The organism is Streptomyces sp. NPDC005962 (assembly GCF_040629205.1).
In the GTDB taxonomy this organism is placed as follows: domain Bacteria; phylum Actinomycetota; class Actinomycetes; order Streptomycetales; family Streptomycetaceae; genus Streptomyces.
This window is the reverse complement of sequence record NZ_JBEXVE010000034.1, coordinates 1-57029: the sequence shown is the minus strand read 5'-3', so window position 1 is coordinate 57029 and position 57029 is coordinate 1. Positions and strand designations below refer to the sequence as shown.

Here is a 57029-nt window from a genome sequence, read left to right as displayed (position 1 = left end):
CGAGTGCTCGATCCTCTTCACTTTGGTGACCTTTTCGGCCGGTATCAGCGTGTGTCGCCCCAGGCGTCGCTCCAGGCGCTGCTGCACGAGGGTGATGACGCCGGTGATGATCATGTACCAGATCGCGGCCACAATCAACAGGGGAACGGTCTGGAAGTTCTTAGAATAAATCAGCTGCACCGAGTAGAGCAGATCGGCCAGGGAGATCACACTGACCAAAGATGTGGCCTTGAGGAGAGATATCAGCTCATTTCCCATCGGCGGCACGATGACGCGCAGCGCCTGAGGGAGGGTGATACGGAAGAAAATCTGACTCGGAGTCAAACCGAGTGCGGCTGCCGCCTGTCGCTGACCGTCCGGTACGGACAGTAGACCGGAACGGATCAGCTCCGCCACATATGCCGTCTCATGCAGCGTCAACCCGATGACCGCGGCGGTAAGCGGACCCAGCAGGGAATTCGCCTCGAAGGTGACGAAATCCGGGCCCCACGGAATTCCGAGGGACAGGGTGGGAAACAGCGCCGCCAGGTTGTACCAGAAAAGCAGCTGCACCAGCATGGGAATCGAGCGGAACACCCAGATGAACGCGCCCGCGGCCGCCGACATCAGCCGCGCGGAACCCATCCGCATGAGCGCCACGACAGTGCCGAGGATCAAGGCGAACACCATGGTCGCGGCGGTCATCCCGAGGCTGACCCCGATCCCCTTGAGGATGCGGATCTCGAAGAAGTATTTCCCGACGGTGTCCCACTCGAAGCGCGGATTGGTGAATATCGTGGTCACCGCCATCGCGGCGAACAGCAGCACCACGGCATTGGCCACCAGGAGCCCTGGCCGCCGTCTCTTCACGCGTTTGAGCCGGGATGGCTCGGGCAGGGCGTCAAGATTCAGGACTTTGCTCATGGAAGGGCCCTCGGGCGGTTCGTCGTCACGACAGGGAATACCGCATCCTAAAACCGGGTTCCACAACGTCCTCGAACAGTTGACACAGAACGGTCAACCGTCGGCGCCGAGGTGTCCGTAGGTGTCGCGCAGTTCCCGTTTGAGGATCTTGCCGCTGGGGTTCTTCGGCAGGGCCGTGGGGCGAGGTGGTCACCAGAAGTCTCCCGAAGCGCTCGCGGGCCGGGCCGGATGGTCGTCACGCTGACACGGCGCGCGGCGGGCATCAAGGCCGCCCCGCCCGGAATCCACCGGGCGGGGCGGCTACCGCTTCCCCCGGACTAGCCGGTGCACTCCATCGACGCCGGGTCCTCCGCCGCGCGGATCAGGGACCGGTGCGCCTCGCGCAGCCGCTCCACATCGGGCTTGACCTTCTTGCGGTCATAGGTGATGAGTCCGTTCAGCTCGCCCTCCACATCCGTGATCTGGGTGTAGACCGCGCCGCTGTTCCCATGGCACGCGACCTGCTGCCGCACCTTGTCCAGCAGCTTCAGGTACTCGGCCGTGTACTGCTCCTGGTCCACGCCCACATAGGTGTGCTGCACCGGCCAGGCGTGCCCCGGTACGGCCAGGCCCAGACCGCCGTACTCGCCGATGACGCCCGCCCGCTGGGCGTTGGGGCGGGGTTCGCCGGGCCCGGGGTAGGCGTGGATGTCGGCGAGGTCGCCGTTGCCGGTGTCGTTCCAGCCGCTGGCACCGTCGATGAGCCGGGTCGGGTCCCAGCCCTTGGCGAGCGCGGGCACCTTGGCTCCGCCGTACTGGCCCCACCCCTCGTTGAAGGTGACCCAGATGCCGATCGACGGGCTGCTGACATGCTGGTCGATCATGGCCTTCATCTCACGCTCGTACTGCCCTTGCGCCTTCTCCGAGGGGGCGACCGTGTTCATGGCGGGCATGTCCTGCCACACCATCAGGCCGAGCCGGTCGGCCCAGTAGTACCAGCGGTCGGGCTCGACCTTGATGTGTTTGCGCACGGAGTTGAACCCCATCCGCTTGTGCATCTTCAGGTCGTACGCCAGGGCCTGGTCCGTCGGCGCGGTGTGCAGACCGTCCGGCCAGAAGCCCTGGTCGAGGGTGGCCATGGAGAAGAACGGCTTCCCGTTGAGCACCATGCGCTTCTTGCCGTCGACCTCCTTGACCTCGATGCTGCGCATGCCGAAGTAGCTCTCCACCCGGTCGGCCTTCGCGCCCCGCCCGACCGTCACCTTCAGCTGGTACAGATACGGATCGTCGGGGGACCACAGCCGGGGCGAGGGCACCGGCACGGTCAGGGCCGAGCCGGTGCGCCCGGTCGCGGTGCCGACCGCGCGCTTCCCGGCGTACGCGGTCGCGGTGACCGGCACGCCGTCCCGCACCCCGCGGACCTCGGCGGTGAGCGCCTTGCCCGGCACGTCGGGGGTCAGCTTGAGGCTGTCGGCGTGGTCGGCGGCCACCGGCTCCATCCAGACGGACTGCCAGATGCCGGAGGAGGGGGTGTAGAAGATGCCGCTGGGGTCCAGCCGCTGCTTGCCCATCGGCGGGTTCTCGCCGTCCTTGGCGTCCGTCGGGTCGTACACGCCGACCAGCAGCTCCTGGGTGCGGCCGGGGCGCAGGGCGTCGGTGACGTCGGCGCTGAACCGGTCGTAGCCGCCGCGGTGTTCGGCGACCCGGGTGCCGTTGACATAGACCTGGGCCTGCCAGTCCACGGCGTCGAAGTTCAGCTTCAGCCGCTGCCCGTCGCCGACCTTCCAGCCCTCGGGGACGGTGAAGGTGCGCCGGTACCACATGCGGTCCTCGTGGCGCTCCAGCCCGGACAGCTTGGACTCCACCGGGTACGGCACCAGGACGCGCTCCCGCAGCCGCTGCCCGAACGGGGGTGCCTGGCCCTCCTTCGCCGCGGCGAACTGCCAGCTGCCGTTGAGGTTCTGCCACCGGTCGCGGGTCATTTGCGGGCGCGGGTACTCGGGGTGGGCGTTGTCCGGGCCGACGTCCTTGGCCCACGGGGTGCTGAGCTGGTACGTCGAGGTGTTGCCGCCGAAGGCGAGGAACTGGCCGACGGCGCCCTTGTCGTTCTCCAGGCCGCCCTCGCCGTCGTAGCGCACGATCGCCTCGCCGCCGCGTCCCACCACCGGTTCCTTGAGCGCGAGCAGCAGCCGCGAGGAGTCGGCCGGGTCCAGCCGGGCACGGCCCAGCGGCCAGGCCGCGCCGCCGATGACGGCGGTGAGGTGGCCGGTCAGCCCGGCCGGGGGAGCGGCGAGGGCGCGGGTGAAGTCCATCCGGAGCGTCCGGCCGTCCGGCTGGACGGCGCTGCTCACCGGGCCCTCGTAGCCGAAGTCCGGGGGCAGCCGGAACGCCGACGCCGGGACCGGGGCCTTGGTGCCGCCGGGCGGGGTCCAGGCGAGGTGGAAGTTGGAGCCGCCGTAGTGCTCGAAGTAGTCGACCTTGATGTCGTAGGCGCGGCCCGCGGTCAGCTCGACCGGCTCGGAGGTCTGTTCCTTGTCCCAGTCGTCGACCCAGTGGTCGATGACTGGCTTGCCGTCGATCCACAGCCGGAAGCCGTTGTCGCCGGTGATCGAGAAGGTGTGCGTCCCGGAGCGCTCGGGGACGAGCCGCCCGGTCCACCGGACACTGACGTCGTCGGACCGCCCGGTGGCGGTCTGCAGCCGTGGCTCCAGGTTGTCGAAGTCGAGGGACGTATCGAGGGTGGTCGCCTTGAGTTCGTGGAAGTCGAAGGCTCCCGGGGCGGACTGCAGGTAGTAGTCGCCGCGCAGGCCGTTGACGACGGGATCGGATTCGCGGTCGTCGGACGCGGCGGCCGCGGCGGGGCCGGGGCCGGTCAGCAGGCCGAGTATGCCGAGCGCCATGACGAGCGCGGCGATGACGAGTCTGCCGGGTCTGGTGAGGGCCGAACGTAAACGCACATGTCCTCCTTGCCGGAACAACTGCCGGAACAGCTGCTGGAACAAGCTGTAGCGCCGATCATTCGGCCATTGGTGACAGAACCTGTCAATACTGAACGCAAGCCAACACCCTTGACGAGAAAGCCCTTACTCTCTAGCGTCGGTTCACACATATGATCCAGATTCAACAATTTGCACGATGGAGGCCGTAATGGGGCGACGGATCGTGGTGTCGGGCGGCGGTACGGGCATCGGTCTCGCGACCGCGGAGTCCTTCGCCGCCGACGGCGACCGGGTCGTCATCGTGGGACGCCGCACCGAGGTGCTGCGCGCGGCGGCCGAGAAGCTGAACGCCGAGCACGGCGAAGGTCTGGTCACCTGGACCGCAGCCGACCTGAGCGATGTCGGGCAGACCCGCCGCGCCGCCGAGGGAATCGCCGCCGACGGCCCCGTCGACGTGATCGTCACCAACGCCGGAGGCAATGTCGCACCCGGCAACGACGGCACCCTCGAAGGCATCGCCGACCAGTACCAGCGCAACTTCGCGGCCAATGTGCTCACCGCCGTGCTGTTGACCGAAGCCCTCATTCCGCATATCGCCCGCCCCGGTGGCCGGATCGTGCACCTTTCCTCGGTGGCGGCGCTGCGCGGCCCCGGTTCGTACGGCGGAACCAAGGCCGCCCTGCACACCTACACCTTCGAACTGGCCAGGCGGCTGGGCGCGGAGGGTGTCACCGCCAACGCGGTGGCCCCCGGCTATGTCGAGGACACCGAGTTCTTCGGCGAGCGCGGCACTCCCGAGTTCATCGCCCAGCAGATCGGGCAGACGCTCACCGGACAGCCGGGCGTGCCCGCCGAGATAGCCGCCGCCATCCGCTATCTGGCCTCCCCGGAGGCCGCGTACGTCACCGGGCAGGTTCTGCACATCAACGGCGGGGCGCAGTACGGCCGCTGACGCGCCCCCGCACCAACTCGCCCCCGGCACAAGGGCCGGACGGCCCCTGATCAGGGGCCGCGCAGCCCTGCCGCCACGGAGCCCCACGGTCCACTCTGGTTGCCCACACAGGTGGGGGAAGACGGACGGACGGCCGCACCGAGGGAGTCACCTCGTGACTTCCCAACCATCTCGGGCGCGGCCGTCCGTCCGTCTGTGTGCGCACCACCGCGACACCAGGGGAGAGACGTCATGTTCCGTACGACCGCCAGGGCCGGCGCGGCAATCGCCGCGGGCTGTGCCATCGCGCTGCTGTATCCCGCCGCGCCCGCCGGAGCCGCCGGCTCCGTGCATCTGCACAAGATCTACTACGACTCTCCCGGGTCGGACACCCGCAGCAACACCAGCCTCAACGCCGAGTATGTCCAGATCAAGAACTCCACCTCGCGCGGAGTGAGCCTCAAGGGGTGGGTGCTCGTCGACGCGAGCCGCCACGCGTACACCTTCCCCTCGTACACCCTCGGCGCGGGCAAGACGGTGACGGTGCGGACCGGTACCGGCTCGGACACCTCGGCCACCAAGTACCAGGACCGCCGCGCCTACGTCTGGAACAACACCAGCGACAAGGCCACGCTCCGCAAGAGCGGCGGCACCACGGTCGACACCTGCTCGTACAACAGCAGCCGGGCCGACTACAAGATGTGCTGAGCCCCGGTGGTCCCGGGGTTCGCTAGAGCAGCCCCGGGACCACCATCGTCAGCCAGACGGCGGCGGGGACGACGACCACCATGATGCCGCCGTAGATCATCAGTTGCCGGAAGAACCGGTCCCGGTCCACATCGGGCGCCGCCGCCAGCACCAGCGCGCCGTTCGTCGAGAAGGGGCTGATGTCGACGACGGTCGCCGAGACCGTGAGCGCCGCGATCATGCCCACCGCGCCGATGTGCCCCTGGGAGAGAAAGGGGACGGCGAGCGGGATGAGCGCGCCCATGATGCCCACGGAGGAGGCGAAGGCGGAGATGATCGCCCCGATGTAGCACAGCAGCAGCGCCGCGAGCAGCGGGATGCCGATGTCGGTGACCGCGTCGCCCGCGTAGGTGATGGTGCCCATCTCGTCCAGCACCCCGACGTAGGTGAGCACACCGCAGATCAGCAGCACGGTCGGCCAGGTGACCTCGTTGACGGCCCGCTTGCCGTGGTCCGGCCAGAAGACGCTGAGCGCGACCGCGAGGGTGATCGCGGTGAGCCCGGCGTCCTGGTCGAAGACGAGGACCGCGATCACCAGTGCCGCCAGCGCCACCAGGGTCGCGACCCGGGCCGGAGTGAGGCGGATGTCCGCGTCCGCGGCCTCTTCCTTCGTCTTCTCCTCCTCCGACTCCTCCGACGCGGTCGCGGTCGCGGCGTCGGTACGGGGCAGCTTCAGCCCGCCGCAGACGACGAACACGACGCCCGCGATGAGCAGGTTGACGACGAGGCTGGCCAGGAACAGCGTCACCTCGTCGCCCGGCAGCTTCTCCCGCTCGACGATGCCGTTGACGATCGAGCCGTAGATGCTGATGGGGGAGAAGCCGCCGCCCTGGGCGCCGTGCACCACCATGGCCCCCATCAGCAGCGGGCTGATGCTGTAGCGCGCCGCGAAGCTCAGCGCGAGGGGCGCCACGATCGCGACCGCCGCCGGGCTCACCGCGCCGATCGCCGTCAGCACGCCACTGATCGCGAACATCACCCACGGAATCAGCGCGACCCGCCCGCGCACCAGCCGGATCGCGGCGTGCACCAGCCAGTCGGTGGTCCCGTTGGCCCGCGCCAGGGCGAACAGATAGGTCACGCCGACCAGCACCACGAACAGATCGCCCGGGAAACCGGCGAAGATGCGGTCCGCGTCGAAACCGGCGACCAGTTCCCCCACGCCGAAGGCGGCGGCGAAGGAGAGCGCGCCCATGTTGATCGATCTGGTGGTGGCGATCACGAAGACCACCACCAGAACGAGTATCGAGATCAGTTCGTCGGACATCGCGCTCCCGTCACAAGTGGCCCAGCCGCGCATCACGTTGCGCGCGCGATGGTTCAACAGTCAATACATAGGTGGCACATTGGCTCAGCCAATTGTCCGCTCGGCGCCGATCGCCGGTGCTACGCTGCGAATCGGGGCCGTCACCAACCGCAGCGGCCGGCTGCAGCAGGGGGAAGCTCGTATGGCCGACGACGCACTGCGCCCGATGAACCGTCAGCGCCTCTACGAGCAGGTGCTCGACCGGTTGCGCGCCTACGTCGAGGAGGGCGGGCTGCGCGCGGGCGACCGGCTGCCCACCGAGCGGGAACTCGCCGAGCGGCTCGGCATCAGCCGCGCCTCCGTCAAACAGGCCATCGTCGTCCTGGAGGTGCAGGGCCTGGTCGAGGTGCGCCAGGGCGGCGGTATGCGGCTGCTCCGCGACAGCCTCGACACCGAGCCCGTGGAGCGCCTGATGGAGCGCCGGCGCCGGTTGCCCGATGTGCTCGACGCCCGTGAGGCGCTGGAGACCAAGCTCGCCGAACTCGCCGCCGAGCGCCGCACCGACGACGACCTCGCCGCCCTGGAGCAGGCGCTCAACTGGATGGAGGACGAGATCGCGACGGGCCGCCCCGGCACCGAGGGTGACCGCCGCTTCCACGCCGCGGTCACCGCGGCCGCCCACAGCCCGCTGCTGGCCGAGTTCATGCGCTCCATCGCCGAGCAGATCGGCGAGAGCCGCGCGGAGTCGCTGCGTCAGCCGGGCCGCCCCAAGCGGTCGTTCGCCCAGCACCGGAAGATTCTGGACGCCATCGCCGAGGGCCGCTCCAAGGCCGCGGCCGCGGCCATGCGCCGCCACGTCCGCACCGTCGCCCAGGTGCGCCTGCTCAACTGGGACCCGGACGAATCGCCCTGACGCCCCGGCGTGTGGGCTATGACCCGTGCCCGGCGGCCAGGCGGTGCGGGTCGTAGCCCGGGATCGTGCCGTCTAGCTCGGCGACCAGGAAGAGTCCCGCCATCCCCATGTCGGAGTGGCTCTGGACGTGGCAGTGGTACATCCACGCGCCCGCGCCGGTGTTCTCCCCGGCGATCACCTGGAAGCCGAACGAGTCGGCCGGGCCGGTGATCTTGTTGTCGATGACCCGGCTCGGGTCGTCCGGCCCCTCCAGGAGGCCCGTGCGGTTGTCCGCCCAGCGATGACCGTGCACATGGAAGGTGTGGTAGTACTCGCCGTGGGTGATCATGATGATCTCGACGCGTTCGCCCACGGTCGCCCGGAACTCGGGTGCGTCATGGCCCGACTTGTTGTTGATCGTCATGTCGTTGAAGACGATGGTGAACTGCTTCTGCGGCAGGACGTCCCCCGCGCGGCGCACCACCACCGGCCCGTACAGCCCCTTGCGGAGGCCTCCGGTGCCGTGCGGGGTGCCGACCGCGTGGTCGTGGTAGTGCCAGTAGCCCGCGCTGCCCGGCCGCCAGGTGCCGTCCGCGCGGGTGCCCGGGGTGTGGGTGCGCCAGGTGTACGTACGCGTCCCGCCCGGTTCCACGGCGCTGCGGTTGAGCTGGGTGCCGTCGCTGGCGGTGTCGTAGTCCAGGCCGTGCACATGGAGGCTGGCGGTGACGTCCATGGTGTTCTCGAACTCGATGTGCAGGGTGTCGCCCTCGGTCAGCTCGATCAGCGGGCCGGGGATGGACGCCTTGCCCTTCTCCAGGCCGTAACCCATCTGCCCGTCCGGCAGCTTCTCCGCGTACAGCTTCATGCGGCGGACCGCGCCACCGGCCGCCGCCGTGGCCACACGGCGCTTTGGGGCGTTCGCGGGAGAGGCAGGAGAGGCGGAGGCGGCGGCAGAGGCGGGGGAGGTCAGGGAGAGCGGGCCGCCGATCGCGGCGGCGGCCGCGCCACCGGCGAGAAGCCGTCGGCCGAAGCCGCGTCTGGGCATGGTGCCGGGTGCGTCGCTCATCGCTCTCCCAACTCGGTGCGGCCGTTCTCGTCCTTGCCATGCACACGTCCCCCGGGGATATGGCATCACGGTAGCCGGACCTACCCCGTTCATCCACACTCAGGACAAAGTTCGTCGAGTTGCGGTCATAGCTATTGGCGGAGTGCGAAAAGGCGTCTAGCTTCCTTCGCGGTGTATCCGGTACCGGAGAGGGATGGGTTACTCATGCGGGATGAACCGTACCAAAAGCCCTCGGAAAGGCGTCGGCTGACAAAGCGTCGGCCGCGGAGGAGACGCGCGGCGTTGGCTGCCCTGCTGTTCGGGGCCGTCACCGCGACCATGCTCGGCGGCACCCCTGCCGCCGCCCGCCCCGACGAGCGGCCGCGGCTCGCGCTGCCGTCCCCGCCGGGCGGCGACGACGTCAAGGTGCTGGTCTTCCACGGCTCGGCCGGGGACGAGGCACCGACCGTGGACGCCGGTATCGAGGCTATCGAACGCATCGGCGACCAGGGCCCGGCGGCGACCCGCTTCACGGTCGACGCCACCGCCGACGCCTCCGTCTTCACGGCGCCCAAGCTCGGCACGTACAACGCGGTTGTCTTCCTGACCGGCGCGGGCGATGTGCTCGACCCGGAGCAGGAAGCCGGGCTCAAGACGTACATGGAGGCGGGCGGCGGCTTCCTCGGCATTCACGACGCGGCCCGCAACGAGCCGTACTCGGACTGGTTCACCGGCCTGATCGGGGCCCGCCCCGCCGCCACGAGCCCCGCCGCCGTGCAGCGGGCCGTCGTCGAGGTCGGCGACCGCACCCACCCGGCCACCAAGGACCTGCCGCTGGAGTGGAAGCGCCCCGACACCTGGCTCAACTGGCAGACGAACCCCTCCGGCCAGGTGCACACCGTCGCCCGGGTCCGGGAGAGCAGCTACCAGCCCGGCGCCGGTGCCAACGGCTGGGACCACCCCGTCTCCTGGTGCCGCGACTACGACGGCGGCCGGTCCTTCTACACCGGCATGGGCGGCACCGCGGCCGGATTCCGGGAGACGGACTTCCGCACCCATCTGCGTGGCGCGCTGCTGTGGACCACCCGCCTGGTCCGCGCCGACTGCCAGGCCACCATCACCGCCAACTACAAGGCCGAACGGGTCACCAAGCCCAACCAGCCCGGTCAGTCCGACCAGATCGGCGAGCCGCACGGCCTGGTCACCGCCCCGGACGGCCGGGTGCTGTACATCGGCCGCGGCGGGGGCGACAACAGCGCGCCCGTCGTCACCGACTGGAACGACCCCGACATCGGCAAGGGCCAGGGCCAGATCCACATCTACGACCCCAAGACCGGCAAGGTGACGCTCGCGGGCGCGCTCACCGTCTTCGGCAACAAGGGCGGCGGCGATGAGCTGATCAAGAACGAGGAAGGGCTGCTCGGTATCGAGCTGGACCCGGACTTCCTCACCAACGGCTGGGTGTATCTGCACTACACCCCGCACTCCCGGATCAACCGCGACACCCGCATGGCCGAGCGCCGCGTCTCCCGCTTCACCCTGAACCTCAAGACCGACCGGCTCGACCTCGGCTCGGAGAAGGTGCTGCTGTCCTGGCCGGTGCAGATCCACAGCTGCTGCCACGCGGGCGGCGGCATGGCCTGGGACTCCCGGCGCAACCTCTACATCGCCACCGGCGACAACAACTCCAGCCAGTTCAGCGACGGTTACTCCGGAAACAACCCGCAGCCGAACTACAAGGGCGTGTCCTTCGCCGACGCCCGCCGCACCGCCGGGAACACCAACAACCTCAACGGCAAGATCCTGCGGATTCACCCCGAGGCCGACGGCACCTACACCCTCCCCGAGGGCAATCTGTTCACCGGCAAAGAGCCCGACGAGGGCGGTGGCAAGACCCGCGGCGAGATCTATGTGATGGGGGTGCGCAACCCGGCCCGGATCTTCGTCGACAAGAAGACCGACACCCTCTACGCGGGCTGGGTCGGCCCCGACGCGGGCGAGCCCAGCACCACCTGGGGCCCCGCCAAGTACGACACGTTCGCCGCCATCACCAAGGCGGGCAACCAAGGCTGGCCGTACTGCATGGGCAACAAGCAGCCGTACCGCGACCGCAACCTGCCCGACCCCACCAAGCCGCTGGGCTGGTACGACTGCGACGCCCCCAAGAACGAGTCGCCCAACAACAACGGCCTGGTGAACCTGCCGCCGGTCACCGGGAACACCATCTGGTACTCGCCCCAGGGCGGCGCCCCCGACTATCCGCGCAACGCCGACGGCATCCCCAGCTACAAGGCGTCGGAGGCCAAGTTCCTGCTGCCCTGGCTCAAGGGCGGTAGCCAGGCGACCATGAACGGCCCGGTCTACCGGTACGACGACACCAGCAACAGCGCCACCAAGTGGCCCGCGTACTGGGACGGCAAGTGGTTCGTCGGCGACTTCTACGACGCCGACCAGCCGCGCCACGCGGTGGTGACCGACCCGAAGACCGTCGGCAAGGGCGGGCTGCCCGTGCACGCCGAATCCCTCAAGAAGATCATCCCGGTGGGCGCCGACGGCATCCGCAACCTCATGGACTGGAAGTTCGCCCCGGACGGCTCGCTCTACGTCCTCGACTACGGGCGCGGCTTCTTCACCTCCGACGCCAAGTCGGCGCTGTGGCACATCACCTACAAGGGCGGCGAGCCCACCCCGCTCGCCAAGGACGTGGCCAGGAAGGCGGAGCAGCGGTGAGACGACGGCGATCCAAACCCTCCGGCACTCCGAGACCTCTGACGGCGCTGCTCGCCGCGCTGCTCATGGTCCTCGGACTGACCACGGGACTGTCCACGGCCACGGCCGCGTCCGGGCAGAACACCCCCGGGAAGGCCTCCGCACAGCAGACGCTGACCTGGACCGCGGGTGACGGCATCACCAGCTACGTGTCGGCGCCCACCACGGCGGTCGCCGGGAAGACCACCATCGTCTTCGAGAACAGCACCGCCACCGGCAACACCATGGGGATGCCGCACACCCTCACGTTCGACGTGTCCGATCCCGAGTACAACAACGACGTCCCGGTGAACATCCTCGCCAACCCCGCCGACGACAGCGGCGGCAAGCACTCCGCCGAGGTCACCCTCACCCCCGGCCGCTACCGCTACTTCTGCACCATCCCCGGCCACGGCCAGATGCAGGGCATCCTCATGGTCACCGACGGCGGCGGGGGCGAGGACACCACGGCGCCCGAGACCTCGGCGAAGGTCGAGGGCGAGCGGAACGCGGACGGCGCGTACCTCGGCATGGCCACGGTCGCGGTGTCCGCCACCGACCAGGGCTCCGGTGTGGACCGGATCGAGTACGCGGTGGGCGACGGGACGTTCCAGCCGTACACCGCCCCGGTGATGGTGCACGAGGTGGGCACCCACACCATCCGCTACCGGGCCACCGACAAGGCGGGAAACACCTCCCCGGTGAAGTCGGCGGAGTTCCGCGTCGTGGCCCCGCCGACGGACGACACCACCCCGCCCGCCACGTCCGCGACCGTGACCGGAAAGCAGGGCCCGGGCGGTGACTACTACGACACGGCCACCGTCACCATCACGGCCTCCGACACCGGGTCCGGCGTCAACACCATCGAATACGCCCTGGACGAGGGCGACTTCACGAAATACACCGCACCGGTGACGGTGAACACCCACGGTCCCCACACGCTGCGCTACCGCGCGACCGACCGGGCGGGGAACACCGCCGAGGTGAAGTCGGTGGCGTTCTCCGTGGTCGCACCGCCGAGTACGGACACCACCCCGCCCGAGACCGCCGCCAAGGCGGAAGGCACCAAGAACTCGGACGGCAACTACCTCGGCAGCGTCAAGGTGACCCTCACCGCCACCGACGCCGAATCCGGTGTGGCGAAGACCGAGTACTCCCTCGACGGCGGCCCGTACCTCGCCTACACCACCCCCGTCGTCGTCGACCGGGTCGGGCGGCACACCCTCGCCCACCGCGCCACCGACAAGGCGGGCAACACCTCGTCGGCCAGGACGCTCGCGTTCACCGTGGACGAGGGCGGCGGCGTGCCCGCCCCCGCGTGCCCCGAGTGGGACGAGCGGCTCACCGTGATCGTCGGTACGGTCGACACCGGCGTCCCCAACCGCATCACCCGCAGCCGCTGCACCATCAACGAGCTGATCGAGGACGAGAAGGACTGGTCCTCGCACGCCCTCTTCCTGAAGCACGTCACCTCGGTGACCGGCAAGCTGCTCTCCGACGGCGTCATCGACCAGCGCGAGAGCGAGGCCATCAAAGCGGCCGCCGACGAGTCCGGGATCGGCAGGCCCGGCCAGAGCGAGGGCTACCGCGACCTCTTCGACGGGACGAAGAAGTCGTTCGCCAAGTGGCAGCACGTGGGCGGCGGCGCCTTCGGCCTGAACGACGACGGCACCATCACCAGCAGCTCCACGGTCGACGGCATGGGCATGCTGTGGTTCCCGCGGCGCACCTACGAGGACTTCTCGCTGAAGCTGCAGTTCCGCGACGACGCCCCGGGGACGGGCAACGCCAACAGCGGCGTCTTCGTCCGCTTCCCCGATGTCAACGACCACCCCGAGGAGTCCCGCCCGGAGTGGGTCGCCATCAAGTACGGGCACGAGGTGCAGATCAACGACCGCCCCGACGGCGACATGTACAAGACCGGCTCGATCTACGGCTTCGACCGGGTCGGACTGGGTGGTGCGGGGGTGACGCCCAAGGGCAGCTGGAACGACTACGAGGTCCGGGTGGTCGGCCAGCACTACTCGATATACCGCAACGGTGTGCTGATCAATGAGTTCGAGAACGCCGGGGGCCAGGACTTCACCCCGCCGCGCTCGGACGACCCGGGCACCGACGGCCGCCGGTTCGCCTCCGGATACATCGGTCTGCAGAACCACAGCACCGGCGATGTGGTCTCGTTCCGCAACATCCGCATCCAGGAGCTGTAGCAAGCCGCGGCGAGAGGGAGTTGAGTGGCCGCCGGAGTACCCCAGTCCCCGGCGGCCACCTTCCTCCCGAGGTTACCCGAGGTAATACTCGGCGGTAACCCCCATGCTCACCACACGACAAAGCCCTGCCCCGACCAGCGGGGCAGGGCTCCGGTGAGACCACCGTCAGGACGCCAGCGTGTCCAGGATCTGCTGTCCGTACTTGAGCAGCTTGTTCTCGCCGACCCCGCTCACCGCGCCCAGCTCGTCCAGCGTCGAGGGGAAGACGGTCGCGATCTCGCGCAGCGTCGCGTCGTGGAAGATCACGTACGCGGGCACCCCCTGCTCCTTCGCGCTCGCCCCCCGCCAGGCGCGCAGCCGCTCGAACACCGGCACCGCCTCCTCCGGCAGATCGGCTGCGGCCTTGCGCGACTTCGACGGCCCGGACGCACCCGACTTCGCGGACTTCCCGGCGCGCGTCTTCTCGGGCTCGCGCCGCAGCCAGACCTCGCGCTCGCGCCCCAGCACCTCGGCGCTCGCGTCGGTGAGCACCAGCGTGCCGTAGTCGCCCTCGACGCCGATCAGCCCCTGGGACAGCAACTGCCGTACCACACCGCGCCATTCGGCCTCGCGCAGCTCGGTGCCGATGCCGAACACCGACAGCGCGTCATGGTCGAACTGGATGACCTTGGCCGTCTTCTTGCCGAGCAGGATGTCGATCACCTGCCCGGCGCCGAACTTCTGGTTCCGCTCCCGCTTGAGCCGGACCACCGTCGACAGCAGCTTCTGCGCGGGGACGGTGCCGTCCCAGGACTCCGGGGGCGTCAGACACGTATCGCAGTTGCCGCACGCGGTGCTCTGCTGGCTGAAATAGGCCAGCAGCTGGACCCGGCGGCATGCGACGGTCTCGCACAGCGCCAGCATCGCTTCCAGGTGCTGGCCCAGCCTGCGTCGGTGGGCGTCGTCGCCCTCGGAGGTGTCGATCATCTTCCGCTGCTGGATGACGTCCTGCAGCCCGTACGCCAGCCAGGCGGTGGACGGCAGCCCGTCGCGCCCGGCGCGGCCCGTCTCCTGGTAGTAGCCCTCGACGGACTTGGGCAGATCCAGATGGGCGACGAACCGCACATCCGGTTTGTCGATGCCCATGCCGAACGCGATCGTCGCCACCACGACCACGCCGTCCTCCCGCAGGAAGCGCGACTGGTGCTCGGCGCGGGTCCGCGCGTCCAGGCCCGCGTGGTAGGGCACCGCGTCGATCCCGTTGCCCACCAGGAACTCGGCCGTCTTCTCCACCGAGGCGCGGGACAGGCAGTAGACGATTCCGGCGTCGCCCGGGTGCTCGGCGCGCAACAGCTCCAGCAGTTGCTTCTTCGGCTCGTTCTTCGGGGCGATCCGGTACTGGATGTTGGGGCGGTCGAAGCTCGCCACGAAGTGGTGGGCGTCCTGGAGCTTCAGCCGGGACGCGATCTCGCCGTGGGTGGCCTCGGTGGCGGTCGCGGTCAGCGCGATCCGGGGCACGGTGGGCCAGCGCTCGTGCAGCTCGGACAGGGCCAGATAGTCGGGCCGGAAGTCGTGCCCCCACTGGGCCACACAGTGCGCCTCGTCGATGGCGAAGAGCGAGACGGTGCCCCGGTCCAGCAGCCGCAGGGTGGACTCCACGCGCAGCCGCTCGGGCGCGAGGTAGAGCAGATCCAGCTCGCCCGCCAGAAATTCGGCCTCCACCAGCCGCCGCTCGTCCAGGTCCTGGGTGGAGTTGAGGAACCCGGCCCGCACGCCGAGGTTGCGCAGGGCGTCGACCTGGTCCTGCATGAGCGCGATCAGCGGAGAGATGACGACGCCGACGCCCTTCCGCACGAGCGCGGGGATCTGGTAGCACAGCGACTTTCCGCCACCGGTCGGCATCAGGACCAGTGCGTCACCACCGGTGACGACATGCTCGATGATCTCCTGCTGGCCTCCCCGGAACGCGTCGTAGCCGAAGACGCGGTGCAGCACGCGCAGGGCTTCGCTGTCATCGGGGCCGCCTGCGACACCGGGTCCGTTTTCGGGAAGAGCCATCCGGCGATTCTAGAGGTCCCGAGGGGTGCCCGGGCGACCGGATGCGGTTCGGTCGAGACCTGCTCGATGCCCGGTCGGTACCCGGTGGAGGCCCGGTGGATGCCTGGTCGACGGGGGGTGAAGAGGCCGGGGGCGGCCACCGCGGCGACCCCGGTGTCATAGGGAGGCGGGGGAGCGGGTTGGATGGAGGCAGGCGTGGGCACAGTGGCGGTTGGGACATGACGGACCGTCATGCCCACGTCCAGATGCATCCTTTCCCCGCGAGGAGGCCCATGTGACATCCAGCAGACTCGTCCGCGCACTTCCCGTCGCCGTAGCGGCGGTGTTCGCCCTGGCGGGCGGCCAGGCGGTGGCCGCCCCGGCGGCGGCCGCCGCGGCCCCGACCACCACCGCCGCGCGCGTGGTCACCTATGACGCGGGCGGCGCCGCCGAGTTCAAGGACGCCGTGACCAAGGGTGCGGCGGTCTGGAACCAGAGCGTGAAGAACGTACAGCTCAAGCCGGTCGCCTCCGGCCAGCGGGCCAACCTCCGCATCGTCGCCGACAACGGCTGGCCGCGTGCCTCGGTCACCGCGCTGGGCAGCGGCACGATCTACTTCGGACGGCAGGCCGTGGACGAGGGCCACAACACCATCCGGATCGCTTCGCACGAGATGGGCCACATCCTGGGCCTGCCCGATGTGAAGCCGGGGCCCTGCTCCAGCCTGATGTCCGGCGCCAGCGCCGGTACGTCCTGCACCAACGCCAACCCCAACGCGGCCGAGAAGTCCGAGGTCGAGGACGCCTTCGCGCTGCTGGAGGCCTCTGCCACGACGGCGAGTACGTACAAGGACTGACCGGGTCCGACAGGGCGGAACGGGCGGGCCGGGCGGAGACTCCCGGCCCGCCCGCGTCCGTTCTCACACGGTGATCACTTCCGTGTCGGGGAGGGCGCGGAACGGAGCGAGCTGGGCATCGGTGGCGCCGCTGTCGGTGACCAGCGTCCAGGGCCGGTCCAGCGGGGCCCACGCGGTGAACGGGGACTGGCCGAGCTTGCTGCTGTCGGCGAGCACGTACACCTCCCGGCCGCGGTCGGCCATCATCTCCTTCAGCGAGGTCTGCTGCAGACTGGCCTCGCAGATCCCGCGCCGCGCGTCGAGCCCGTCGGCGCCCAGGAAGACCTTGTCCGCGGTGAGCCGGGAGAGGGTGAGCTCGGCGAGCGGGCCGACGAAGCCCTGGCTGACATGGCGCAGCGTCCCGGCGAGCGTGATCAGCTCGATGCCGTCCACTTCGGCCAGTGCGCGCAGCGCGGTCAGTCCGCTGGTGATGACGGTGAGTTCGGTACGGGCGCGCAGATGGTGGGCGAGCCGGCCGGTGGTGGTGCCCGCGTCCAGGATGACGGTGTCGCCCTGCCCGACGTGTGCGGCCGCCCACCGTCCGATGCGGTCCTTCTCGGCGACCGCGAGCCCGCTGCGCTGCCCGAGCGTCGGCTCGGCGGTGTGCCCCGCGCTCATCGCGCCGCCGTAGGTGCGGGCGATGGTGCCCTGCTCGGTGAGCAGGGCGAGGTCCCGCCGGATGGTGGAGGGGGTCACCTCCAGTGAACGCGCCAGTTCCTCGACGACGACCGTGCCATCGGTCCGGACCGTGCGGGCGATCAGTTCCCGGCGGTCCACGGCGCGCAGTCGCCGCTGACCTTCCCCGTTGGGCGTCATTTCCGCCTGCCATCCTCTCCGCGACTCTCCGCTACCTCTGCGTGACTGATGGAGAACACTATCAGTCTGCGCATTCCGCGCTGTTTCATCGTGGACATTGAGCAGACTCTTGCGCGTTACGTGCAAGCGTGCGAGCGTTCCGCTCACAACACGCAAGTAACGGGAGGGTTCATGAAGGCGGAGAGTGTGCCGGTCGACGTCGGAGCGGGCAGCGAACCCGTGTCCGACGATCCGTACGCACTGCGGGCCGGTGACGTCCTGGAGCCGCCGAGCGACCTCAGGGGCACCGTCAAGCGCCTCGGGCCCGGGATGATCCTCTCCGCCGCGGTGGTCGGCTCCGGCGAACTGATCACCACCACCTCGCTCGGCGCCAAGGCCGGATTCGTCCTGCTGTGGCTGGTGATCGCGAGCGCGCTGGTCAAGGTGTGGGTGCAGATGGAACTGGCCCGCTGGACCATCCTCACCGGCAAGACCGCGCTGGCCGGGTACAGCCAGGTCGCGCCCAAGGTCGGCCGGGTCGGCTGGATCAACGTGCTGTGGATACTGATGGACTTCGCCAAGATGCTCCAGCGCGGCGGCATGATCGGCGGCACCGCGGCGGCGTTCAGCATCCTCGCCCCGATCGGCGGCGGCGATCCGCTCGGCCACACCTCGCTCACCGCGTGGACCGTGATCGTGGTCGTCTCCGTGGTCGCGCTGATGTACACGAACCGCTACGGGCTGGTGGAGAAGGCCGGGTTCATCACCGTCGTGATCTTCACGCTCTCCACGGTCGCCCTCGCCGTCGGACTGCCCTGGACCGAATTCCCCTACAGCGGCGCGGACCTGGGCTCCGGGCTGACCCTCTCCATCCCGGCGGGCACCCTCGGCTTCGCCGTCGCCATGTTCGGCATCACCGGGGTCGGCGCCGACGAGATGACCACGTACACGTACTGGTGTCTGGAGAAGGGCTACGCACGCTGGACCGGCCCGGACGACGGCACCGAGGCGCGGGCGAAGCGCGCCGAGGGCTGGATACGGGTCATGCGGACCGACGCCCTCGTCTCCTGGCTCATCTGCACCCTGTGCACGCTGTCCTTCTACGTCATCGGCGCGGCCATCCTGCACCGGCAGGGCCTGGTGCCCGAGGGCAACGAGATGATCAGCACGCTGTCCCGGATGTACACCGACACCCTCGGCCCCTGGGGCAAGTACCTCTTCCTGGCCGGTGCGATCGCCGTCCTCTACTCGACGATCATCGCCTCCACCGCGAGCGTGCCCCGGCTGTGGACCAACACCCTCGGCCTGCTCGGGCTGCTCGACTGGAAGAACGTCACGACCCGGCAGCGCACCATCCGTGTGCTCACCGTCGTGCTGCCGCCGCTGTGGGCCGCCTTCTACCTCTTCCTCCAGGAGCCGGTGCTGATGGTGCAGGCCGGTGGCATCGCGGGCGGCATCTTCCTGGTCGCGGTCGTCATCGCCGTATGGCGTCTGCGCAGCACCGAAGTGGCGCCGCGCTTCCGCCGCAATCCCGCGCTGAACGCCGCGCTCGTGCTGAGCAGCGCGGCCATCGGCGCACTCGGAATCTATTCAGTCCTCGATGTCTTCGGCCTCGGGGTGGGGAGTTGAGCCAGACCATGGGACACGACGTCCTGGTGACCACGCCGAGCTTCGGCCAGCACGCGCGAGAGCCCTGGGAGGTGTTCGAGCGGGCCGGTGTCCCGGTGCGCACCGCGCGCGCCGCGCATCCGCTGGCGGAGGCGCAGCTGATCGACGAGGCGGCGGGCGCGGACGCCCTGATCGTCGGGCTGGACCCGGTGACGGCGGCCGTCCTGGACGCGGCGCCCGGGCTGAAGGTGATCGCCAAGCACGGGGTCGGCACCGACAACATCGACCTCGCCGCGGCCGCCGCGCACGGGGTCCGCGTGGTCAACGCGCCCGGCACCAACACCACCGCCGTCGCCGACATGGCCATGGCCCTGCTGCTGGCCGCCGTACGCCGGATCGTGCCCGCCCACGCCTCCGTCACCGGCGGCGGCTGGGACCGCTTCTTCGGCCCGGAACTGGCCGGTCGCACGCTCGGCATCGTCGGCTTCGGCCGGATCGGGCAGGCCGTCGCCCGGCGCGCCCGGGGCTTCGACATGGAGATCGTCGCGTACGACCCGCATCTGCCGGAGGCCGTCTTCGCCGAGCAGAGCGTGCCGTCCGTGACCTTTGACGCGCTTCTCGCCCGTGCCGACGCCGTCACCCTGCACCTGCCGATGCCCTCCGGCGGGCCGCTGCTGGGCCGTGCGCAGCTGGAAGCCATGAAACCCGGCGGCTGCGTGATCAATACGGCGCGGGGCGGGCTCGTCGACGAGGCCGCCCTCGCCGAACTGCTGCACAGCGGACACATCGCGGCGGCCGGTATCGACGTGTTCGCCACCGAGCCCCCCGCCGGGAACCCGCTGCTCACCGCGGTGAACACGGTGCTCACCCCGCACTGCTCCGCCTTCACCCACCAGGCCAACGCCGCGATGGGCGGCGCCGTGGCCGCGGATGTGGTGCGGGTGCTGCGCGGCGAGACCCCGGTGAACGCCGTGGTGTGAGCCCTTTCGACGCCCTCCGGAACGCCCTTCCCGTACGCCCCATCGACCCCACGAGAGAAAACGAGAGAAGCTTAAGAACATGAACACTTCCCCCGCCGACTTCGCGTCCCGCCTCCGCGCACGCCAGCGGATCCTCGGTTACTGGGTCGTCCTCGACAACCCCGTCGGCACCGAGCGGCTGGCCGGGCTGGGGTACGACTACGTCTGCGTCGACGCCCAGCACGGGCTGCTCGACTACAAGGGCACCCTCGGCGCGATGACCGCCATCGACGCGCGCGGCACCGCCGCCGGAATGGTGCGCGTCCCCGCCAACGACGGCTTCTGGATCGGCCAGGCCCTGGACGCGGGTGCCCGCGGCGTCATCGTCCCGCTGGTCAACACCGCCGAGCAGGCCGCCGCCGCGGTGAGCGCCTGCCGCTACCCTCCGCTCGGCGTCCGCAGCTACGGCCCGATGCGCTCCGGCCTGCGCGTCGGCCCCACCCCGGCCGAGGCGAACGAGCAGGTCGCCTGCATCGTGATGATCGAAACGGCGGAGGCGCTGGGCAACACGGCGGAGATCTGCGCGACGGAGGGGCTGGACGGCGTCTACATCGGCCCGTCCGACCTCACGATCGCCCTCGGCGGACGGACGTCCACGGACTCCGCGGTGGCGGAACGGTTCGAGGCGGCCCTGACGAAGGTCGCGCAGGCCGCGGAGGCGGCCGGGATCGCGGCCGGAATCCACTGCCCGGACGGCGCCACGGCCGCCAAGCGGCTGGCCCAGGGCTTCACGTTCGCCACGGTCAGCAGCGACCTGACCCACCTGGAACAGGCCGCCGCGGCCCATCTCCGCGACGCCAACGGCTAGAGACAGGGCGACGGCCCAGGCCCGGTGATCCGGGCCTGGGCCGTCCTTCGCGTGTGTACGGTTACGGCTCGACGACGATCTTGCGGCCCTGGCCGGACCGGAACTGCTCCAGCGCCTCGGGGTACTGGGCGAGCGGCATCCGGTGGCTGATGAAGATCTTCGGGTCGAGGACACCGGAGGCGAAGAGCCCGGCGGCGCGTTCGTAGCTGTGCAGCACCGCCATGGAGCCGGTGATGGTGATCTCCTGGTTGTAGATCTTGTACGGCTCGATGGTGGCCCGGGTCGCGTAGTCGGAGACCCCGAACTGCAGGAACGTGCCCGCCTTGGCGACGCGGCCCAGCCCGTCCTGGATGGCGGCCTGGTTGCCGGTGGCGTCGATGACCACGTCCCAGCCGCGGGGCTGGTCGAGTTCGTCGGCCGAGCCCGCGGCCCGGGAGCAGCCGAGGGTGGTGGCGGTGGACAGCCGCTCGGCGTTGATGTCGAGGACGTCGACGCTGGTGGCGCCGGTCCGCTTGGCCAGCTCCAGCATCATCAGCCCCATCGTGCCGGAGCCGTAGATGAGCACCTCGGCGCCCAGGTTGCCGCTGAGCACGTCATAGCCGCGCACCGCGCAGGACAACGGCTCGATCAGGGCCGCGTCGCCGGTTTCCACGTGTTCGGGGAGCTTGACGCAGTTGGCCACCGGCGCGACCGCGAACTCGGCGGCGCCGCCGGGGACGCTGACCCCGATGGCGTTCCAGTTGTCGCACAGGTTGCCGCGGCCGATGCGGCAGTAGCGGCATTCGTGGCAGTGCAGGGAGGGGTCGACCGCGACCCGGTCGCCGACCGCCACCTCGGTGACGTCCTTGCCGAGCCCCACGACCTCACCGGCGAACTCATGGCCGGGCACGATCGGGAGGGTGGGCGCGAACTCCCCCTGCAGGATGTGCAGATCGGTTCCGCACAGCCCGCAGGCCGCCACGTCGATGACGACCTCACGGGGCCCCGGGGTCGGATCGGCGACCGTGGTGACGGTGACCTTGCCGGGGGCTTCGATGACGGCGGCCCTCATTTGACTGCTCCTAGCGACAGGCCCTGGACCAGTTTGTCCTGGGCGGCGAACCCCGCGGCGAGCACCGGCAGGGAGATGACCATCGACGCGGCGCACACCTGGGCCAGGAACAGCCCCTGGCTGGTGACGAAGCCGGTCAGGAAGGCCGGTGCGGTCTGGGCGACCACGCCGGTGAGCACCTGGGCGAACAGCATTTCGTTCCAGCTGAAGATGAAGCAGATCAGCGAGGTGGCGGCGATGCCGGGACCGGCTATCGGGGCGACGACCCGCCACAGGATGGTCGTCAGCCGGGCCCCGTCCATCTGGGCGGCCTCGATGATGGACACGGGGATGTCGGCGAGGAAGGACTGCATCATCCACACGGCGATCGGCAGGTTCATCGACGTGTAGAGGATGACGAGCAGCCAGACGTTGTCCAGGAAACCGGTGTCCTTCGCGAACAGGTACACCGGCAGCAGCCCGGCCACCACCGGCAGCATCTTCGTGGACAGGAAGAAGAACATCACGTCGGTCCACTTGCGAACCGGCCGGATCGACAGCGCGAACGCGGCCGGAAGCGCCAGCACCAGCACGAGGAGGGTGGAGAAGATGCTCGTGCCCATCGAGTTGAGCAGCGCGGGCCAGGGGCTGGCCCCGCCGTCCACGCCGAAGAACGCCTTGTAGCCGTCGAGCGTCAACGGCGCGGCCAGGGACGGCGGGTTGGTGGCGGCGTCACTCTCGGAGTGGAACGAGGTGAGCAGCATCCACAGCACCGGCAGGACGAACAGGATGCCGACGAACCAGGCCAGCAGGCCGAGCGCGGCACCGCGGCGCTTGGCCCGGCGGGTGGCCGGAGGAACCGAGATGGCGGCGGGGGCGGTCAGGGAGGTCATGCGCGGGACGCCTCCTCACGGAAGAGGGACGACACCACGCGCAGCGCGAAGGTGGCGATGATGATCGTGCCGATCACGACCAGCACACCCGCCGCCGATGCCAGCCCGTACTCGTGGGCGTTGTAGAAGGTTTCGTAGATGGTGTAGGGGAGGTTGGCGGTGTCGAGCCCGCCGCGGGTGAGGGTGAACACGGCGTCGAAGTTCTGCACGATGTAGATCGACCCCAGCAGGGTGCCCAGCTCCAGATAGCGCCGCAGATGGGGCAGGGTCAGAAAGCGGAAGATCTGCCAGTTGCTCGCGCCGTCCAGCCGGGCCGCCTCGATCATGTCCAGCGGGCGTCCCTGCAGTCCGGCCAGCAGGATGAGCATCATGAACGGTGTCCACTGCCAGATCAGCGACGCCTCCACCGCCATCAGCGGCATATCGCTGAGCCATTGCGGCTGCGGCCCGCCCAGCCAGTTGAGGACTCCGTTGAACAGCCCGTACTCGGGGTTGTACAGCGCATGCTTCCACAGCAGCGCCGAGGCCACCGGCACCACCAGGAACGGCGCGATGAGCATCGTCCGGACGAGCCCCCGGCCACGGAACTTGCGGTCCAGCAGCAGCGCCAGGGCCAGCCCCAGCACCACGCTGACGATGACCACTGTGGCGGTCAGCAGCACGGTGGTGAGGATCGACTCGCGCAGCGCCGGGTCGCTCGCCACCGTCGTGTAGTTCTCCAGCCCCGCGAACGCACGCTTGTCGGGGCGGAACGAGTTCCAGTCGAAGAGGGAGATCACCAGCGTTGCCACGAACGGCAGCTGGGTGACCACGATCAGGAAGATCAGCGCGGGCATCAGCGGTGCCCGGGTGGCCCACTCCCGTGCCCGGTTCCTCGGCGGCTTGGAGGTGTTCCGGGAAGTGGCGGCCACGGTCGGCGGGCGCTCGCCGCGGACGGGTACCGCCGTTGTCGGATTACTCATCTCGGTACTCCTCGCCCACCTTTTCGGCCAGCTTCTGCGACGTTTTCAATGCCTCGTCGACGGACTGTTTCCCGGCGATGGCGGCGCTGATCTCCTGGGCGACCTTGGTGCCGAGATCGGCGAATTCGGGGATGTCGACGAACTGGATGCCCATGGTCGGCCGCTCCTGCACCCCGGGGTCGCGCGGCTTGGCGCTGGTGATGGCCTTACGGGTGACCTCGGAGAAGGCGCCCGCGGAGTCGCGGTAGTCCTGATTGGCGTAGGTGGAGGCACGTTTGCCAGCGGGCACGTTGGACCAGCCGAAGGTCTTGCCGACCAGTTTCTCGTACTCCTTGCTGGAGGCCCAGGAGATGAACTTCCAGGCCTTGTCGGAGTTGCGCGAGGCCTTCTGGACGCCCCAGGCCCAGGTGTAGAGCCAGCCCGAGCTGTCGGTCTTCTCCACCGGCGCCTGGACGTACCCGATCTTGCCCTTGACGGGGGACTTGGCGCCCTCCAGCGACCCGGCGGCCGAGGTGGCGTCGTACCACATGGCGCTCTTGCCCTGGGTGAGGTTGTTGAGGCACTCGGCGAAGCCCGACTGGGAGGCACCGGCCTCGCCGTGCTTGCGCACCAAGTCGACATAGAACTTGGTCGCCTTGACGAACTCGGGCGAGGTGAGCTGCGCCTTCCAGTCCTTGGTGAACCAGGTGCCGCCGAAGGTGTTGACGACCGTGGTGAGCGGGGCCATCAGCTCGCCCCAGCCGGGCAGCCCGCGCAGACAGATGCCGTTCATCCCCTTGCGGGCGCCGTCGGCCTTGGCCGCCAGGTCCGCCACCTGGTTCCAGGTGGGCCGCGCGGGCATCTTCAGATGCTTCTCGGCGAAAATATCCTTGCGGTACATCAAAAACGACGACTCGCCGTAAAAGGGCTCCGCGTACAACTGACCGTCACTGGCGGTCAGCGACTGGCGCATCGGCGGAAGAATGTCCTTCTGGTCGAACCCCTTGTCCTTGGCGACATGGTCGTCCAGCGGCATCAGCCAGCTGTTCTCGGCGTAGAACGGCACCTCGAAATTGCTGATGGTGGCGACGTCGTATTGCCCGGCCTGATTGGAGAAGTCCTGACTGATCTTGTCGCGGACATCGTTCTCCGGCAGCACCGTGAACTTGACCTTGATGCCCGTTTCCTTGGTGAAATGCTTCGCGGTCAGCTTCTGCAGATCCATCATCTGCGGGTTGTTCACCATCAGCACGTTGATGGTGTTGCCGCCGGAGCTGCCGCCGCCCATGCCGGCGCACCCGGTGAGGAGCGCGCCCGCGGTCAGGGCCACGACCGGTATCCGGGCAGCACGAAGTGTCAGGACTGGCATAACGGGTCCAATCGAAGGGACGTGGGGAGGGGGCGTGGGGGAGAGGAAGGGAAAGGAAAAGGAAGGGGCGGCGAGGTCGGTCAGATCCGGAGGATCTGCGGGCCCAGCAGCGAGTACCGGTGGGCTTCCGTCACGGGCAGCCCGGTATCGGTCACGATCGTCTCGAAGTCGGACACGTCCGCGAACCGGCAGAAGCTGACGGCCCCGAACTTGGTGTGCACCCCGGAGAACACCTTGCGCCGGGACACCCGGACCACCTGCGCCTTGACCTCGCTGACCGCCGGGTCGGGGGTGGTGAGCCCGTACTGCCGGGAGATGCCGTTGGCGCCGATGAACGCCAGGTCGATGACGAAGCCGGAGAGCATATGGGTGGCCCAGTGGTCGACGGTGGCCATCGTGCCGCCGCGGACCCGCCCGCCCAGCAGCAGCACCGTGGTGTTCTCCCGCCCGGCGAGCCCGCTCGCGGTCGCGAGGGACGAGGTGATCACGGTGAGCGGCCGGTCCCGGGGCAGGGCCTCGGCGATGAGCTGCGGGGTGAAGCCCTCGTCGATGTAGACCGTCTCGGCGTCGCCCAGCAGCTCGGCGGCCGCGGTCGCGATCCGCGACTTCTCCGGGACGTGCATGGTGGTGCGGAAGGCGAGGGTGGTCTCGAAACCGGCGCTCTCCACGGGGTACGCGCCGCCATGGGTGCGCCGGACCAGACCGTGCTGCTCCAGCACCCGCAGATCGCGGCGCACCGTCTCCTTGGACACCCCGAGGTCCGCGGCGAGCTTGCCGACGTCGACGACCCCGGCACGCCGCGCCATGTCGAGGATCTCCCGACGGCGTTCCTCCGCGTCCACACCGCATCACCTGCTTCTCTTCGGGCTTGGCGAGAAGTTTTACAAGCACGCAACAGGGTGGCCAGCCTTGACACGGGACGGATCTTGACCGGATGTGCCCGTTTCACGAACGTTATCTCAGCAGGTCAGCTCCGGTAAGTGGGCGCGCGGTGAGGATCGCGGACGCCTGGATCGGCGTGGGGCGGGCCCGTTTCCTGCCCGCTTCCGAAAACATGGCCGAAACGGAGCCCGTTCGGGCGTGATCAAGGTCTAGGGAAAGCCCGTTCGGACAGGTGCTATGCCCGAGTCGGCAACCCTGCGGCGTCGAGGATGCGGGCCGCCACATTGACGGAGTCGACGAGCGGATGCAGCGCGAGGGCGCGCAGGGCCGCGCCCCGGGCGGCGGCGGGCCCGGCGGCCACAGCGGCCCCGGCCGCCTCGATCGTCGCGCGTTCGACGGCCTTCAGCGACAGCATCAGCCCGAGCTGGTCCGGGGCCACCGCACCGGTGGCCATCGGGCGCGCCCCGCCCGCGTCCACCAGGCAGGGCACCTCCACCACCGCGTCCGCGTCGAGCCCGGGGACGGCCGTGCGGTTGCCGACGTTGAGGATCAGCGCGGTGCGCTCGTCACGGGCGATGGCGCGCATGATGGCCAGCGCGATCCGGTCGTAACCGCCGCCGTCCAGATCGCAGGAGTCGCGCTCCCAGCCGCCGCTGGCCTCCCGGCTCGCGGCCAGGTACGTGGTCTCGCGCTCCAGCCGGGTCCGCTCCCAGGCCGCGAGCGCCCCGCCGTCGGCGGTGCGGGCCGACTCGTAGAAGCGGGCCTGCTGCTCGCGCAGGAACTCCCCGCGGGTGGCCGGGGCCTGCCGGATGGAGGCCACCGCCTCGCGGTTGAAGTAGTAGTAGTGCAGATATTCGTTCGGCAGCGCGCCCAGGGTCTGCAGCCACTCCGCCCCGAACAGCTTGCCCTCCTCGAAGGACTCCAGCGCCCCGGCGTCGGCCAGCAGTTCGGGCATCCGGTCCCGGCCGTCCACCACCACACCGCGCAGCCAGCCGAGGTGGTTCAGGCCCACGTAGTCGTAGACCGCCCGGTCCGGGTCCGCGCCCAGCGCCCGCGCCGCCCGGCGGCACAGCCCGACCGGCGAGTCGCAGATGCCGATCACCCGGTCACCCAGCACCCGCCGCATCGCCTCGGTGACCATGCCCGCGGGGTTGGTGAAGTTGATGACCCAGGCGTCCGGGGCCACGGCGGCGACCCGCTCGGCGATCCGCGTCGCCACCGGCAGCGTGCGCAGCCCGTACAGCACCCCGCCCGCGCCGACGGTCTCCTGCCCGAGGACGCCCTCGCCGAGCGGAATCCGCTCATCGCGGGCGCGGCCCTCCAGACCGCCGACCCGGATCGCCGAGAACACGAAGTCGGCGCCGCGCAGCGCGTCGTCGAGGTCGGTGGTGGCCCGTACGGTGGGGGCTGCGGGCAGGCCCGCGCGGCGGTCCTTCGTCTGCTCGGCCAGGACCGCGCCGATCGCGTCCAGCCGGTGCGGGTCGGTGTCGTACAGCACCAGCTCGGTGCAGCGCCCGGCGTCGTCCCCGGTGTCCTCCAGCAGGGCCCGGTACACCAGCGGCATACGGAAACCGCCGCCACCCAGCACAGTCAGCCTCATACGGTCACTACCTCCACATCGGCCTCGCGGAACACATCGAGGGTCGCCGGATCGGCTGTCTTGTTGGTGATCAGGGTGTCGATCTCCCGGGGGCCGCAGATCCGGGCCAGCCCGGTGTCGCCCGGGAACTTGCCCGCGGTGACCAGCAGCACCACCTCCCGGGCCGAGCCGAGCATGGCCCGCTTGACGGGCACCTCCACATGCGTGCTGTCCAGCACACTGCCGTCCGGCAGCACCCCGCTCGCGCCGAGGAAGAGCCGCCCCACCCGCAGCTGGCGGAGGTTGGACTCGGTGAGGAAGCCGACCACGGAGCGGTAGTTGGCGCGTACCTGCCCGCCGAGCAGGATCAGCGTCACCTCGGGGTCGTCGCGCAGCTCGTCGTAGATCGCCAGATTGCTGGTCACGATGGTGACCGGACGGCCGCGCAGCAGTCTGGCGAGGTGGAGGGTGGTGGTGCCGATGTCCAGCAGCAGCACATCGCCGTCCGCGACCAGCTCCGCCGCGCGGCGGGCCACGTCCGCCTTCTCCTCCGGTTCGTCGACCGCCACCTCGCCGAACGGGCGCTCCTCGTCCGGGGTGGGGGCGGCCACCGCGCCGCCGTAGACCCGGGTCAGCCGGCCCGCCCGGCCCAGCTCGGCGAGGTCCCGGCGGGCCGTGGCCTCGCTGATCTCCAGGCGCTTGGCGATCTCCCCGATCGGCAGCACGCCCTGCTCGCCGAGGATGCTCAGCAGCTTCTCGTGGCGGGTCTCTCGCAGCATGGTGGCAACGTACTGCACCTGAGCGACTCTGCGCGAGTATGACCGACCTCTTGCACAAAGCCCCTCTGAGGTGCATGGTGTCGCTCATCCGACGTCATGACGAACATGGAAAGGCGTGCCGGTGAGCCCCACGTCCGCAGCCCCCGGTCCGATACAGCCGATCGACCCGCTCGCCGCGCTGCGCGCTCCCGCCGACCCCGAACACGACGTCTACCTGACCGGCACCGTCTTCCTGGACATCATCTTCACCGGCCTCGACCACGCCCCGGTGCGCGGCACCGAGTCCTGGGCCCGTGGCATGGGCTCCAGCCCCGGCGGCATCGCCAACATGGCCACCGCCCTCGCCCGGCTCGGCCTGCACACCACCCTCGCCGCGGCCTTCGGCGCCGACGTCTACGGGGACTACTGCTGGGAGAGCCTGGCGCACGCCGAGGGCGTCGACCTCACCCACTCCCGGCGCGTCCCCGGCTGGCACTCACCGGTAACGGTGTCCATGGCCTACGAGGGCGAACGCACCATGGTCACGCACGAGCACCCCGCCCCGCCGCCCGCCACCAGGCCCGCGCCGCCCCGCTCCCGGGCCTGTGTGACCGCGTACGAACCGGGCCGCCAGGAGGACTGGGTGCGCCAGGCGCACGCCCAGGGGGCCAAGATCTTCGCCGATGTCGGCTGGGACGAGTCCGGCCGCTGGGACCTCGCCACCCTTCCCGATCTGCCGTACACCCATGCCTTCCTGCCCAACGCCACCGAGGCGCAGCGCTACACCCGCACCGAGGCGCCCGAGCGGGCGGTGCGCGCCCTGGCCGAGCTGGTGCCGATCGCGGTGGTCACCAGGGGAGCGGAGGGCGCCATCGGCATCGACTCCCTCACCGGGGAGAGCGCCGAGGTGCCGGGCCTCGCCGTGGAAGCGCTCGATCCCACCGGAGCGGGCGACGTGTTCGTCGCCGGTTTCATGACCGGGACGCTCGCGGGCTGGCCGCTCGCCGACCGGCTCGCCTTCGCCAACCTCACCGCCGCCCTGTCCGTCCAGCACTTCGGCGGTTCGCTCGCCGCGCCCGGCTGGGCCGAGGTCGCCGCCTGGTGGGACCGTACGGCCCGCTCGGCGGACCGCGACCTGGTGGCGCGCCACCGCTTCCTGGACGGCCTGATCCCGCCCGGGGTGCGCGACTGGCCGCGGCTGCGGGCCCTGCCCACCATCGGCTTCCGGGCGGCCGACGCCCGCGGCGCCTGACAGCCGCGGCAGACGCCCGCGGGGCCTGACACCCGCAGCCGACGCCCACGGGGCCTGACACCCGCAGCCGACGCCCACGGGGCCTGACACCCGCACCAGAGCGCCCGCGGGTCTGACAGCCGCACGACACCCGCAGAAAGGGAGAACCGTATGGGATGCCCCCGCCGCGCGGCGCGCCACCGGCTCGCACGCGCCTTACCGGCCGTCCTCGCCCTCGGCGCCACCCTGCTCGCCGCGGGCTGTGTGCCCGGCACCGACGGCTCGGGGGCCGCCGGAACCGGAACCGGCGTGGCCACCGCCGTACCCGACCCGGCCAAGGCCGGGAAGGCCACGCTGACCGTGTGGGACCAGGAGATCCGCGGTGGCACGAACGGCGAAATCACCCAGCTGAACCGGGAGTTCGAGAAGAAGTACCCCCATGTACGCATCAAGCGGGTGGCGCGGAGCTTCACCGATCTGAAGACCACCCTCAAGCTCGCCGTCTCCGGCAACAACCCGCCCGACGTCATCCAGGCCAACCAGGGCTACCCGGACATGGTCTCCTTCGTCCGCGCCGGGCTGCTCACCCCGCTCGACAACTACGCCGGGATCTACGACTGGAACACCCGCTACCCGAACACCCTCCTCAATCTCAACCGGGTCTCCGTCGACGGCACCGACTTCGGCCGCGGGCGGCTCTACGGCATCTCCCAGACCGGTGAGTTCGTCGGGCTCTACTACAACAAGGACGTGCTGCGGAAGGCGGGCCTGAAGCCGCCACGGACCTGGGGCGAGTTCACCGCCGGACTCGCCCGCCTCAAGGAGCGGGGCGAACTGCCCGTCCAGTTCGGCAACCTCGACAAGTACCCCGCGATCCACACCTTCGGGGTGCTGCAGGACCAGTACGCGGCCGCCGCGACCCGCGACACCGTCCTCGGCCGTGGCACCGGCTTCGACACCGCCGCCACCAAGGACGCCGCCACGGCACTGCGCGACTGGATGCGGCGCGGCTATCTGCCGAAGGGTGCGGGCGGCCTCGGATACGACGACGCGGCCAAGAAGTTCGCCTCCGGCGACGGCGCGTACCTGATGACCGGCACCTGGCTGCTGGCCGACCTCAAGAAGACGATGGGCGACAAGCTCGGCCTCATGCCGCCACCGCCCGCGAAACCCGGCGGTGCCCCCGTCACCACCGGCGGCCAGGGCCTGGCCTGGTCCATCACCTCCCGCTCCCGCCACCCCGAAGTGGCCGCCGCCTACCTCGACTTCCTCACCAGCGCGCACGCCTCCGACGTCATGACCCGCCACGGAGTGCTGCCCGCCGTCCCCGGCCCGGCCGCGGCCAGGGTCGCCCCGGACACCGTGGACGGCCAGATGATCGACGGCTGGAAGCGGCTCAGCGCCGCCGACGGCCTCGTCCCGTACCTCGACTACGCGACCCCCACCTTCTACGACACCCTCTCGGCCACCCTCCAGGGCGTCGTCAGCGGCAGAACCTCACCGGAGAAGCTGGCCGCCACTCTGCAACAGGACTACGGCGCCTTCCAGCGGACACAGCGGCGGCGCCACGCCCAGTCCGCACCGGCGGAGTCCGCACCGGCGGAGTCGCGATGAAGCCCACCGCCCCGACCAGGGCATACCGCCGCCGGGCGCCCGGTGAGCCACGGGCCGTCGGCTACCTCTACATCCTGCCCGCGCTGCTCGTCTACGCGGTGTTCCTGCTCTACCCCTTCGGGCAGTCGGTGTGGCTGTCGTTCGTCCACTGGGACGGGCTGACCGCCGCCACCCCGGCCGGATTCGACAACTACCGCGACCTGTTCGGCGACCCCGCGCTGCGCGCCCCGTTCGCCCACGCCCTGCTGCTGCTCGTGTTCTACTCGGCCCTGCCGGTGGCCATCGGGCTGCTGCTGGCGGCCGCGATGTCCCGGGTCCGCATCTACGGAATGACCTTCTTCCGCACCGTCCTGTTCCTGCCGCAGGTCCTGGCGCTCATCGTGGTCGCCGTGGCCTGGCGGTCCATCCTCGCCCCCGACGGACTGCTCAATGACACCCTGCGCGCGGTCGGTCTCGGCTCGCTCGCCCGCCCCTGGCTCGGCGACTACACCTGGGCGCTGCCCGCCGTCGGGGTCATCGGCACCTGGGTGGGCACCGGGCTGTGCATGGTCCTCTTCCTCGCCGGGGTCCAGCGCATCCCGCGCGAGCTGTACGAGGCGGCGCGGATGGACGGCGCGGGGCCGGTCCGGGAGTTCCTCGCCGTCACCCTCCCGGGCTTGAGGCCGCAGATCGCGGTGGCGCTGACCCTGACCATCATCGCGGGGCTGCGCAACTTCGACCTCATCTACATCACCACCAGCGGCGGCCCCGGGAACGCCACCTCCGTACCCGCCTACGAGGTGTACCACCGGGCCTTCGAGACCAACCAGGTCGGCTCGGCCGCCGCCGTCGGGGTGGCCCTCACGGTCCTGATCTTCGCCCTGACCGTCACGGTCTCCCGGCTCGTGGAAGGGCGGCGGGCATGACCACACGCCGGGAACGCGGCGTCACCTACGCCCTCCTCACCCTGTTCGCCGTCCTCTCGCTCACCCCCGTCATCGGCATCCTCTCCACCGCCTTCGGCTCGCAGGGCTCCCTGGACACCGGGTTCTCCCTGCCGCGCGACGGGCTGCACTGGGGCAACTTCGCCGACGCCTGGAGCCGCGGCCACTTCGGCACCTACCTCGGCAACTCGATGCTGGTCACCACGGCCGTGGTCGCGGCCACCACCGTGCTGGCGGTGCTCGCCGCGTACGCCTTCGGCGTGATGCGCTTCCCCGGCTCCACTCCGCTGTTCTACCTCTTCGTGATCGGGCTGACCCTGCCGCAGGAAGCCCTGGTCGTCCCGCTCTACTTCGATCTGCGGTACGCCGGACTCACCGACACCTACGCGGCGCTGATCCTTCCGCAGACCGCCCAGTCCCTGGCGTTCGGTGTGTTCTGGATGCGGACGTACTTCCGGGGCAGCGCGCGGGAGGTGATCGAGGCGGCCCGGATCGACGGGGCGAACAGCTGGACCACGCTGTGGCGGGTACTCGTCCCGATGGGCCGTCCGGCGATCTCCACCATGGTCGTCATCACCTTCATGTGGACCTGGAACGAGTTCCTGATGGCGCTGGTGATGATCAGCGACGAGGCCCATCGCACCGTCCCTCTCGGCCTCGCCTTCTTCCAGGGGCAGCACAGCTCGGACGCGTCGCTGCTCGCGGCGGCGTCGGTGCTGATCGCGCTGCCGGTGGTGATCGTCTACGTGGCGCTCCAACGCCGGTTCATCGAGGGCATGCTGGGCGGCGCGGTGAAGGAATAGCCGCCGCGGCATCCGTTCGTACGCCCGCGCCCGTCTCACAGCGCGGGCGTACGGCTGACCGCGCGGCCCAGCCGGTCCACGGCACCGGCGAAGACGGCGGCGTCGTGGACCGCCGCCCCGCCCGTGTCGTTGTTGAAGTACGCGTAGACGTCGGCCTCGCCGGGCCAGGTGTCATGGACCCGGCGCGCCCAGGTGGCGAGCGCCCGGCGGCCGTAGCGCGGTGCGGGCTCGGCCCGGCCGCCGTGGAAGCGTACGTAACCCCACCCGGCCGTCCGCCACAGCGGGGTGGCCGGGCGCGAGCCCGCGTCCGCCCAGCACAGCGCGGCGCCGTGGTCCGCCAGCAGCGTGCGGATCTCCGCCGTCCACCAGGAGTCATGGCGCGGCTCGACCGCCACCCGGGTACCGGCCGGGAAGCAGTCCAGAGCGGTGTCCAGCAGGCCGGGATCGGCCCGCAGGGTCGGCGGGAGCTGCAGCAGGACCGGGCCCAGCCGGTCGCCGAGCCCGTCCGCGTGGGACATCAGCCGTGCCACCGGTTCCTCCGGGTCGCGCAGCCGCTTGATGTGGGTGAGATAGCGGCTGGCCTTGAGCGCCATCACGAACCCGCCGGGCGTGCGGTCCCGCCAGGCCGCGAACTGATCGTGCTCGGGGAGCCGGTAGAACGCGTTATTGCTCTCGACCGTGGTGAAGCCCCGCGCGTACTCCTCCAGCCACAGCCGCCGCGGGCAGTCGGCGGGGTAGAGGACGCCGCGCCAGTCCTGGTACATCCACCCCGATGTGCCGATCAGGACGCCCATGCGCGCTCACGCCCCGGCGAATGATTCGACGCGGACCGGGTAACCGGAATCGTCCCGGTGTGCTCCATGCCTCCAGGGTGCCGGAGCCGCGGCCTGGCCGCGGCCTGGGCGCGGTCGGATTGCGGCCGGTTTGCGGAGCGGGGCATTGTCGGCTTGATTCGAAGGAGAGGAATCCGTGCCGGGGGTGAGCGATGATCTTCACTGACCGGGTGGACGCCGGACGGCGCCTCGCCGAGCGGCTGCGGCCCGTGGCCGAGGAGAAACCCGTGGTGCTGGGGCTGCCACGGGGCGGGGTACCGGTGGCCTTCGAGGTGGCCCGGGCGCTCCACGCACCGCTGGACGTGATCATCGTCCGTAAGCTCGGCGTCCCCTTCCACCGCGAGCTGGGCTTCGGCGCCATCGGCGAAGGCGGGGTGCGGGTCGTCCACGAGGCGATCATCCGCATGAGCCGGGCGGACGAGGAAGAGATCGCCGAGGTGGAGCGCACCGAGCAGGCGGAGCTGACCCGGCAGGCGCGGCGGTTCCGCGGCGACCGGCCGCGGATTCCGGTGGAGGGCCGTACGGCGATCATCGTGGACGACGGGATCGCGACCGGCGCCACGGCCCGGGCCGCCTGCCGGGTCGCGCGGGCCCAGGGGGCGGCCCGGGCCGTCCTGGCCGTCCCGGTGGCGCCGCCGGACGCGGTCGCGTCGCTGCGCGAGGACGCGGACGAGGTGGTGTGCCTGTCCACGCCCCCGGACTTCTCCGCGGTCGGCGAGTGGTACGAGGACTTCTCCCAGACCGGCGACGCCGAGGTGATGGAACTGCTGACCAGGTCGACCGGACAGCACGGGGAGGCGCATCCTGGAGAGTGACGCAGGAGGTGATCGTGATGGAGACGATCGTGGGATGCGATATCCAGATGGAATTCCGTGAGATCGGTCCGCTCACCGAGGCGGTCGTCCGGCTGCGGATGCACGACGGCACCGAGATGCTCGCCCAGGGCCGCGCGAACCGGAACCCCGACGACCCGGCACAGCCGCGGGTCGGCGAGGAGATCGCGGCGGCGAGGGCGCTGAGCAACCTGGCCCACCGGCTGATCGGCAAGGCGGGCGGCGACATCGAGGAAGTCACCCACAGCGAGGCACACCTGGCGATGTGACCGGCCCAGTGGGGCAACCGGCGGCCCAAGTGGCTCCCGGGGCAGTGGAGCACGGCCCGACGCGGGTGCGGAATTGCCGGGGAATGCGATCAATGTTCCCGCCAGACATAAGGGCGTCCAAGCGGGGAAGGGGGAGCCGAAAGAGAGCGGATACGACCCCGGGAGGTCGCTCATGGCGCACCGCAACGACACGACGACGACCAGGCCCCGGCGGTCCGGGCCGTGGCCTTTATGCGCACTGGTCATCGGCGCGCTGGCCGTGGTGACGGCCTGTGGCGCCGACACCGGGGACAACTCCTCCGCCGGCGCACCGGACGGCGGTGAGCCCGCCGCCTCGTCCGTCACGGCGGCGCACACCGCGCGCACGGCATCGGTGCCGCCCACCTCACGCGCGGCGTCGTCGCACGCGGAGCCGTCCCATGAGGAGTCATCGCACCCGGTCACGCACTCCGCGTCGGCCACGGTGGCGAACAGCGGCTCCGCGTCGCGCTCCGGCGCCCGCCGCGCCTGCTCCACCGATCAGCTCCGTCTCTCCCTCGGGCGCAAGGACGTGGGCGCGGGCAACGTCTATATGCCGCTGGTGCTCACCAACAAGTCCACCGGAACCTGCACGCTCACCGGCTTCCCCGGGGTCTCGCTGCTGGACTCCGCGGGCTCCGCGATCGGCGACCCCGCCACCCGGCGCGGCGCGTCGCGCTCCGGGGTCTCCCTGCCGCCGGGCGGCAGCGCCTCCGCGATGCTGCACACCCTCAACGTGGGCACGTCCGATAAGCCCTGCCGCCGTACCCCCGACCGCATCCGGGCCTATCCGCCGGACTCCTTCACCTCCATGACGGTGCCGACGCGCTCCTTCCGCGTCTGCGGCGGCGTATTCGAGGTCGAGGCGGTCCATTCCGGAAAGGGCGCCTGAGGCTTCGGCTGGCCGTGTTCACCCTTTCGCAATCAATAGGGGTAGGTCACCATAGGGATGCCTCACGTGAGTCGGTGTGAACGTCCGGAGGAGGGCGGTGTCATGGAGCGAGTCGCGACCGAGGTCGAGACGGAGCTGCTGGACCTTTCGGGAGCGACACTGGAAGACCTCGACCGGGACGAAGGGATCGCCGCGATGGCACTGTGCCTGATCGATGCTGTCCGTAACCCGGCGACGGCGGCCAACTCCGCCGCCACGGGGACGAATTGCGGGAGTTGACGGACTCCCGCCATCACTTATCGGCGGCGTGCTTCACCGAGCTGGCCGCAGGGTCGGGAAGCGCCTCATCGGTCGCCGAGCTGTCATCCGGTCAGCGCAGCCGCGCGATGCTCCTGTTGCGGGCGCTGGTCGACGTGGCCGCCACCCATCCCGCCCTGCCCGGTCCCCTGCCGCCCGCCGGGGAGGCATGGCGGCTGCTGATACGCGCCGAGCGCCATGCCCCGGCCGCCGTGGAGCGGCTGTTGCTGCATCCGCCGACGGGGGTGTGGCTCAGCCGGTGCCTGCGGCGGCTGCGCGGTCAGGAACCGGCGGACGCGCCGCTGTGGAGGGAGACCGGCTTTCTGTACGCGATGGCGGCCTCGGCCGCCCTCCTCGCGGGCATCGACTTCCGTATCGCGGTCGTGGTGCGCGACGGCGGGGTGATGCTGCCCGCGCTGGGATTCGCCCTCGTACCGGACTGCGCGCCGGACCTCGCCGAGGTCGTACGGACAGCAGAGGGGACGGCGGCGGTGGTGGCCGGGCCGCATACGGTGCCGCTGCCCGCCTCCGGCTTCGCGGAGGACGCCCCCGGGTGGCACGGCCTGCGGCGGCTGCACGGTGACCACCAGGGACACAGCTGCTCGCCGTTCCTCGACGATGTCGACCCCTATCGCGACTTCTTCCGCCGCAGACCGCCGGACCGGCTCGGCGACGACGCGTGGAAACGCTGGCAGGAACGTTTCGAGGGCGCCTGGCGGCTGGTCGCCGAGCAGCGCAACGTAGACCCGTCGGGGGTCGCCGCCTGCGTCGCCTCCGTGGTCCCCGTACCGTACGCGGCCCAGCCCGAACCGTTCAGCGCCTCGTCCCCCGAGGCCTACGGCTGCGTCCTGATGAACGGACCCGTGGACGAGACGGACCTGGCCGCCGCGCTGGTGCACGAGGCCCAGCACATCAAGCTCAGCGCCCTGATGGACCTGGTGCCGTTGATCGAAGGGGGACGGGAGGAGGCCCACCACGCGCCGTGGCGGCCGGACCCGAGGCCGCTGCGCGGAATCCTCCAGGGGGTGTACGCGTTCCTGGGCGTGACCGGCTTCTGGCAGGACCGCCTCCACCGGACGGAGGACGGGCCCGCCAGGGACACCGCCGCGTTCGAGTTCGCCCTCCGCCGGGAGCAGACCGCCCACGGGCTGGCGACGCTGCGCGCCCACGCCGCACTGACGCCCCTGGGGCGGAGCTTCCTCGACCAGGTGGCGGAGCGGCTGGCGCCCTGGCGCGCGGAGCCGGTCCCGCCCGTGCCCCGGCGGCTGGCGGCGGATCTGGTCGTCGACCACGGGCTCGTGTACCGCATGCGCCATCTGCGTCCCGAACCCGCGCGGCTCGCCCCGTGGGTGCGGGCCTGGCGGACGCGCGGTACGCCTCCCCGGGGGCTTCCCCAGTCCTCGGTCCGGCCCGCCCCGACGGAGCCGGTGCCGCGGACGGCGCTCGCCCGGCTCCGTTTCACCGAACCGGAGCGGCTGCGGGCCGGGCAGGGCGGTGACGACGCCCCGGACGGCGCCGATCTCGCCTGGGCCAGGAGCGACCGGGCGGCCGCGCTGCGCGGCTACCGCGAACGGCTGGCCCAGGCCCCGGACGATGTCGCGGCCTGGGCGGGGCTCGCCCTCACCCTGCCGGACGGTGCGGCAAGGGGGGCGCTGCTCCGCGCTCCCGAGGCCGTCCTCGCCGTCCACCGCGCGCTGCGGAAATCCGGCGGCGCGGTGCCCGATCCGGTCGCCCTCGCGACCTGGATCGGGACAGCTCTCTGAGGACCGGGGCCCGGGAGATCAGAAGGGGATCGCCTCCACGTCGCAGTCCGCGCGGATGCCCCGGGCCGCCGCGACCGTGGCCGGGTGACCGGGGGTCAGGACGGTGCGCATCCGGGTCAGGGAGTCGTTGTGCAGCTCCTCGGCCGACCGTCCCTCGCCCAGCGCGCGCAGATCCCCGGACAGGTTGACCGCGCAGGCCAGCGTGGTGGGGTGGTCCTCGCCCAGCCGTGACCGGCAGGCCGCGAGGGACCCGGTGTCCAGCTCCCGGGCCTCCTGGTAGTCGGCCAGCGTGTAGTGGTCGCTGGCCAGGTTGATCGCGCAGGCCAGGGAGATCGGATGGTCCGCCCCCAGCTCCTCTACCAGCACGGGCAGCGTCTCCTTGTTGAGCGCGAGCGCCGCCTCGGTCTCGCCCAGCAGCCGCAGGGTGACGGCCAGGTCGATGGCCGCGCTCAGCGTCACCGGATGCCGGGGCCCGAGCGCGGACCGCATGTCGTCCAGGCATTTACGGCCCAGCTCGCGGGCGCCGTCGAGGTCGGCGGTCTGGCGCAGGTCCATCGACAGGTTCAGCGAGGTCGCCGCGATATGGAGATTGGGCTCGCTGTAGCGGAGCCGGTACCGCTCCAGGACCTCCCGGGTGATCTCCAGCGCGCCCTCGTGATCGCCCGCCTTGCGGCGCGCCACGGCGAGATTGCGCAGGGCGTAGACGCCGATCGGCGCGTTCTGCGGGAGCAGCCGGCGGACCCGGGCACAGGTCTGCTCCAGCATGGTGCGGGCGGCGACGTAATCACCGCTCTCGCGGACGTCGATCGAGAGATTGGCCTCCAGCAGGATCGTCAGCAGCGAGTCCTCGCCGAGGACGACTTCGGCGAGGTCGCGGGCGTTCTGGCCCACCTCGCGGGCGCGGGCGTAGTCTCCGGCCGAGCGCAGCGCCAGGGCGTAGTCGTTGGCGGCGGCGATCGTGTACGGGTCCTCGTCGCCGAACAGCCGCAGGGTCCGCCGCCAGCGGTCCTCCTCCAGCCGCACCGAGCGCGCGTAATCACCCTGGTAGCGGGCGTCACTGGCGACCGCCCCGAGGGTGACCAGCGTGTTCTCGTGGTCGTCGCCCTCGCTTGCGCGCAGCAGCTCAAGGGTGCGGCTGTTCAGCTCGCTGGCCTGCTTGAACTGGCCGAGCAGGGTGAGGACATGGCCGAGCGTGCGGGAGAGGGCGAGCGTCTCGGGGTTATCCTCGCCGAGCGAGACCAGCCACTTCTCCCGTACCCGGTTGCCGAGTTCGAGCGCGCCCTCGTGGTCGCCCCAGACATGGAGGAACCGGACCAGGTTACGCACCATCTGGCGCACCCATTTGTCGTCGCAGTCCATCGCGCGGGACGCCCGGACGTGCGACAGCAGGTCCGCGTAGCGGCCCCAGTTGGCGGGCGCGACATCGTTGGGGTCGCCGTAGGCGAGCAGCACATGGGCGCTGTGCCGCATATCGGCCTGCTGCTGCGGCGACATCTGGCCGATCAGCACCGCCTGCACCAGGCGGTGCAGTTCGATGGTGTTGCTGCGGTGATTGATCTTGATCAGGGCGTAGCGGTTGATTTCCCGGATCGCATGACCGAGTTTGATCGGGTCCTGGAGCACTTCCGACAGCTCGGGGGAGAGGGAGACCCCCCGGATGCCCGAGAAGAGCCGTCGCGAGATGGGCTCGGGGGCGAAGAAGGAGCACATCTGCAGCAGTTGCAGAGCGCCCGGGTGGTGCTCCGCGAGCCGCCGCAGCGACATGTTCCAGGCGGCGGCGACCGGTTCGGGGTAGTCGACCGGGACCCCGGCGGCCAGCAGCTCGTTGCGGCGGGTGCTGACGTCGGCCCGCTCGTCCTCGAAGACCTGGAGGTACTCGTCGACCGGCATCCCCGTCTCGCTCAGCCACGCCGCCGCCTGCTCGATCGCCAGTGGCAGGTCCCCCAGGGTCTCGGCGACCCGGTCGGCCTGCTCGTTCGGCAGCTCCGGCCCCCGCCGCAGCAGCAGCTGGATGCTCTCCTCGCGCTCGAAGACATCCACCTCGACGGTACGGGCGGCCCGCGACCACTGGGCGTTGCGCGACGTCACCAGGATGCGGCCGGGCCCACCCGGGGGGAAGAACGGCCGGACCGTCTCCAGCTCCTCCGCGTTGTCGAAGACCAGCAGCCAGTTGCGGCAGGGGCGCCCGGCGCGCAGCGCGTCGAGCACGCTGGGCACCGCCGTGTTCGCCTCCATGCCCGCCTGCAGACCGAGCCGGTCCGCGAGCTGCACCAGCGCCTGGCGGATCTGCTCCGGGCGCTCCGCCGGAATCCACCACACCGCGTCGTAGTCCGCCGCGTGCTGATGTACGTATTCCAGGGCGATCTGGGACTTTCCGACCCCGCCGAGACCGTGCAGCGCCTCGGGGAGCACGGCGGCCGTTCCCTCGCTGCGCAGCCGCTCGTGAAGCGTGTCGAGCAGCGTTCGCCGTCCGGTGAAGTTGTTGTTCCGGGGCGGCACATTGCCCCAGATGGACGGGGGTTCCCCGGCGCGGCGCTCCTCCACGGCGGGCAGGGACCGGGCAGCGGTCACGGACACGAAGGTTCCTCTCGAATGCTCCCCCGCCGTACCCGGCGTGCCGTGCGCCGGCGGGGATGGTGAATCGTCGGCCTGGGACGAGGGACGGGGTCGGGGAGTCATGGAGTCAGTCACGGCAACCTCAGGGACCACATTTCCCCAAAGGGGTACGTCTGCAAAGGAATCCGGGCGGCTTTCGCCCGTGCGGGGGAGCGCCTGGCGCGCGAGGACAAGGGCGCGAAAGGAGCGCGCGCCTTCGAGATAGGGCCCGGAAAGGGCCTGGTATACCTGTTCCTGAAGGCGGATGTACGGCATCAGACGGTCAGTGTCGGGCAGATCCCGCACCGGCCCCGAGGGATGGTTGAGCAGGTCGCGCAGCAGATGCAGCGGCTTCCAGCGGCGGCCGAGCCGGTCCAGGACGCTGCGCAGGGTGTACAGCGACTCGTCCCGTAATCCGGCGGACAGCAGCAGTTCCCGCACTCCCTCGTGGAACTCGTAGCCGATTCCGGTCTCGTCCAGCGGATCGGCGGTGCCGACCTTGCGTAACAGCCCGCCCAGCAGGATTTCGGCCAGATCGCCGGGGCTGCCCTCCGGCTGGTGGATTCCCTGGACGAACTCCATCACGGGAATGTTCAGCGGCGCCGCCGCCAGCCGCGCCGCCAGCCGGAAGGCGCTCGGCGAGGCGGTGGAGCGGAAGCGGAAGACCCGGTCCCAGGCGCTGGGTTCCGGCTCCGGGTCCCAGGGGTCGGCCTGCGCCCCGGGCAGCAGCGCGAGGGTGTCATGGCCCCGGTCCGACGGACGGCCCACCAGCCGCGCCCAGTTGCCGAGCCAGCGCGCGTCCAGCTCCAGTACCGGCACCGGTGGTTCGCCGCCCGGCCAGGAGCCGCCGCCATCCCGCCGCCAGGTCCCGTTGGGCGCGCCGGGCTCGGGGACCCGCACCCGGACCCGCTCCGGTGCGATCCCCGTGTGGTGCCAGCGGCCCTGGCGCAGCACATGGAGCACGGCGACCGTCGCGCGCCGGGCCCAGCGCCCCAGGGCGCGCTGCGCGCTCTCGTCGCCCCAGGCCGCGCCGATCCCGTCGGTGAGCACCAGCACGGCCCGCTTGCCGCGTGGTGACATGCCGTCGACCGGGGAGTCGTGGCGGTCGTCGGGCAACGGGAGATCGGTGTTCATCCGGTGCACCCGGACGCTCCGGAAGGCGCCCGTCCGTTCCAGTACGGTGACCAGCCGCGCCGCCGTACGCCGCCACACCACCATGGAGCTGCCGCAGTCCAGCACCAGGACCGCGTCCATCCAGCGCTCCCGGGCGGGCGTGAACTCGGGCAGCCACAGCCCCTCGCGGGCGGCCCGCTCGGCCGTGGCCTCCTCGTCGACCTCCAGCGCGACCGGTGACGGCGAGGTGCGTTTGAGGGGGCGCAGCGCCCGGGAGACGGCGCGCTCGGCGACCAGTGGTCCGGCGGCGGACGGCCGGGGCGCGGGCACCATGACGTCGGTGATCAGCGCCGGTTCCGTCCCGGCCGGTTCGTCCGGGGCGCCCGGGGCGTCGATCAGTTCCACCGGCCGCGGTGCCGAGAGCGCCGGTTCGGGCGCGGGCCCGGGGCGCTGTCCGCCGCCGTCCTCCGGCGGCGGTTCGGGCGGCCGGTCACCGGCGGGCGGCGGGGGGCCGTCCTCCCGGGGCGTTGGAAGCGTGCCGGGCGCCGGGCGGCCGGGTCCGCGGTCCGTTTCGGCCTCGCAGACGGTCAGCCATAAGGCATCGGCGAGCTGCTGCCAGTCGAGGTCCCGTGGGCCGTGCTCGCGGGACCCGCCGCCTGGGTCGTCGGTCATGTCGGGCCTGCGGCGTCCAGCCGGTGCCAGACGGCGCGCAGCAGCTCCTCCCACTCGGGACCCGGAGCCTCGGAACGGGCCGTCACCAGATACACCGCGTTGAGCAACTGGTCGGCGGCGAGCCCGCCTTCGTGCCGACTGCGCTCCAGGAACATATCGATGAGTTCCCGGGCGCGCGGGTCGTCCGCTCTGCCCAGATGTGCGGCCACGATCGCGGCGAGCCGGTCGGCGTCCGGGTCGGGCAGCCGCAGCTGGAGACAGCGGCGCAGGAACGCGGGCGGGAACTCCCGCTCCCCGTTGCTGGTGATGACGACCACGGGGAAGGCGCGGCAGCGCACCCGGCCCGCGGCGATGACGGTGCTGCGGTCGGGGTCGTCGGTGAGGACCGATACGGCCGGGCGCCGCCTGCGGATGCGCACCAGCTCGGGGAGGGAATACTCCCCGGCCTCGAAGATGTCGAGGAGGTCGTTGGGCAGATCGATGTCGCTCTTGTCGAACTCGTCGATGAGCAGGACTCGGGGGAGCCGGTGCGGCAGCATCGCCGTGCCCAGCGGGCCGAGTTGGAGGAAGTCGCCGATGTCCTCCGGTCCGGGTTCGTGGCCGTCCTCCTCCGCCGCCTGTCCGGCCGCCGCGGCGTGCACGCGGCCGACGGCATCGTAGCCGTAGAGACCGGCCCGCAGGGTGGAACGCGTGGTGATCGGCCAGCGCAGCACCCGGCCGAGCCCCAGTTCCCGGCTGATGCGGTACGCCAGCGTCGACTTGCCGGTGCCCGGGCGGCCGGTCACGAGCAGCGGGCGCCGCAGGATGAGCGCGGCGTTCACCACGTCCGCCTCCTCCGCCTCGGACCGCAGGCCGAGCGGTGTCGCGCCGAGCCGGCGGACGGCGTCCTGGGCGTCCTCCGGCGGGGCCGGGGGCTCGGTCGGCGGCTCGTCCGGGTCGGATAACGCGGCGTCGGCGCCGTAGCCGTCGTCGCCGTCCGCCGGGGAGGCCGAGACTCCGCCGAAGGTGCGCCAGGGCGGCGGGGGCGGAAGGATGTCCTCCAGGCTGACGTCGTGCAGCGGGCGCCCGGTGCCCTGATAGATCCACCAGGGGCGCGGTATGCCGGACGGCGGGGGACCGGAGGACGAGCCGGGTTCGCCGCCCGCGGTCCGTCCGTTGTGCCGCCGTGCAGGCTCTGCGTCGCTCATCGACTGCCCAACCCCTCGTCCGGCCCCGTCATGCGTCCTTGCGTTTCCACGGGGCGGGTCGGGTCGTCCCAGACGAGCACCACATGCTGACCCGGGTGATGCTCCCGCTCCGCGGAGTCGATCGTATGGGCGTCCAGACGTAACTTTGTCACGGCTTCGCGGAGCCGTGCCAGGTCCCAGTCGGCGTCGTCCGGTTTTTGTCTCAAGTGCTGGACGAACGCGGGATCGCGGGTGGGTCTGCGATCCCAGGCCACCAGCGGGATTCCGGCCCGCCAGGCCGCCAGCGCCTCGTGCGAACCCCCACCGCCGCCGCCCGGAGGCGAGCCCAGGATCAGCGCGACGACATGCGGATCGGCCTGGAGCCGGGCCAGCAGCGCGGCCGGATCGCCGGAGCGTGGACTGTCCGGATCGTTGCCCTCGACGACGAGCTGCCGGGCGAGTTCGGGCCGTCCGTAGAAGAGCTGCCACCGCTGGTTCCACGGGCGGTGCCAGCGTCTGGTCCGGCTCCGTTCCAGGCTCCGCACCACCACCGGATAGTCCATGCACAGCGGCGTGGCCAGCGCGCTGTCCAGCTCCTTGCGCCACAGATGGACCGGCAGATTCAGGTCTTCGGGGCCCAGCAGGAACTCCAGATGGATGCACCGGGCGTCCCGCCACTCCTCCTCCGCCGCGTACACCAGCTCTTGGACGGCCCGTTCGGCGGTGGCGGTGGTGACCTGGGTGACCGGGCCGCGGGCCGGATGCCAGCCGCTCGGGTCGTAGCTGTGCCAGGACGACAGCTCGTAGCGGCCCGGCTCCTCCTGCGGCAGCAGCCGGATCACCAGATACGCGTCGTCCGGCTCGGCCGGGGCGGCGTGCCCCACCTGCTGGCGCAGCGATCTCAAGTGCGAGGTCAGGTCCAGCTCCCGAGCCCGCTCATCGGCCCACGCCCGCAGCGCGTCGGCCTTCCGCAGCGGCTGGGCCGACGCCGCCAGGTACTCCACCAGGGCGAGCCCCGGCGGCAGCCCGTCCGGCCGCGCGTTCATCCGGCTCAGCTCCTCGAAGGCGTGCCAGGGGCCGGTGACCGCGGGCACGTCCTGCAGCGGACCCGCCGCGGCCCGGCACAGGTGCCCCAGCTGCCCGAACTCCATATCCTCCAGCAGCGACCGCAGCCCACCGGCGGCCGTGCCCGGCACCACCGGCTGGGCCGTCATCTGCTCGACGACCGAATCGAGGCGCTCCATGGCGTCCGTGCCGGGCGCCATCACCGCGAGCGAGGCGCGCAGCGCGCGCATCATCCGCACATTCTCCAGACACTCCCGGGCCAGCTCCAGCAGGAAGTAGTCGGTGACGCGATGGCCGCGCACCGGGACGGACGCCATCTCCATCTCCATGGCGACCAGTTCCAGACAGAGCGCCCGGGAATCCGGGTCCGTCAGACAGCGGAACTCCTTCAAGGCCGACACCAAATGGTTGACCGATCTGAGGCCGCCTTCGCGCATGGCTGTCATGCCGTGCCTCCCCCGTACCGCATCACCGGTCCCCGCCGCCGATGATCCCGCCGGAGACCCTGCCACAGGCGAGCGCCGCCCGCGCGGACTCCGGACAACTGGTATGCCCCGCACGCCCCCGCCGACACCCTTCCCGCCCCGGGCGGGCCGGGCCCCTGTGCTCAGCCCAGGGCCGGTGCTCAGCCCGGGCCCGGTGCTCAGTGCAGGCCCGGTGCTCAGTCCAGGCCCAGGTCCTCGACGCGGCGGGCGAGTTCGGCCGCGGCCGGGTCGTCGGGCGCCAGGACGTCCAGTACGGACACCAGCTCGCCCAGGGCCCGGTGCGCCTCGCAGGTACGCAGCAGGGCCAGGGCCTCCGCGCGGCTCGCCGACTGCCTGCCGACCGCGGTGCCGACGGTGGGCAGCTCGTCGAGCAGCTGCTGCCAGCGGGCGGGGGAGGACAGGCCGGGGACGTCCAGCAACAGGTCGGCGAGGCCGCCGAGTTCCCGGAGGGTGAGCTTGCGGGGGCGCGGGGAGGGGGCGCGGGTCGCCGCCTGCGCGCCGGGGAGCCGTCCGATCAGTTCGAAGGCGAAGGCGGCCGCGTGCCGGGAGGCGACCGGCTGCCAGTGCTCGTCGTGCGTTTCGCCCTTGTCGCCCAGCAGGTCGGAGATGCCCCGGATCACCAGCGCGTCGAGGTGCTGGTTGACGTACGCGCCCGCGAGGAAGCCGAAGCCCTCCATGTCCACCGCGACCGCGTCCCCGGCGACGGCCGCGAGCCGGAGGCCGACGTCGGAGCGTTCGTGCGCCACCACCCGGCCGCCGGCCGCGAGCGGTTTGACGTGGGCGCGCGGGCGCGGCGGGGCGCCGCCGGGCAGGACGCGCCGCTGCCAGTCGTCGGCGGCGGCGACGTTACGGGCCAGCTGCACCAGTCCGTAGGCGGGCTGATGGGTCTTCTGCCGGGGGTGGAACCCGGACTCGGTGTCCTTGCCGGTCTCGTAGTCGTACACCGCGTCGGCGGCCACCACATCGCCCAGCGCCACATCCTTGACGCCGCCCGCCACCCCGACGAACAGCACGGCCCGCGGCGCGAAGAGCGCCGCCGCCCGCTCGACCAGCGCCGCCGCGCCCGGGTTGCCCGGGCCCGTCATATGGATCGCCACCCACTGGCCGCCGGGCCGGGCCCCGGAGCGGAAGACGCCCGTCTCGAACAGCGATCCGCGCTCCGCCCGGACGGGTCGCGGATCGTCCAGATGCGCCCGTACGGCTCGGTACTCGATCTCCAGTGCGGTCAGGACGACGACGTCCGCCCGTCCCGTGCCCCCGGTGTCGCCAGCCCCCATGGTTTCCCCCTTGACCGACCCTGAACGGCGTGAACATGACCGTGTCGAAAACCCTACGTCGAACACAAGACCTCTCTGTCCGCCGCCGTCGTACGCGGCGGAAGATTCGGGGGAGTTGGCTTTCGCGTCAAGGAGGACGGGATGAACGCACGCTTCATGCGCTTCGCGCTGGTTGCCGGGACGGTCGCCGTGACCACGCTGGGCCCCTCCACGCAGGCCCAGGCGCTGCCCGCGTGCGCGAGCAACGCGATCTGCCTGTGGCGGTTCCAGGACGGGACGGGCGAGCTGTACACCTGGCGGGGCGGCTACCACGACCTGCCCAGCCGGTTCGTGAACCACGTCGGTTCCTTCCGGGCCAACAGGACCGGCGCCTTCATCGACTGGGCCACGGGCAAGGAATGCCACTCGGTCCGCAAGGGCGACTACGCCAGCAACTACAGCGGCCGGTTCGGCGCGAAGATCGACGCGGTGGGCGACAACTGCTGAGCTGCTGAGCTGCTGACGAAGGCGGTCCCCACGAGACGGCGCGGGCGCCGAGGTGTGGACGCTAGGGAGTGTCCGCGCCCAGGGTGCGTAGCTTGCGGTACAGGGTGGCGCGGCCGATGCCCAGGGACTCGGCCGCGCGTGCCTTGTTGCCGCCGTGCCGACGCAGCGCCTCCAGGATCGCGGTGCGCTCGGCCCGTTCCATCCCGCTGAGCCGCCGCGCGGCCGGTGGCACCCGCAGGCCCGGCGGCAGTTCCCCGCGCCGCACCGGGCCGGTGGCGCGGCGGCGCTCCGCCAACTCCCGTACCACCTGGGACAGTTCGGCCACGTTGCCCGGCCAGCTGTGCTGTTCCAGGGCCCGGCGCGCGTCCAGGCTCCAGGACAGTGGCGGGCGGCCGGGGGAGGGGCGCCCGGCGAGGCCCGGCAGCAGCACCGGGATGTCCTCGGCCCGCTCGCGCAGCGGCGGCAGGGGTACGGAACGGGCGTCGAGGAGGTCCAGCAGCCGCCGCAGACACGGGCCGACCCGGGTGCCCGGGGTGTGCGTCGCCGTCAGCGGCACCTCGGGACGCCGTGCCAGCAGCGAGAGCAGCGCGGCCACATCGGGCTGGTCCAGCCGCTCGGCGTGGAGCAGGAGCAGCGGCGGCGCGCCGTCCCCCTCCGCCACGGTGTGACACCAGCGCGGTACGTCACCGGGCGCGCCCTCGGCGGCGTCGACCACCAGGGGCGCGGTGGCGCCGCGCCACGCGAACAGGGCGCGGGCGAGCGAGGACTTGCCGACGCCCGCCTCCCCGGTCAGCAGCAGCGGCTCGGCGTCCCTGGCCAGCCCGGTCGCCCGCGCGACGGCCACCCGCCATGGCTCCGACGTACCGGCCAGCCCCGGCAGCCGGTCCCGGCTGCCGCCCCGCTCCGCCGCAAGCGCCGGACCGGCCGCTTGACCAGCCGCCGGACCGGCCGCCGGGCCCGGGCGGGCCACTGCCACCGCCACCGCGCCGATGACCTCGCCCTCGTGCACGACCGGCGTCATACGGACGACGAGCCCGGCGCCGTCCGGCACCCGGAACTCCCGCGGCTGCCGCCCGTCCGCCGCCCCCGCGTCCCGCAGCAGCGCCGTGGCCCGGCGCTCCAGCCGGGTCAGGGTCTCGTCCGACAGCAGCCGAGCGGCCCCGGGGCTGACGATGCGACTGCTGCCGTCGAGCGCCACCACCGCGCGTTCCTCCGGCGCCTGGCGCTCGGGCGCCTCCCGCAGATACGCGTCCAGCAGCAGCCGCTCGGGGGGCCGGGCCCGGACCAGCAGCTCCGACTCGACGGCGAGCGCGGTGGCCTCGGCGAGCGCCGTGCCCGGATGGGGCGCGCGGTCCTCGCGTACCCCGGTCAGCGCCGTGACGGTCCCGGCCGGGCGGCCCGTCCCCGGCTCGTACACCGGGACGCTGACCGCCGATAGCCCCTGCCACAGGTCCAGTACGTGTTCCGGCCCGTGGACCTCCGCCCGGCGCCCGAGGCGCAGTGCGACCACCGCGCTGTTGTGCCCCACCGCCCGCTCGGACAGATCGCGGCCCGCCTCCGGCACCGTGCCGCCGTCCGGCCGGGCGCCACCCGTGCCGCCGTCCGGAAGGGCGCCGCCCGACCACAGCACCCGGCAGCGGGAGTCGGCGAGCACCAGCGCCGTGTCGCCGCCGTCCAGGGTGGGCAGGATGCGGTCGAGCACCGGCCGCGCGGCGGCCAGCAGCGCGGAGTGCGCGGGTACCGGAGCGGGTGGCGGCGTCAGATCCGGCCGTACGCCGAGGAACCGGGCCCGCCGCCACGCCTCGGCGAGGTCGTCGGGGACGTCCTCGCCCGGTGGCCGCCCGCCGAGGAACCGCTCCCGGGCCCGCCGCAGCGGGGCGAGAGCCGGGGCGGCGCCCGGGGCGGCCGGGGTGGCGGGGATGGCCGGAGTCTGGTCGATGCTCGTCACAGCGACCTCACCGTATACGGCCCGGGTGTCTCGTATTGAGACACCTCCGCCGCCCCCTCCTGGATCAAGATCATCAACGCTGGCCGGGAGCGGCGTACCGAGCGCTCGACACCTCCGGCTGCCAGGAGAGGAGCCTTACGCAGTGGACACCGTCGAGACCGACGTGCTGGTCGTCGGCAGCGGCCCGGCCGGAGCCGCGACGGCGCTCGCGCTGAGCACCTACGGCGTGCCCAACATGATGGTCACCCGGTACGGCCGCCTCGCGGACACGCCCCGCGCGCACATCACCAACCAGCGCACCATGGAGGTGCTGCGCGACCTCGGTGTCGAGGAACGAATACGGGAGCGGGCCACCCCGCAGCACCTGATGGGGAACACCGTCTTCTGCGGCAGCCTCGCGGGCGAGGAGCTGGGGCGGCTGCGCTCCTGGGGCAACGACCCGCGCGTCCAGGCCGAACACGAACTGGCCGGTCCCAGCGCCATGTGCGACATGCCGCAGCACCTCATGGAGCCCATCCTGGTGGACACCGCCGTGTCCCGGGGCACGGCGCTGCGCTTCGACACCGAATACCTCGCACACGAGCAGGACGCCGACGGCGTGACCGCGACCGTACGGGACCGGCTGCGCGGCGACGAGTACCGCATCCGGGCCCGCTACCTGGTCGGCGCGGACGGCGGGCGCAGCCGCGTCGTGGAGAACGCCGGGCTGCCCACCGTCGGGCGGATGGGCGTCGCGGGCAGCCTCAACATCGTCTTCGAGGCGGACCTGACCGCCCTCACCGCCCACCGCCCCTCCACGCTCTACTGGGTGCTCGCCCCCGGCGCCACCGTCGGTGGCATCGGCGCCGGGCTGGTGCGCTGCGTACGCCCCTGGACGGAGTGGATGGTGGTGTGGGGGTACGACCTGGAGGCCGGTCCGCCGGACCTCACCGAGGAGTTCGCGCTGTCCGTGGTGCGGCAGCTGCTCGGCGACGACGAGATCCCGGTCCGTATCACCTCGTCCTCGGCCTGGACCGTCAATCATCTGTACGCCGAGACCTACGCCGACCGGCGGGTGCTGTGCGCGGGCGACGCCGTCCACCGCCACCCGCCGTCCAACGGCCTCGGCTCCAACACCTCCATCCAGGACGCGTACAACCTCGCCTGGAAACTCCGCCACGTCCTCGACGGCACCGCCGCGCCCGCGCTCCTGGACAGCTACTCCGCCGAGCGGGCCCCGGTCGGACGGCAGACCGTCGAACGCGCCAACAAGAGCATCGGCGAGACCGCGCCGGTCTTCGAGGCGCTGAACGTGCTGTCCACCGCCGACCCCGGGCAGATGTGGCGCAACGTGGCCGCCCGCAAGGACGCCACCGCCGAGGGCGAGAAGCAGCGGCAGCGGCTGCGGGAGGCCATCGCCGCCAAGGTGTACGAGTTCAACGCGCACGGCGTGGAGATGAACCAGCGGTACACCTCGGCCGCCGTCGTCCCCGACGGCACCCCCGACCCCGGCTTCGTCCGCGATCCGGAGCTGTACCACCAGCCCTCCACCCGGCCCGGCGCCAAGCTGCCGCACGCCTGGGTCACCCGTGGCCGGGACCGCCACTCGACCCTGGACCTCGGTGGCCACGGCCGGTTCACGCTCTTCACCGGCATCGGCGGGGACTGCTGGCGGCAGGCGGCCGAGGCCGCGCGCCACGACCTGGGCATCGAGATCGCCACCGTCGTCATCGGGCCCGGTCAGGAGTACGAGGACCCCTACGGCGACTGGGCGGCACTCCGCGAAACCGGGGACGGCGGCGCTCTGCTGGTCCGCCCCGACAACTACATCGGCTTCCGCCACGCCACGGCCACGCCGGACGCCGGGGACTTGCTGACCGGCGCGCTGAGGCAGATCCTCGGACATGCGCGCCCGGCGCCCGAGGAGGCCGACTGAGGGTACGCGGCACACCGCGCCGTACGCGGCATACCGCCGTACGCGGCACACCCCGCCGTGGCGCGGAACGTCGTCGAAGGGAGAGGCATGGCCACCGACTTCACCGAGGACACCGCGACCGAAGCCGTCACCGACAGCTTCGCGAACACCTCCGATCCACGGCTGCACACCATCCTCACCTCCCTCACCCGACATCTGCACGACTTCGTCCGCGAGACCGAACCCACACCACAGGAGTGGGAGGCGGCGATCGGTTTTCTCACCGAGATCGGCCATCACTGCACGGACACCCGGCAGGAGTTCATCCTGCTCTCCGATGTACTCGGGATCTCCATGCTGGTCGAGACGATCAACGGGCGAGGGGCGGAGGGAGCCACCGAACCGACCGTTCTCGGCCCCTTTCACCTCACCGGATCGCCACGCCGCGCACTCGGCGACACCATCGACCTCGTGGGCACCGGCGAGCCCTGCGTCGTCAGGGGCCGGGTGTCCGGCACCGACGGCAGCCCGCTGCCCGGCGCCGTCCTCGACATCTGGCAGGCCAACGACCAGGGCTTTTACGATGTGCAGCAGCCCGGTGTGCAGCCGGAGGGCAACGGGCGCGGGCTGTTCACCGCCGACGCCGAGGGCCACTTCTGGTTCCGCACCTGCGTACCGAGCCCGTACCCCATCCCCACCGACGGGCCGGTCGGCGCACTGCTGCGCGCCACCGGTCGGCATCCCTACCGGCCCGCGCACATTCATGTCATCGTCGAGGCGGCGGGCCACGCCACCCTGACCACCCATGTCTTCGTGGCGGGCAGTCCGTATGTGGAGTCCGACGCGGTGTTCGCCGTCAAACGGAGCCTGGTACACGACTTCACCCTGGTCGACGACGCCGGTCTCGCCACCCGTTACGGTGTCAGCACCCCCTTCCGCCTCGCCGACTTCGATTTGGTGCTGTCGCGCGCCGCCTCATGAGCGGTGCGACGCGGCAGTTGGCCGATGCAACCACCCCCGATGGGTGCCGTCCCCCAGCGCCCTCCATCATGGGGACACCCCGTTACCGAGAGAAACCTTAGAGAGATGACTGCAACACCCCTCGCACTGCTCCGGCGCATGCGCCCCAAGCGCCCGAACCGTGGACCGGGCCTCCGCCTCCCCATGCCCATCGGCGCCGGTGCCTTCAGCTGCGAGGTCCTGGACCCCGTCGGCCAGCCGCTGGGCGGCGTCGAGGTCACCATCACCGCGACCCGCGGCGCGGCCAAGCAGGCGGTCAAGGCCACCACGGACCCGCACGGGCTGTTCGTCGCCACCCTGGAGCCGGGCGAGTACTCCGTCTTCTTCACCGGCAGCGGCCTGACCCCCCATCGCCTCACCACCGTGGTCAGGCCGGGCGAATCCGCCGACCTCCAGCGCATTCCGATGCAGCCCTCGCAGCAGCTCGAACTCCCCCCGCCCGGCACCTGGCTGTTCGACCCCCCGCACACCGCCATCCGCTTCATCGCCCGCCACGTCGGCATGGCCAATGTGCACGGCCGCTTCACCCGTTTCCGGGGTGGCATCCACGTCGCCGAGCGCATGGAGGACTCCCGCGTCGAGGTCCTCATCGACGCCTCCAGCATCACCACCGGCAACACCACCCGGGACAACCACCTGCGCTCGGCCGACTTCCTCGACGTCGAGAACTACCCGGACATGCACTTCGCCAGCAGCAAGTTCACCTGGCGCAGCGGCGCGAAGTGGAGCATCCAGGGCCCCCTGACGATGCACGGCGTCAGCCGCTCCGTCACGCTCGACACCACCTACCTCGGCGCGGTGAACGGCGGCTACGAACAGGAACTCCGCTGCGCGGCCCACGCCAGCGCCGAACTCCACCGCGAGGAGTACACGCTGAACTGGCGCAACATGCTCGCCCGAGGCATCGCGGTCGTCGGCCCGACGGTCAAGCTGGAACTCGACATCCAGGCGATGTACCGCAACCACGACACCCCGACCCCGCCGGAGTAGCACTCGGGCAACACCCGCGGGGCGCGCCACACCGGCGCGCCCCGCTGCCGTGTCACCGTGTCACCGGTAGAAGACGGCCACCCCGCCGTGATGCGAGCAGGCGCCCTGATGGTGCGCCGCGTAGGACAGGGTCCCGTCCTCACACCGCGCCGTGGCCCCACTCCCCGCCCCGGCATCCGTCCCGCCGGTCCCACCGGAGGACGAGTCCCCGGCGGATGACGACCCGCCACCGCCGGTGGACGACGACGTATCGGCGGGCGCTTCGGCGCTCCGCGTCACCTTCGGCTTCGGTGTGGCCTTGGGCTTGGGCTCGGCCGTGACTGTCTTCGTCACCCTGACCGTCACGGTGGGCGTCGGCTCGGCCTTGTGCTTGACCTGGGCGGGCTTGGCGGTGACCGTCACCGTCACCGTGGGCGCGGGCGTGGCCCGGCCCGCCGCCTTGGCGTCTTCATCGTTCGCCCCGCCCATGCCGATGCCGACGAACAGCAGCGCGGCCGCGGCCGGTATGGCCACCCGCTTGCGCGCCCATCTCGGCCGACCGGACGCCGGACCCGGCGGTCTTGGGAGGTTATTCCTGGACATAGGCCCCCCTTGAGTGAAACTCGAGGAGTTGACCATAACCGCGGTAATTGAAAAGTGAAGAGTTTGTGTGTGGTTCGTGGTCAAGTTGTGATCCGTCTTCACGGCTTCGTGATCGCATAGATTGGGCGCATCGGCGAACGACGAAGGTGGTATCCGCGATGAGTCTGTACGACATTCCCCTGCGCACCCTGTCCGGCGAGCCGACCACTCTCGGCGCGCACCAGGGTGCCGCGGTGCTGGTGGTCAACGTGGCGTCCAAGTGCGGGCTGACGCCGCAGTACGAGGGGCTGGAACGGCTGCAGCAGCGGTACGCCGGGCGCGGGTTCACCGTGCTGGGGGTTCCGTGCAACCAGTTCGCGGGGCAGGAGCCGGGGACGGCCGAGGAGATCGAGACGTTCTGCTCGACCACGTACGGCGTCTCCTTCCCGCTGCTGGAGAAGGCCGACGTCAACGGCGAGCAGCGCCATCCGCTCTACACCGAGCTGACCCGCACCCAGGACGCGGCGGGCGAGGCCGGGGACGTGCAGTGGAACTTCGAGAAGTTCCTGATCACGCCCCAGGGCCAGGTGACCGCACGCTTCCGCCCGCGCACCGAGCCGGAGGCGGCGGAGGTCGTCACCGCGATCGAGGCCCAGCTGCCCCGCTGAGCGGGGCAGCTGGGAGCGAGGAGGGGCGAGGGGCCGGTGGCCCCTCGCCCCTCCGTCTCAGCGCTCGGCGGCGAACGTCGTCAGCCAGGCCAGGGGGGCGTTCCAGTTGATTGCCACCTCGTTGGTGGAGTACGAGCCGATGTCGTCGATGTAGCACTTCGCGGGGGAGCAACCCCGCAGCTTCTCCTGGGCCACCGGGTCCTGCAGTGCCGCGTTCGGGCCGCCCGCGATGGAGCCTGCGGGTGGGTTGGGGAGGGAGGGGTCGTACTGGTGTGCCCAGAAGCGGTGGTGTTGGTTGAGGGTGGCGTGGTCGCCGTAGCCGGTGATGTAGGACTGGCCGAGGGTGTTGCGGCCGAGGAGGTAGTCGAGTGCTTCCAGCGCCCCGGTGCGGTAGCGGGGCTGCCGGGTGAGTTCGTAGGCGACGGCGATGACGCTCGCGTTGTTGGCCACCTGGCTGTTGGAGCCCCAGACGTAGCCGTCGGCGGGCACGGGGACGGCGTATCCCTGGCGGCTCATGGTGGTGAGGTAGCCGTCGGCGGCGGACACCACTGAGGTGCGGACGCGGGTGAGGTCGGTGGCGGGCAGGGCGTTCGGGACGGTGGCCAGGGTGATCCGGCCGAGGGCGGCGGTGTCGGGCCAGGCGAAACCGCCCGGCGTGAAGACATCGTCCGCGGTGTGGAAGGGCGAGGAGGTCACCGCGTCCCGGTACTGGCTCTCCTTGGTGGTGGTGTACAGCTCGGCCGCCGCCCAGTAGAACTCGTCGCCGACCCGGGTGTCGCCGTACGCGCCGCCGCCCGTGCCGTCGGAGTCCGGGGCGAGCAGATCGGGGTGGGCGGTGGCGGCGGTCCAGGCGCGGCGGGCGGAGGCGAGGCAGCGGGCGGCGAAGGCCGCGTCGTAGGGGGCGTAGACCCGTGCGCACTGGGCCGCCGTGGCCGCCAGGTTGAGGGTGGCGGCGGTGGATGGGGGGTGGAGTTCGCGCGGCTGGGAGTCCTGTTCGGGGCGGGTCGGCAGCCCGGTCCAGGCCGCGTCATGGATCTTGTGGAAGGCCATGCCCGCGAGTGGTTTCCCCTCCGGGATCTGCATCCGCATCAGGAACTCCAGCTCCCAGCGCGCCTCGTCGAGGACATCGGGCACTTTGTTGCCCCGCTCGGGCACCCGCAGGGTGGAGTCGCCGAGTGCCGCGGCGTGGCCGGTCCGTTTGGCGCGCTCGAAGGAGTTCACCAGCTGCCAGGTCGCGATGCCCCCGTTGACCACGTATTTGCCCTGGTCACCGGCGTCGTACCAGCCGCCGCGGACATCTTGGGCGTAGTCGCACACCCCGGGCTGGCACGGCACGCTGGTGTCGCCCTGGTTGGGCGCGACACCGAGGTGGCCTGCCGGGCGCGCGTACGCCGCACCGGCGAGCCGCGCCTCGATGGGGGTGCCGCTGCGCTGCTGGTAGAAGAAGGACATCGCGTCGGCGCGCAGCCCGTCGTACAGGGCCGCGCGGATGTCGAACGGATGGCTGATGCGTCCGTCCACGGTGAGGGTGTAGCCGGTGCCCGTTCCCCGGTACGAGGAGAAGTCCACCAGGTGGGTGGAGTCGCCGGAGGCGGCGTCGGCGCCGCCCGGGGTGGTGGTGCCGGAGGCGGCCGTCCTGCCGGAGGCGTCGCGCAGTTGCCACGGCAGGGCGGTGGTGCTCGCGCTGACGGCGGTGGCGCGCTTGGGGCCGTCCGGCAGATAGCCGAGCTGGTTGACCTGGACGGCCGAGGGCGCGGCCACGGCCGCCACGGCCGGCTGCGTGGTGGTGGGCGCGGCGATGAGCAGCAGCGCTCCGGCCAGCAGGGCGGTGGCGGTGCGGGCCCGGTGGGGCGGGGTGGGCTTGGGCATGGTCGGGGGCCTTTCTTGTCCGGGGGATTCCGGGGTTTGGTGCTTTCGGGGTCCGGGTGCGTCTGGGGTCCGGGCTGCTGGGCTACGAGCGGTAGACCGTGGCTTCTCTGGACGTGGCGCCGATGCCGTTCGCCCCCTTGAAGATCCGCTGACCCCAGCCGGTGAGCGCCGCCGCGTTGAATCCGGCGGCCATGTCGAGGTATTCGACACCGCCGCTGTTGCCGCTCCAGGACCAGCCCAGATAACCGACGCCGAGCGTCTGGGCGTTCGCCATGATGGCGTCGGGGGCGGTCGTACGCATGGCGACTCCTGGGTGGGGGAGCGGTCGGTCCCGGGATAGCTTGCCCGGGTCATGACAACGATGTCTGGACTGCGAACGGCTTGGGAGCGCTCCCAAGTTATGTAGTGAGGGGGCAGCGGTGCGTCAAGGGCTGAGGGGCCGAACGGGCGTACCGGGCTGTCACATCGGCCCCGGCCCGTACGTCAGTGTTCTGATGACACCCGGCGAGGAGAGAGGCCCGATGGGCGGAAACGCGTTCCTGGCGGAGAACTTCGAGGCACACCGCGGCCATCTGCGGGCGGTGGCCTACCGCATGCTCGGCTCGCTCAGCGAGGCCGACGACGCCGTGCAGGAGGCCTGGCTGCGGCTCAGCCGCTCCGACACCGGCGAGGTGACGAACCTGGGCGGATGGCTGACGACGGTCGTCGGCCGCGTATGCCTCGACATGCTGCGCTCGCGCACCGCACGGCGGGAGGACCCCCTCGGGGCGCGGGTGCCGGACCCGGTCCTCAGCGGTACGGGCGGGGTCGACCCGGAGGACCAGGCGCTGCTCGCCGACTCCGTCGGCCTCGCCCTGCTGGTCGTCCTCGACGCGCTGGCCCCCGCCGAGCGGCTGGCGTTCGTCCTGCACGATCTGTTCGGCGTGCCGTTCGACGAGATCGCGCCCATCGTCGACCGCACCCCGGCCGCGGCCCGTCAGCTCGCCAGCCGCGCCCGCCGCCGGGTTCGGGGCGCGGCGCCGCTCCCCGACCCGGACCTGGCCCGGCAGCGCGCGGTGGTGGACGCGTTCCTCGCCGCGGCGCGTGAGGGTGACTTCGACGGGCTCATCGCCCTCCTCGCCCCGGACGTCGTGCTGCGCGCCGACCAGGGCGCCGCCACCCCGCTCGGGTACCGCGAGGTGCGCGGCGCGGAAGGCGTGGCCGACCAGGCGCTCACCTTCGCCCGCTCCGGCGGCGAGGACGCCGTCCCCCGGCCCGCGCTGGTCAACGGGGCCGTCGGGGTGGTCGGGACCCGCGCGGGTCGTCCCGCCTCGGTGCTGGGCTTCACCGTCACGGACGGGAAGATCGCCGCGATCGACATCCTCGCCGACCCGGACCGGCTGGCCCGGCTCGACCTGACGGTGCTGGACTGAGCGGACCGGCGGGGGGCCCGGGGAGGGGGGGGGGGGAGGGCCCGCAGCGGTGGCACCCGCCGCGGCCCGGCGGGGGGGGGGGGGGGCTGCGCCCGCGGG

At 71.3% G+C, this 57029-nt stretch carries 45 protein-coding genes and 1 pseudogene (1 of these 46 running past the window's edge); 24 read left to right on the top strand and 22 right to left on the bottom strand.

What is annotated here, in order from left to right:
• Together ABZ370_RS37155 and ABZ370_RS37150 are read right to left on the bottom strand one after the other, a co-directional pair.
• Window positions 1-903, bottom strand: the 5' portion of a protein-coding gene (locus tag ABZ370_RS37155) for an amino acid ABC transporter permease (RefSeq protein ID WP_358630586.1). Its footprint begins 6 nt before the window's first position; the window shows 903 of its 909 coding nt (coding positions 1-903); the start codon lies at window positions 901-903; its stop codon lies off the left edge, out of view.
• A 317-nt stretch (window positions 904-1220) separates the two neighbouring features.
• Complete coding sequence (locus ABZ370_RS37150; protein WP_358630704.1) at window positions 1221-3782, bottom strand: PA14 domain-containing protein; 2562 nt, start codon at window positions 3780-3782, stop codon at window positions 1221-1223.
• Window positions 3783-4029: 247 nt separating this feature from the next.
• Between ABZ370_RS37150 and ABZ370_RS37145 the strand changes: the two genes are divergently transcribed.
• Together ABZ370_RS37145 and ABZ370_RS37140 are read left to right on the top strand one after the other, a co-directional pair.
• Window positions 4030-4773: an SDR family oxidoreductase gene (locus tag ABZ370_RS37145; RefSeq protein ID WP_358630583.1), complete on the top strand. Its 744-nt coding sequence runs from the start codon at window positions 4030-4032 to the stop codon at window positions 4771-4773.
• Window positions 4774-5004: 231 nt separating this feature from the next.
• A complete protein-coding gene (locus tag ABZ370_RS37140; RefSeq protein WP_358630580.1) occupies window positions 5005-5460 on the top strand; it encodes a lamin tail domain-containing protein in 456 nt (151 codons plus the stop codon).
• Between the two features lie 22 nt (window positions 5461-5482).
• On the opposite strand, the gene ABZ370_RS37135 is transcribed toward ABZ370_RS37140, so the two are convergent.
• Complete coding sequence (locus tag ABZ370_RS37135) at window positions 5483-6766, bottom strand: SLC13 family permease (RefSeq protein WP_358630577.1); 1284 nt, start codon at window positions 6764-6766, stop codon at window positions 5483-5485.
• Window positions 6767-6947: 181 nt separating this feature from the next.
• Here ABZ370_RS37135 and ABZ370_RS37130 point away from each other — a divergent pair, with 181 nt between their 5' ends.
• A complete protein-coding gene (locus ABZ370_RS37130) occupies window positions 6948-7658 on the top strand; it encodes a FadR/GntR family transcriptional regulator (RefSeq protein WP_358630575.1) in 711 nt (236 codons plus the stop codon).
• A gap of 16 nt (window positions 7659-7674) precedes the next feature.
• Here ABZ370_RS37130 and ABZ370_RS37125 read toward each other — a convergent pair whose 3' ends face one another.
• Window positions 7675-8682 carry a multicopper oxidase domain-containing protein gene (locus ABZ370_RS37125; protein WP_358630702.1) on the bottom strand — a complete coding sequence of 336 codons (1008 nt, stop codon included), beginning with the start codon at window positions 8680-8682 and terminating at the stop codon, window positions 7675-7677.
• 339 nt (window positions 8683-9021) lie between these two features.
• Between ABZ370_RS37125 and ABZ370_RS37120 the strand changes: the two genes are divergently transcribed.
• Window positions 9022-11412 (top strand): ThuA domain-containing protein, encoded by a 2391-nt coding sequence (locus ABZ370_RS37120; RefSeq protein WP_358630700.1) that lies wholly within the window; start codon window positions 9022-9024, stop codon window positions 11410-11412.
• 65 nt (window positions 11413-11477) lie between these two features.
• Window positions 11478-13640 carry a family 16 glycoside hydrolase gene (locus ABZ370_RS37115; RefSeq protein WP_358630698.1) on the top strand — a complete coding sequence of 721 codons (2163 nt, stop codon included), beginning with the start codon at window positions 11478-11480 and terminating at the stop codon, window positions 13638-13640.
• Between the two features lie 165 nt (window positions 13641-13805).
• Here the strand turns inward: ABZ370_RS37115 and recQ are convergent, their stop codons facing one another.
• Entirely contained in the window at window positions 13806-15677 is a 1872-nt protein-coding gene (recQ, locus tag ABZ370_RS37110; protein WP_358630572.1) for a DNA helicase RecQ, read from the bottom strand.
• Between the two features lie 274 nt (window positions 15678-15951).
• Here recQ and ABZ370_RS37105 point away from each other — a divergent pair, with 274 nt between their 5' ends.
• The gene (locus tag ABZ370_RS37105; protein ID WP_358630569.1) at window positions 15952-16512 is read left to right on the top strand and encodes a snapalysin family zinc-dependent metalloprotease; all 561 of its coding nucleotides are present in this window, start codon (window positions 15952-15954) and stop codon (window positions 16510-16512) included.
• Between the two features lie 63 nt (window positions 16513-16575).
• Here the strand turns inward: ABZ370_RS37105 and ABZ370_RS37100 are convergent, their stop codons facing one another.
• The gene (locus ABZ370_RS37100; RefSeq protein ID WP_358630567.1) at window positions 16576-17367 is read right to left on the bottom strand and encodes a DeoR/GlpR family DNA-binding transcription regulator; all 792 of its coding nucleotides are present in this window, start codon (window positions 17365-17367) and stop codon (window positions 16576-16578) included.
• Between the two features lie 171 nt (window positions 17368-17538).
• On the opposite strand from ABZ370_RS37100, the gene ABZ370_RS37095 reads away from it, so the two are divergent.
• The 3 genes from ABZ370_RS37095 to ABZ370_RS37085 all read left to right on the top strand — a co-directional run bounded on the left by ABZ370_RS37095 (window position 17539) and on the right by ABZ370_RS37085 (window position 20781).
• Window positions 17539-18975 (top strand): Nramp family divalent metal transporter, encoded by a 1437-nt coding sequence (locus ABZ370_RS37095; protein ID WP_358630564.1) that lies wholly within the window; start codon window positions 17539-17541, stop codon window positions 18973-18975.
• A gap of 8 nt (window positions 18976-18983) precedes the next feature.
• Window positions 18984-19934, top strand: coding sequence for a phosphoglycerate dehydrogenase (locus ABZ370_RS37090; RefSeq protein ID WP_358630561.1), 951 nt, complete (start codon window positions 18984-18986; stop codon window positions 19932-19934).
• 79 nt (window positions 19935-20013) lie between these two features.
• The gene (locus tag ABZ370_RS37085; protein ID WP_358630558.1) at window positions 20014-20781 is read left to right on the top strand and encodes an aldolase/citrate lyase family protein; all 768 of its coding nucleotides are present in this window, start codon (window positions 20014-20016) and stop codon (window positions 20779-20781) included.
• A gap of 61 nt (window positions 20782-20842) precedes the next feature.
• On the opposite strand, the gene ABZ370_RS37080 is transcribed toward ABZ370_RS37085, so the two are convergent.
• The 7 genes from ABZ370_RS37080 to ABZ370_RS37050 form a co-directional block, all read right to left on the bottom strand.
• Window positions 20843-21832, bottom strand: coding sequence for a zinc-dependent alcohol dehydrogenase family protein (locus ABZ370_RS37080; RefSeq protein ID WP_358630555.1), 990 nt, complete (start codon window positions 21830-21832; stop codon window positions 20843-20845).
• Window positions 21829-22704 carry a carbohydrate ABC transporter permease gene (locus tag ABZ370_RS37075; protein WP_358630552.1) on the bottom strand — a complete coding sequence of 292 codons (876 nt, stop codon included), beginning with the start codon at window positions 22702-22704 and terminating at the stop codon, window positions 21829-21831. The genes ABZ370_RS37080 and ABZ370_RS37075 overlap by 4 nt, the downstream gene beginning before the upstream one ends.
• Complete coding sequence (locus tag ABZ370_RS37070) at window positions 22701-23666, bottom strand: sugar ABC transporter permease (RefSeq protein ID WP_358630549.1); 966 nt, start codon at window positions 23664-23666, stop codon at window positions 22701-22703. The genes ABZ370_RS37075 and ABZ370_RS37070 overlap by 4 nt, the downstream gene beginning before the upstream one ends.
• Window positions 23659-25014 carry a sugar ABC transporter substrate-binding protein gene (locus ABZ370_RS37065; protein WP_358630546.1) on the bottom strand — a complete coding sequence of 452 codons (1356 nt, stop codon included), beginning with the start codon at window positions 25012-25014 and terminating at the stop codon, window positions 23659-23661. Before ABZ370_RS37065 ends, ABZ370_RS37070 begins: the two co-directional genes overlap by 8 nt.
• Window positions 25015-25094: 80 nt before the next feature.
• Window positions 25095-25856, bottom strand: coding sequence for a DeoR/GlpR family DNA-binding transcription regulator (locus ABZ370_RS37060; RefSeq protein ID WP_358630544.1), 762 nt, complete (start codon window positions 25854-25856; stop codon window positions 25095-25097).
• Window positions 25857-26131: 275 nt separating this feature from the next.
• Window positions 26132-27496 carry a 6-phospho-beta-glucosidase gene (locus ABZ370_RS37055; RefSeq protein WP_358630542.1) on the bottom strand — a complete coding sequence of 455 codons (1365 nt, stop codon included), beginning with the start codon at window positions 27494-27496 and terminating at the stop codon, window positions 26132-26134.
• A complete protein-coding gene (locus tag ABZ370_RS37050; RefSeq protein ID WP_358630539.1) occupies window positions 27493-28254 on the bottom strand; it encodes a DeoR/GlpR family DNA-binding transcription regulator in 762 nt (253 codons plus the stop codon). The genes ABZ370_RS37055 and ABZ370_RS37050 overlap by 4 nt, the downstream gene beginning before the upstream one ends.
• 121 nt (window positions 28255-28375) lie before the next feature.
• Here ABZ370_RS37050 and ABZ370_RS37045 point away from each other — a divergent pair, with 121 nt between their 5' ends.
• The 4 genes from ABZ370_RS37045 to ABZ370_RS37030 all read left to right on the top strand — a co-directional run bounded on the left by ABZ370_RS37045 (window position 28376) and on the right by ABZ370_RS37030 (window position 32804).
• A complete protein-coding gene (locus ABZ370_RS37045) occupies window positions 28376-29485 on the top strand; it encodes a PfkB family carbohydrate kinase (RefSeq protein ID WP_358630536.1) in 1110 nt (369 codons plus the stop codon).
• A 150-nt stretch (window positions 29486-29635) separates the two neighbouring features.
• Window positions 29636-31078, top strand: coding sequence for an extracellular solute-binding protein (locus ABZ370_RS37040; protein WP_358630534.1), 1443 nt, complete (start codon window positions 29636-29638; stop codon window positions 31076-31078).
• Entirely contained in the window at window positions 31075-31983 is a 909-nt protein-coding gene (locus ABZ370_RS37035; RefSeq protein WP_358630532.1) for a sugar ABC transporter permease, read from the top strand. Before ABZ370_RS37040 ends, ABZ370_RS37035 begins: the two co-directional genes overlap by 4 nt.
• Window positions 31980-32804: a carbohydrate ABC transporter permease gene (locus ABZ370_RS37030; protein WP_358630530.1), complete on the top strand. Its 825-nt coding sequence runs from the start codon at window positions 31980-31982 to the stop codon at window positions 32802-32804. Before ABZ370_RS37035 ends, ABZ370_RS37030 begins: the two co-directional genes overlap by 4 nt.
• A 35-nt stretch (window positions 32805-32839) precedes the next feature.
• Here ABZ370_RS37030 and ABZ370_RS37025 read toward each other — a convergent pair whose 3' ends face one another.
• On the bottom strand, window positions 32840-33598 hold the full coding sequence (locus ABZ370_RS37025; RefSeq protein WP_358630527.1) for a DUF72 domain-containing protein: 759 nt from the start codon (window positions 33596-33598) through the stop codon (window positions 32840-32842).
• A gap of 191 nt (window positions 33599-33789) precedes the next feature.
• On the opposite strand from ABZ370_RS37025, the gene ABZ370_RS37020 reads away from it, so the two are divergent.
• From ABZ370_RS37020 to ABZ370_RS37000, 5 genes are all read left to right on the top strand, one after another.
• Window positions 33790-34452, top strand: a complete 663-nt coding sequence (locus tag ABZ370_RS37020; protein ID WP_358630525.1) for a phosphoribosyltransferase — start codon at window positions 33790-33792, stop codon at window positions 34450-34452.
• Between the two features lie 17 nt (window positions 34453-34469).
• Entirely contained in the window at window positions 34470-34739 is a 270-nt protein-coding gene (locus tag ABZ370_RS37015; RefSeq protein WP_358630522.1) for a DUF1876 domain-containing protein, read from the top strand.
• A gap of 172 nt (window positions 34740-34911) precedes the next feature.
• On the top strand, window positions 34912-35649 hold the full coding sequence (locus ABZ370_RS37010) for a DUF4232 domain-containing protein (RefSeq protein WP_358630520.1): 738 nt from the start codon (window positions 34912-34914) through the stop codon (window positions 35647-35649).
• Between the two features lie 102 nt (window positions 35650-35751).
• Window positions 35752-35928 carry a hypothetical protein gene (locus tag ABZ370_RS37005; protein ID WP_358630517.1) on the top strand — a complete coding sequence of 59 codons (177 nt, stop codon included), beginning with the start codon at window positions 35752-35754 and terminating at the stop codon, window positions 35926-35928.
• Window positions 35925-37709: an HEXXH motif domain-containing protein gene (locus ABZ370_RS37000; protein WP_358630514.1), complete on the top strand. Its 1785-nt coding sequence runs from the start codon at window positions 35925-35927 to the stop codon at window positions 37707-37709. Before ABZ370_RS37005 ends, ABZ370_RS37000 begins: the two co-directional genes overlap by 4 nt.
• A gap of 18 nt (window positions 37710-37727) precedes the next feature.
• Here the strand turns inward: ABZ370_RS37000 and fxsT are convergent, their stop codons facing one another.
• The 4 genes from fxsT to ABZ370_RS36980 all read right to left on the bottom strand — a co-directional run bounded on the left by fxsT (window position 37728) and on the right by ABZ370_RS36980 (window position 46082).
• Window positions 37728-42089, bottom strand: coding sequence for an FxSxx-COOH system tetratricopeptide repeat protein (gene fxsT, locus ABZ370_RS36995; protein ID WP_358630511.1), 4362 nt, complete (start codon window positions 42087-42089; stop codon window positions 37728-37730).
• Window positions 42086-43276 (bottom strand): MoxR family ATPase, encoded by a 1191-nt coding sequence (locus tag ABZ370_RS36990; protein WP_358630508.1) that lies wholly within the window; start codon window positions 43274-43276, stop codon window positions 42086-42088. The genes fxsT and ABZ370_RS36990 overlap by 4 nt, the downstream gene beginning before the upstream one ends.
• Window positions 43273-44766: a hypothetical protein gene (locus ABZ370_RS36985; protein WP_358630505.1), complete on the bottom strand. Its 1494-nt coding sequence runs from the start codon at window positions 44764-44766 to the stop codon at window positions 43273-43275. Before ABZ370_RS36985 ends, ABZ370_RS36990 begins: the two co-directional genes overlap by 4 nt.
• 215 nt (window positions 44767-44981) lie before the next feature.
• Window positions 44982-46082: a hypothetical protein gene (locus ABZ370_RS36980; protein WP_358630503.1), complete on the bottom strand. Its 1101-nt coding sequence runs from the start codon at window positions 46080-46082 to the stop codon at window positions 44982-44984.
• A 141-nt stretch (window positions 46083-46223) separates the two neighbouring features.
• Here ABZ370_RS36980 and ABZ370_RS36975 point away from each other — a divergent pair, with 141 nt between their 5' ends.
• Entirely contained in the window at window positions 46224-46568 is a 345-nt protein-coding gene (locus ABZ370_RS36975; protein WP_358630500.1) for a hypothetical protein, read from the top strand.
• 61 nt (window positions 46569-46629) lie between these two features.
• On the opposite strand, the gene ABZ370_RS36970 is transcribed toward ABZ370_RS36975, so the two are convergent.
• The gene (locus ABZ370_RS36970; protein WP_358630497.1) at window positions 46630-48516 is read right to left on the bottom strand and encodes a helix-turn-helix domain-containing protein; all 1887 of its coding nucleotides are present in this window, start codon (window positions 48514-48516) and stop codon (window positions 46630-46632) included.
• Window positions 48517-48658: 142 nt separating this feature from the next.
• Between ABZ370_RS36970 and ABZ370_RS36965 the strand changes: the two genes are divergently transcribed.
• The 3 genes from ABZ370_RS36965 (at window position 48659) to ABZ370_RS36955 (ending at window position 52420) form a co-directional block, all read left to right on the top strand.
• Window positions 48659-50431, top strand: coding sequence for an FAD-dependent monooxygenase (locus ABZ370_RS36965; RefSeq protein ID WP_358630494.1), 1773 nt, complete (start codon window positions 48659-48661; stop codon window positions 50429-50431).
• Between the two features lie 87 nt (window positions 50432-50518).
• Window positions 50519-51391, top strand: a complete 873-nt coding sequence (locus ABZ370_RS36960; protein ID WP_358630492.1) for a dioxygenase — start codon at window positions 50519-50521, stop codon at window positions 51389-51391.
• 138 nt (window positions 51392-51529) lie between these two features.
• Window positions 51530-52420: a YceI family protein gene (locus ABZ370_RS36955; protein WP_358630696.1), complete on the top strand. Its 891-nt coding sequence runs from the start codon at window positions 51530-51532 to the stop codon at window positions 52418-52420.
• A 60-nt stretch (window positions 52421-52480) separates the two neighbouring features.
• Here the strand turns inward: ABZ370_RS36955 and ABZ370_RS36950 are convergent, their stop codons facing one another.
• The gene (locus ABZ370_RS36950) at window positions 52481-52933 is read right to left on the bottom strand and encodes a DUF3761 domain-containing protein (RefSeq protein WP_358630489.1); all 453 of its coding nucleotides are present in this window, start codon (window positions 52931-52933) and stop codon (window positions 52481-52483) included.
• A gap of 227 nt (window positions 52934-53160) precedes the next feature.
• On the opposite strand from ABZ370_RS36950, the gene ABZ370_RS36945 reads away from it, so the two are divergent.
• On the top strand, window positions 53161-53649 hold the full coding sequence (locus ABZ370_RS36945) for a glutathione peroxidase (protein WP_358630486.1): 489 nt from the start codon (window positions 53161-53163) through the stop codon (window positions 53647-53649).
• Between the two features lie 57 nt (window positions 53650-53706).
• Here ABZ370_RS36945 and ABZ370_RS36940 read toward each other — a convergent pair whose 3' ends face one another.
• Window positions 53707-55518 carry a glycoside hydrolase family 9 protein gene (locus ABZ370_RS36940; RefSeq protein WP_358630483.1) on the bottom strand — a complete coding sequence of 604 codons (1812 nt, stop codon included), beginning with the start codon at window positions 55516-55518 and terminating at the stop codon, window positions 53707-53709.
• A gap of 82 nt (window positions 55519-55600) precedes the next feature.
• Window positions 55601-55801, bottom strand: a pseudogene (locus tag ABZ370_RS36935) (glycoside hydrolase family 5 protein); the annotation flags it as partial.
• Between the two features lie 238 nt (window positions 55802-56039).
• Here ABZ370_RS36935 and sigJ point away from each other — a divergent pair.
• Window positions 56040-56930, top strand: coding sequence for an RNA polymerase sigma factor SigJ (gene sigJ / locus ABZ370_RS36930; protein ID WP_358630480.1), 891 nt, complete (start codon window positions 56040-56042; stop codon window positions 56928-56930).
• Window positions 56931-57029 lie beyond the last annotated feature (99 nt).

Bases quoted from the DNA above. Each gene is read 5' to 3' on its own strand.
- ABZ370_RS37030 (WP_358630530.1), top strand. From the start codon at position 31,980: ATGACCACACGCCGGGAACGCGGCGTCACCTACGCCCTCCTCACCCTG.
- ABZ370_RS37075 (WP_358630552.1), bottom strand. From the start codon at position 22,704: ATGACCTCCCTGACCGCCCCCGCCGCCATCTCGGTTCCTCCGGCCACC.
- ABZ370_RS37010 (WP_358630520.1), top strand. From the start codon at position 34,912: ATGGCGCACCGCAACGACACGACGACGACCAGGCCCCGGCGGTCCGGG.
- ABZ370_RS37050 (WP_358630539.1), bottom strand. From the start codon at position 28,254: ATGCTGCGAGAGACCCGCCACGAGAAGCTGCTGAGCATCCTCGGCGAG.
- ABZ370_RS36975 (WP_358630500.1), top strand. From the start codon at position 46,224: ATGAACGCACGCTTCATGCGCTTCGCGCTGGTTGCCGGGACGGTCGCC.
- ABZ370_RS37015 (WP_358630522.1), top strand. From the start codon at position 34,470: ATGGAGACGATCGTGGGATGCGATATCCAGATGGAATTCCGTGAGATC.
- recQ (WP_358630572.1), bottom strand. From the start codon at position 15,677: ATGGCTCTTCCCGAAAACGGACCCGGTGTCGCAGGCGGCCCCGATGAC.
- ABZ370_RS37040 (WP_358630534.1), top strand. From the start codon at position 29,636: ATGGGATGCCCCCGCCGCGCGGCGCGCCACCGGCTCGCACGCGCCTTA.
- ABZ370_RS37080 (WP_358630555.1), bottom strand. From the start codon at position 21,832: ATGAGGGCCGCCGTCATCGAAGCCCCCGGCAAGGTCACCGTCACCACG.
- ABZ370_RS37125 (WP_358630702.1), bottom strand. From the start codon at position 8,682: ATGCCCAGACGCGGCTTCGGCCGACGGCTTCTCGCCGGTGGCGCGGCC.
- ABZ370_RS37130 (WP_358630575.1), top strand. From the start codon at position 6,948: ATGGCCGACGACGCACTGCGCCCGATGAACCGTCAGCGCCTCTACGAG.
- ABZ370_RS37055 (WP_358630542.1), bottom strand. From the start codon at position 27,496: ATGAGGCTGACTGTGCTGGGTGGCGGCGGTTTCCGTATGCCGCTGGTG.
- ABZ370_RS36945 (WP_358630486.1), top strand. From the start codon at position 53,161: ATGAGTCTGTACGACATTCCCCTGCGCACCCTGTCCGGCGAGCCGACC.
- ABZ370_RS37005 (WP_358630517.1), top strand. From the start codon at position 35,752: ATGGAGCGAGTCGCGACCGAGGTCGAGACGGAGCTGCTGGACCTTTCG.
- ABZ370_RS37025 (WP_358630527.1), bottom strand. From the start codon at position 33,598: ATGGGCGTCCTGATCGGCACATCGGGGTGGATGTACCAGGACTGGCGC.
- ABZ370_RS37065 (WP_358630546.1), bottom strand. From the start codon at position 25,014: ATGCCAGTCCTGACACTTCGTGCTGCCCGGATACCGGTCGTGGCCCTG.
- ABZ370_RS37120 (WP_358630700.1), top strand. From the start codon at position 9,022: ATGCTCGGCGGCACCCCTGCCGCCGCCCGCCCCGACGAGCGGCCGCGG.
- ABZ370_RS37085 (WP_358630558.1), top strand. From the start codon at position 20,014: ATGAACACTTCCCCCGCCGACTTCGCGTCCCGCCTCCGCGCACGCCAG.
- ABZ370_RS36990 (WP_358630508.1), bottom strand. From the start codon at position 43,276: ATGAGCGACGCAGAGCCTGCACGGCGGCACAACGGACGGACCGCGGGC.
- ABZ370_RS37115 (WP_358630698.1), top strand. From the start codon at position 11,478: ATGGTCCTCGGACTGACCACGGGACTGTCCACGGCCACGGCCGCGTCC.
- ABZ370_RS37145 (WP_358630583.1), top strand. From the start codon at position 4,030: ATGGGGCGACGGATCGTGGTGTCGGGCGGCGGTACGGGCATCGGTCTC.
- ABZ370_RS36955 (WP_358630696.1), top strand. From the start codon at position 51,530: ATGCGCCCCAAGCGCCCGAACCGTGGACCGGGCCTCCGCCTCCCCATG.
- ABZ370_RS37035 (WP_358630532.1), top strand. From the start codon at position 31,075: ATGAAGCCCACCGCCCCGACCAGGGCATACCGCCGCCGGGCGCCCGGT.
- ABZ370_RS37150 (WP_358630704.1), bottom strand. From the start codon at position 3,782: ATGGCGCTCGGCATACTCGGCCTGCTGACCGGCCCCGGCCCCGCCGCG.
- sigJ (WP_358630480.1), top strand. From the start codon at position 56,040: ATGGGCGGAAACGCGTTCCTGGCGGAGAACTTCGAGGCACACCGCGGC.
- ABZ370_RS37020 (WP_358630525.1), top strand. From the start codon at position 33,790: ATGATCTTCACTGACCGGGTGGACGCCGGACGGCGCCTCGCCGAGCGG.
- ABZ370_RS36985 (WP_358630505.1), bottom strand. From the start codon at position 44,766: ATGACAGCCATGCGCGAAGGCGGCCTCAGATCGGTCAACCATTTGGTG.
- ABZ370_RS37095 (WP_358630564.1), top strand. From the start codon at position 17,539: ATGAAGGCGGAGAGTGTGCCGGTCGACGTCGGAGCGGGCAGCGAACCC.
- ABZ370_RS36960 (WP_358630492.1), top strand. From the start codon at position 50,519: ATGGCCACCGACTTCACCGAGGACACCGCGACCGAAGCCGTCACCGAC.
- ABZ370_RS36940 (WP_358630483.1), bottom strand. From the start codon at position 55,518: ATGCCCAAGCCCACCCCGCCCCACCGGGCCCGCACCGCCACCGCCCTG.
- ABZ370_RS37100 (WP_358630567.1), bottom strand. From the start codon at position 17,367: ATGACGCCCAACGGGGAAGGTCAGCGGCGACTGCGCGCCGTGGACCGC.
- ABZ370_RS37070 (WP_358630549.1), bottom strand. From the start codon at position 23,666: ATGAGTAATCCGACAACGGCGGTACCCGTCCGCGGCGAGCGCCCGCCG.
- ABZ370_RS36980 (WP_358630503.1), bottom strand. From the start codon at position 46,082: ATGGGGGCTGGCGACACCGGGGGCACGGGACGGGCGGACGTCGTCGTC.
- ABZ370_RS37135 (WP_358630577.1), bottom strand. From the start codon at position 6,766: ATGTCCGACGAACTGATCTCGATACTCGTTCTGGTGGTGGTCTTCGTG.
- ABZ370_RS37140 (WP_358630580.1), top strand. From the start codon at position 5,005: ATGTTCCGTACGACCGCCAGGGCCGGCGCGGCAATCGCCGCGGGCTGT.
- ABZ370_RS37090 (WP_358630561.1), top strand. From the start codon at position 18,984: ATGGGACACGACGTCCTGGTGACCACGCCGAGCTTCGGCCAGCACGCG.
- fxsT (WP_358630511.1), bottom strand. From the start codon at position 42,089: ATGACCGACGACCCAGGCGGCGGGTCCCGCGAGCACGGCCCACGGGAC.